This window comes from Streptomyces sp. NPDC096046, from assembly GCF_040303285.1.
Taxonomy (GTDB): Bacteria; Actinomycetota; Actinomycetes; order Streptomycetales; family Streptomycetaceae; genus Streptomyces.
The window spans coordinates 1-55,861 of record NZ_JBEOSZ010000050.1; the positions used below are offsets into that span (position 1 = coordinate 1).

At 70.2% G+C, this 55,861-nt stretch carries 48 protein-coding genes and 9 pseudogenes (1 of these 57 cut by a window edge); 26 read left to right on the forward strand and 31 right to left on the reverse strand.

Features of this window, described 5'->3' with window-relative positions; translation table 11 throughout:
• Positions 1–568, reverse strand: a pseudogene (locus tag ABTX62_RS31285) (tyrosine-type recombinase/integrase); the annotation flags it as partial.
• A 369-nt stretch (positions 569–937) separates the two neighbouring features.
• Positions 938–1,495, reverse strand: a pseudogene (locus ABTX62_RS31290) (AAA family ATPase); the annotation flags it as partial.
• A gap of 55 nt (positions 1,496–1,550) precedes the next feature.
• On the opposite strand from ABTX62_RS31290, the gene ABTX62_RS31295 reads away from it, so the two are divergent.
• The 4 genes and pseudogenes from ABTX62_RS31295 to ABTX62_RS31310 all read left to right on the forward strand — a co-directional run bounded on the left by ABTX62_RS31295 (position 1,551) and on the right by ABTX62_RS31310 (position 3,291).
• Positions 1,551–1,880 (forward strand): transposase, encoded by a 330-nt coding sequence (locus ABTX62_RS31295; RefSeq protein WP_352119325.1) that lies wholly within the window; start codon positions 1,551–1,553, stop codon positions 1,878–1,880.
• A gap of 29 nt (positions 1,881–1,909) precedes the next feature.
• Positions 1,910–2,314: an IS3 family transposase gene (locus ABTX62_RS31300; RefSeq protein ID WP_352119368.1), complete on the forward strand. Its 405-nt coding sequence runs from the start codon at positions 1,910–1,912 to the stop codon at positions 2,312–2,314.
• Positions 2,274–2,987, forward strand: a pseudogene (locus ABTX62_RS31305) (IS30 family transposase); the annotation flags it as partial. The gene ABTX62_RS31300 and the pseudogene ABTX62_RS31305, both read left to right, overlap by 41 nt.
• Positions 2,988–3,042: 55 nt before the next feature.
• The gene (locus tag ABTX62_RS31310) at positions 3,043–3,291 is read left to right on the forward strand and encodes an integrase core domain-containing protein (protein WP_352119326.1); all 249 of its coding nucleotides are present in this window, start codon (positions 3,043–3,045) and stop codon (positions 3,289–3,291) included.
• A 148-nt stretch (positions 3,292–3,439) separates the two neighbouring features.
• On the opposite strand, the gene ABTX62_RS31315 is transcribed toward ABTX62_RS31310, so the two are convergent.
• Positions 3,440–3,562 carry a hypothetical protein gene (locus ABTX62_RS31315; protein ID WP_352119327.1) on the reverse strand — a complete coding sequence of 41 codons (123 nt, stop codon included), beginning with the start codon at positions 3,560–3,562 and terminating at the stop codon, positions 3,440–3,442.
• A gap of 143 nt (positions 3,563–3,705) precedes the next feature.
• Between ABTX62_RS31315 and ABTX62_RS31320 the strand changes: the two genes are divergently transcribed.
• Both ABTX62_RS31320 and ABTX62_RS31325 read left to right on the forward strand, forming a co-directional pair.
• A complete protein-coding gene (locus ABTX62_RS31320; RefSeq protein WP_352119328.1) occupies positions 3,706–3,963 on the forward strand; it encodes a hypothetical protein in 258 nt (85 codons plus the stop codon).
• The gene (locus ABTX62_RS31325) at positions 3,960–4,340 is read left to right on the forward strand and encodes a PIN domain-containing protein (protein ID WP_352119329.1); all 381 of its coding nucleotides are present in this window, start codon (positions 3,960–3,962) and stop codon (positions 4,338–4,340) included. The genes ABTX62_RS31320 and ABTX62_RS31325 overlap by 4 nt, the downstream gene beginning before the upstream one ends.
• 961 nt (positions 4,341–5,301) lie before the next feature.
• On the opposite strand, the gene ABTX62_RS31330 is transcribed toward ABTX62_RS31325, so the two are convergent.
• Positions 5,302–5,928, reverse strand: coding sequence for a TetR/AcrR family transcriptional regulator (locus tag ABTX62_RS31330; protein ID WP_352119330.1), 627 nt, complete (start codon positions 5,926–5,928; stop codon positions 5,302–5,304).
• A 60-nt stretch (positions 5,929–5,988) separates the two neighbouring features.
• Between ABTX62_RS31330 and ABTX62_RS31335 the strand changes: the two genes are divergently transcribed.
• Positions 5,989–7,038 carry a saccharopine dehydrogenase NADP-binding domain-containing protein gene (locus ABTX62_RS31335; protein ID WP_352119331.1) on the forward strand — a complete coding sequence of 350 codons (1,050 nt, stop codon included), beginning with the start codon at positions 5,989–5,991 and terminating at the stop codon, positions 7,036–7,038.
• On the forward strand, positions 7,035–7,679 hold the full coding sequence (locus ABTX62_RS31340) for a class I SAM-dependent methyltransferase (RefSeq protein WP_352119332.1): 645 nt from the start codon (positions 7,035–7,037) through the stop codon (positions 7,677–7,679). Before ABTX62_RS31335 ends, ABTX62_RS31340 begins: the two co-directional genes overlap by 4 nt.
• Positions 7,680–7,731: 52 nt before the next feature.
• Here the strand turns inward: ABTX62_RS31340 and icmF are convergent, their stop codons facing one another.
• The 3 genes from icmF to ABTX62_RS38005 all read right to left on the reverse strand — a co-directional run bounded on the left by icmF (position 7,732) and on the right by ABTX62_RS38005 (position 11,689).
• A complete protein-coding gene (gene icmF / locus ABTX62_RS31345; protein WP_352119333.1) occupies positions 7,732–10,959 on the reverse strand; it encodes a fused isobutyryl-CoA mutase/GTPase IcmF in 3,228 nt (1,075 codons plus the stop codon).
• 46 nt (positions 10,960–11,005) lie between these two features.
• A complete protein-coding gene (locus ABTX62_RS38000) occupies positions 11,006–11,353 on the reverse strand; it encodes a 2Fe-2S iron-sulfur cluster-binding protein (RefSeq protein ID WP_502998043.1) in 348 nt (115 codons plus the stop codon).
• 195 nt (positions 11,354–11,548) lie between these two features.
• Complete coding sequence (locus ABTX62_RS38005; RefSeq protein WP_502998044.1) at positions 11,549–11,689, reverse strand: hypothetical protein; 141 nt, start codon at positions 11,687–11,689, stop codon at positions 11,549–11,551.
• A gap of 253 nt (positions 11,690–11,942) precedes the next feature.
• On the opposite strand from ABTX62_RS38005, the pseudogene ABTX62_RS31355 reads away from it, so the two are divergent.
• Positions 11,943–12,651, forward strand: a pseudogene (locus ABTX62_RS31355) (helix-turn-helix domain-containing protein); the annotation flags it as partial.
• Between the two features lie 410 nt (positions 12,652–13,061).
• Here ABTX62_RS31355 and ABTX62_RS31360 read toward each other — a convergent pair.
• Positions 13,062–13,667: a hypothetical protein gene (locus ABTX62_RS31360; RefSeq protein WP_352119334.1), complete on the reverse strand. Its 606-nt coding sequence runs from the start codon at positions 13,665–13,667 to the stop codon at positions 13,062–13,064.
• 232 nt (positions 13,668–13,899) lie between these two features.
• Positions 13,900–14,070 carry a hypothetical protein gene (locus tag ABTX62_RS31365; protein WP_352119335.1) on the reverse strand — a complete coding sequence of 57 codons (171 nt, stop codon included), beginning with the start codon at positions 14,068–14,070 and terminating at the stop codon, positions 13,900–13,902.
• Positions 14,071–14,393: 323 nt separating this feature from the next.
• On the opposite strand from ABTX62_RS31365, the gene ABTX62_RS31370 reads away from it, so the two are divergent.
• Positions 14,394–14,687 carry a PadR family transcriptional regulator gene (locus ABTX62_RS31370; protein ID WP_352119336.1) on the forward strand — a complete coding sequence of 98 codons (294 nt, stop codon included), beginning with the start codon at positions 14,394–14,396 and terminating at the stop codon, positions 14,685–14,687.
• 30 nt (positions 14,688–14,717) lie between these two features.
• Here the strand turns inward: ABTX62_RS31370 and ABTX62_RS31375 are convergent.
• The 5 genes and pseudogenes from ABTX62_RS31375 to ABTX62_RS31395 all read right to left on the reverse strand — a co-directional run bounded on the left by ABTX62_RS31375 (position 14,718) and on the right by ABTX62_RS31395 (position 18,477).
• Positions 14,718–15,381 (reverse strand): annotated as a pseudogene (locus ABTX62_RS31375) (response regulator).
• A pseudogene (locus ABTX62_RS31380) lies at positions 15,378–16,064 on the reverse strand (sensor histidine kinase); the annotation flags it as partial. The pseudogenes ABTX62_RS31375 and ABTX62_RS31380, both read right to left, overlap by 4 nt.
• Before the next feature lie 361 nt (positions 16,065–16,425).
• Entirely contained in the window at positions 16,426–17,175 is a 750-nt protein-coding gene (locus tag ABTX62_RS31385; protein ID WP_352119337.1) for a transposase family protein, read from the reverse strand.
• A gap of 283 nt (positions 17,176–17,458) precedes the next feature.
• Positions 17,459–17,836, reverse strand: coding sequence for a hypothetical protein (locus ABTX62_RS31390; RefSeq protein ID WP_352119338.1), 378 nt, complete (start codon positions 17,834–17,836; stop codon positions 17,459–17,461).
• Positions 17,833–18,477: a TetR/AcrR family transcriptional regulator gene (locus ABTX62_RS31395; RefSeq protein ID WP_502998045.1), complete on the reverse strand. Its 645-nt coding sequence runs from the start codon at positions 18,475–18,477 to the stop codon at positions 17,833–17,835. Before ABTX62_RS31395 ends, ABTX62_RS31390 begins: the two co-directional genes overlap by 4 nt.
• A gap of 432 nt (positions 18,478–18,909) precedes the next feature.
• Here ABTX62_RS31395 and ABTX62_RS31400 point away from each other — a divergent pair, with 432 nt between their 5' ends.
• A complete protein-coding gene (locus ABTX62_RS31400) occupies positions 18,910–19,308 on the forward strand; it encodes a hypothetical protein (RefSeq protein WP_352119339.1) in 399 nt (132 codons plus the stop codon).
• Between the two features lie 413 nt (positions 19,309–19,721).
• Here the strand turns inward: ABTX62_RS31400 and ABTX62_RS31405 are convergent, their stop codons facing one another.
• The 3 genes from ABTX62_RS31405 to ABTX62_RS31415 are packed head-to-tail and all read right to left on the reverse strand — an operon-like array spanning position 19,722 to position 22,133.
• Positions 19,722–20,513: an ABC transporter permease gene (locus tag ABTX62_RS31405; protein WP_352119340.1), complete on the reverse strand. Its 792-nt coding sequence runs from the start codon at positions 20,511–20,513 to the stop codon at positions 19,722–19,724.
• Positions 20,510–21,445: an ATP-binding cassette domain-containing protein gene (locus ABTX62_RS31410; protein ID WP_352119341.1), complete on the reverse strand. Its 936-nt coding sequence runs from the start codon at positions 21,443–21,445 to the stop codon at positions 20,510–20,512. The genes ABTX62_RS31405 and ABTX62_RS31410 overlap by 4 nt, the downstream gene beginning before the upstream one ends.
• Before the next feature lie 19 nt (positions 21,446–21,464).
• Positions 21,465–22,133 (reverse strand): DUF4097 family beta strand repeat-containing protein, encoded by a 669-nt coding sequence (locus tag ABTX62_RS31415; protein ID WP_352119370.1) that lies wholly within the window; start codon positions 22,131–22,133, stop codon positions 21,465–21,467.
• Positions 22,134–22,382: 249 nt separating this feature from the next.
• On the opposite strand from ABTX62_RS31415, the gene ABTX62_RS38010 reads away from it, so the two are divergent.
• Positions 22,383–23,129 (forward strand): helix-turn-helix domain-containing protein, encoded by a 747-nt coding sequence (locus ABTX62_RS38010; protein WP_502998046.1) that lies wholly within the window; start codon positions 22,383–22,385, stop codon positions 23,127–23,129.
• Positions 23,130–23,634: 505 nt separating this feature from the next.
• Here ABTX62_RS38010 and ABTX62_RS31430 read toward each other — a convergent pair.
• Positions 23,635–24,049 (reverse strand): annotated as a pseudogene (locus ABTX62_RS31430) (NAD-dependent epimerase/dehydratase family protein); the annotation flags it as partial.
• A gap of 136 nt (positions 24,050–24,185) precedes the next feature.
• On the opposite strand from ABTX62_RS31430, the pseudogene ABTX62_RS31435 reads away from it, so the two are divergent.
• Positions 24,186–24,452, forward strand: a pseudogene (locus ABTX62_RS31435) (helix-turn-helix domain-containing protein); the annotation flags it as partial.
• Between the two features lie 28 nt (positions 24,453–24,480).
• The gene (locus ABTX62_RS31440; protein ID WP_502998047.1) at positions 24,481–24,762 is read left to right on the forward strand and encodes a hypothetical protein; all 282 of its coding nucleotides are present in this window, start codon (positions 24,481–24,483) and stop codon (positions 24,760–24,762) included.
• Between the two features lie 40 nt (positions 24,763–24,802).
• On the opposite strand, the gene ABTX62_RS31445 is transcribed toward ABTX62_RS31440, so the two are convergent.
• From ABTX62_RS31445 to ABTX62_RS31475, 6 genes and pseudogenes are all read right to left on the reverse strand, one after another.
• Positions 24,803–27,295 carry a tetratricopeptide repeat protein gene (locus ABTX62_RS31445; protein WP_352119342.1) on the reverse strand — a complete coding sequence of 831 codons (2,493 nt, stop codon included), beginning with the start codon at positions 27,293–27,295 and terminating at the stop codon, positions 24,803–24,805.
• Positions 27,296–27,956: 661 nt separating this feature from the next.
• Positions 27,957–28,093: pseudogene (locus ABTX62_RS31450) on the reverse strand (mycothiol transferase); the annotation flags it as partial.
• 294 nt (positions 28,094–28,387) lie between these two features.
• Positions 28,388–29,575 (reverse strand): hypothetical protein, encoded by a 1,188-nt coding sequence (locus ABTX62_RS31460; protein WP_352119343.1) that lies wholly within the window; start codon positions 29,573–29,575, stop codon positions 28,388–28,390.
• 188 nt (positions 29,576–29,763) lie between these two features.
• Positions 29,764–30,637, reverse strand: a protein-coding gene (locus ABTX62_RS31465; RefSeq protein ID WP_502998048.1) for an IS5 family transposase whose coding sequence is annotated in 2 segments (ribosomal slippage) — positions 29,764–30,247 and positions 30,246–30,637 — 876 coding nt in all. Because the reading frame shifts where the segments join, the coding sequence is not laid out codon by codon here.
• Positions 30,638–30,680: 43 nt separating this feature from the next.
• Positions 30,681–31,298: a dihydrofolate reductase family protein gene (locus ABTX62_RS31470; protein WP_352119345.1), complete on the reverse strand. Its 618-nt coding sequence runs from the start codon at positions 31,296–31,298 to the stop codon at positions 30,681–30,683.
• Positions 31,295–32,098, reverse strand: coding sequence for an alpha/beta fold hydrolase (locus ABTX62_RS31475; RefSeq protein ID WP_352119346.1), 804 nt, complete (start codon positions 32,096–32,098; stop codon positions 31,295–31,297). Before ABTX62_RS31475 ends, ABTX62_RS31470 begins: the two co-directional genes overlap by 4 nt.
• 123 nt (positions 32,099–32,221) lie before the next feature.
• Here ABTX62_RS31475 and ABTX62_RS31480 point away from each other — a divergent pair, with 123 nt between their 5' ends.
• From ABTX62_RS31480 to ABTX62_RS31490, 3 genes are all read left to right on the forward strand, one after another.
• Entirely contained in the window at positions 32,222–32,848 is a 627-nt protein-coding gene (locus ABTX62_RS31480; protein WP_352119347.1) for a TetR/AcrR family transcriptional regulator, read from the forward strand.
• A gap of 285 nt (positions 32,849–33,133) precedes the next feature.
• Positions 33,134–33,349, forward strand: coding sequence for a YciI family protein (locus tag ABTX62_RS31485; protein ID WP_502998049.1), 216 nt, complete (start codon positions 33,134–33,136; stop codon positions 33,347–33,349).
• 15 nt (positions 33,350–33,364) lie between these two features.
• Positions 33,365–33,679, forward strand: coding sequence for an alpha/beta fold hydrolase (locus ABTX62_RS31490; RefSeq protein WP_352119349.1), 315 nt, complete (start codon positions 33,365–33,367; stop codon positions 33,677–33,679).
• Here the strand turns inward: ABTX62_RS31490 and ABTX62_RS31495 are convergent.
• Positions 33,676–34,592 (reverse strand): IS5 family transposase gene (locus ABTX62_RS31495; protein ID WP_502998050.1). Its coding sequence is split into 2 segments (ribosomal slippage): positions 33,676–34,188 and positions 34,191–34,592, totalling 915 coding nucleotides; the frame shifts between segments, so codons are not numbered across the junction. The two genes, ABTX62_RS31490 and ABTX62_RS31495, sit on opposite strands and share 4 nt — an antisense overlap.
• A 213-nt stretch (positions 34,593–34,805) precedes the next feature.
• Here ABTX62_RS31495 and ABTX62_RS31500 point away from each other — a divergent pair.
• The 3 genes from ABTX62_RS31500 to ABTX62_RS31510 all read left to right on the forward strand — a co-directional run bounded on the left by ABTX62_RS31500 (position 34,806) and on the right by ABTX62_RS31510 (position 37,752).
• Entirely contained in the window at positions 34,806–34,994 is a 189-nt protein-coding gene (locus ABTX62_RS31500; protein ID WP_352119350.1) for a hypothetical protein, read from the forward strand.
• A gap of 47 nt (positions 34,995–35,041) precedes the next feature.
• Positions 35,042–36,604 carry a tyrosine 2,3-aminomutase gene (gene cmdF, locus ABTX62_RS31505; protein ID WP_352119351.1) on the forward strand — a complete coding sequence of 521 codons (1,563 nt, stop codon included), beginning with the start codon at positions 35,042–35,044 and terminating at the stop codon, positions 36,602–36,604.
• A gap of 155 nt (positions 36,605–36,759) precedes the next feature.
• The gene (locus tag ABTX62_RS31510; RefSeq protein ID WP_352119352.1) at positions 36,760–37,752 is read left to right on the forward strand and encodes a hypothetical protein; all 993 of its coding nucleotides are present in this window, start codon (positions 36,760–36,762) and stop codon (positions 37,750–37,752) included.
• A gap of 29 nt (positions 37,753–37,781) precedes the next feature.
• On the opposite strand, the gene ABTX62_RS31515 is transcribed toward ABTX62_RS31510, so the two are convergent.
• A complete protein-coding gene (locus tag ABTX62_RS31515) occupies positions 37,782–38,726 on the reverse strand; it encodes an NAD-dependent epimerase/dehydratase family protein (protein WP_352119353.1) in 945 nt (314 codons plus the stop codon).
• Positions 38,727–38,981: 255 nt separating this feature from the next.
• Between ABTX62_RS31515 and ABTX62_RS31520 the strand changes: the two genes are divergently transcribed.
• From ABTX62_RS31520 to ABTX62_RS31535, 4 genes are all read left to right on the forward strand, one after another.
• Complete coding sequence (locus ABTX62_RS31520) at positions 38,982–39,425, forward strand: hypothetical protein (protein WP_352119354.1); 444 nt, start codon at positions 38,982–38,984, stop codon at positions 39,423–39,425.
• Positions 39,426–39,485: 60 nt separating this feature from the next.
• Positions 39,486–40,556 (forward strand): carboxymuconolactone decarboxylase family protein, encoded by a 1,071-nt coding sequence (locus ABTX62_RS31525; protein ID WP_352119355.1) that lies wholly within the window; start codon positions 39,486–39,488, stop codon positions 40,554–40,556.
• A gap of 136 nt (positions 40,557–40,692) precedes the next feature.
• Positions 40,693–41,682: a methyltransferase gene (locus ABTX62_RS31530; protein ID WP_352119356.1), complete on the forward strand. Its 990-nt coding sequence runs from the start codon at positions 40,693–40,695 to the stop codon at positions 41,680–41,682.
• A 129-nt stretch (positions 41,683–41,811) separates the two neighbouring features.
• Entirely contained in the window at positions 41,812–42,234 is a 423-nt protein-coding gene (locus tag ABTX62_RS31535; protein WP_352119357.1) for an SgcJ/EcaC family oxidoreductase, read from the forward strand.
• A 174-nt stretch (positions 42,235–42,408) separates the two neighbouring features.
• On the opposite strand, the gene ABTX62_RS31540 is transcribed toward ABTX62_RS31535, so the two are convergent.
• On the reverse strand, positions 42,409–48,090 hold the full coding sequence (locus ABTX62_RS31540) for a type I polyketide synthase (RefSeq protein WP_352119358.1): 5,682 nt from the start codon (positions 48,088–48,090) through the stop codon (positions 42,409–42,411).
• 73 nt (positions 48,091–48,163) lie between these two features.
• On the opposite strand from ABTX62_RS31540, the gene ABTX62_RS31545 reads away from it, so the two are divergent.
• Entirely contained in the window at positions 48,164–49,840 is a 1,677-nt protein-coding gene (locus ABTX62_RS31545) for a (2,3-dihydroxybenzoyl)adenylate synthase (protein ID WP_352119359.1), read from the forward strand.
• 72 nt (positions 49,841–49,912) lie between these two features.
• Here the strand turns inward: ABTX62_RS31545 and ABTX62_RS31550 are convergent, their stop codons facing one another.
• The 4 genes from ABTX62_RS31550 to ABTX62_RS31565 all read right to left on the reverse strand — a co-directional run bounded on the left by ABTX62_RS31550 (position 49,913) and on the right by ABTX62_RS31565 (position 54,738).
• Complete coding sequence (locus ABTX62_RS31550; RefSeq protein ID WP_352119360.1) at positions 49,913–52,114, reverse strand: ArnT family glycosyltransferase; 2,202 nt, start codon at positions 52,112–52,114, stop codon at positions 49,913–49,915.
• A 68-nt stretch (positions 52,115–52,182) separates the two neighbouring features.
• Positions 52,183–52,896 carry a nucleotidyltransferase family protein gene (locus tag ABTX62_RS31555; protein WP_352119361.1) on the reverse strand — a complete coding sequence of 238 codons (714 nt, stop codon included), beginning with the start codon at positions 52,894–52,896 and terminating at the stop codon, positions 52,183–52,185.
• A gap of 13 nt (positions 52,897–52,909) precedes the next feature.
• The gene (locus ABTX62_RS31560) at positions 52,910–53,905 is read right to left on the reverse strand and encodes a GDP-mannose 4,6-dehydratase (protein WP_352119362.1); all 996 of its coding nucleotides are present in this window, start codon (positions 53,903–53,905) and stop codon (positions 52,910–52,912) included.
• An 86-nt stretch (positions 53,906–53,991) separates the two neighbouring features.
• Positions 53,992–54,738 carry a methyltransferase domain-containing protein gene (locus ABTX62_RS31565; RefSeq protein WP_352119363.1) on the reverse strand — a complete coding sequence of 249 codons (747 nt, stop codon included), beginning with the start codon at positions 54,736–54,738 and terminating at the stop codon, positions 53,992–53,994.
• A 234-nt stretch (positions 54,739–54,972) separates the two neighbouring features.
• Here ABTX62_RS31565 and ABTX62_RS31570 point away from each other — a divergent pair, with 234 nt between their 5' ends.
• A protein-coding gene (locus tag ABTX62_RS31570) for a bifunctional glycosyltransferase family 2/GtrA family protein (protein WP_352119364.1) crosses the window boundary here: on the forward strand, positions 54,973–55,861 show its 5' portion. It continues 320 nt past the right edge of the window; 889 of the gene's 1,209 nt are visible here — the first part of the coding sequence; its start codon is at positions 54,973–54,975; the stop codon falls past the right edge of the window.

The following is a 55,861-nucleotide window of genomic DNA, read 5'->3' on the forward strand; positions in this document are numbered from 1 at the left end:
TCGACTGGTCCAGGGCGTGCGTGGACGGCTCCCACATCCGCGCGAAAAAGGGGGCGCCGACACCGGCCCGTCGCCGGTCGACCGCCGGAAGACGGTGGCAGACGTGCAGGTGCGGGGTGCGGCAATCGCCGCAGGCCGCGTTCTCGCGCAGGTGCAGGTCGACCAGGTGCAGGCCGCAGAGTTCGCCGATCCGAAGCCCGCCGTCCGCGAGCCACGTCACCACCAGCCGGTCACGAGCCGCGTTCACCGTGGCCAGCAGCTTCTCCCTCGCGCCGTCCGGGAGCATCTTCGGATGCCGACGGTGCGGCCCCGAGGGCGCGAGCGGATTGGCGGCCAGCGAGGACTTCACATGCCCGAGGAAGGAACGGCGCCGGTCCACCCGCGACGGAAGCCGGGTCGTGTCGAGTCTCTTGCCGAGCTCCCCGTTCACGCCGAGGGAGGACTGGTGCAGGTAGAAGCCCTTCAGACAGGCCGCCGCTGTCGAGAGCGCGGACCGTCCATACGGGCGCTTGCCGACCCGCCACGGTTCGCCGAGCGGCATGCGGACCTCAGCACCCACTATGCTCATGTACCGCTCAAGGTCCCGCAGTTGGACCGTACCGAAGGCCAGGCACTCCCGCTCCAGCCACCGCAGATGGTCCACCAGCAGATACGCGTACGTCCTCTGCGTTCCCGAATCATCATGGAGACGCAGGAACCGGTCCGCCTCCGTGTGGACCGTCCCCTCGGGCCACACGATCGTCCACGACCGCCGCCCGTCCTTCCGCTCGATCCGCTGGACCCTCAAGTCCCCGACCACCACGTGCCGTACCACTCGTCCTCCGTACCGACTCCAGAACATGACTGACGTCCCGGACACGGTCGGTAAACAAGCCCAGGACGTGCTGGTCACAGTCCCAGACGGACATCACGGGCAGGGCTACGGGCGGTCGGTAAAGTCGACCAGGACCAGGCCGGTGCGGGCCTTGGTGCAGACGCCGACGACCGAGTCGATGATGTCGGTGATGTTGAACCGGCGGGTCGTGGGCAGGCCCAGGAAGCGGGCGAACTCGGCCGCGATCATGCGAGGGGTCGCAGCCGGCGGGACGGTGATATAGACGACGGGGATGCGGTCGTCGACGTCCGGATGCCTTGCCCGGTCCTGGAGTTCGTGGGCGAGACCGAGCTGGGTGATCGCGATGGTTTTCCCGGTTCCGGCCGGGCCGGAGATGATCAGTCCGCGGCGGGCGCTGACCGCGTGCCGGTTCAGCAGGATCAGCCGGCGACCGCTGGTGACCGTGTGCCGCACCGTGGAGGTCGCCACCACCAGCAGACGGGCGTGATGGTCCAGCCGGTCTTCGTTGTAGCGGTCCAGCTCGGCGCCGGACAGGGCCCCGTATTCGTCCTCGCTCAGCAGCGCGGGCGTCGAGGGCCGCTGCGAGGCGGACGCGCGCCAGCCTTCCCTGGTGGTCAAATGCCGGGCGGCGTCCGTGTCCACGGTGTCCGGCATCGTCATGAATGCACCTCCCCTCCTACTGTGGAGACCGTGACCGGAGGGATAGTTGGGGGTCATGGCATCCAGGAAGCGCATCTACGACGCCGAGTTCCGTGAGGGGGCGGTGCGGATCGTGACGGAGACCGGGAAGCCGATTCCGGAGGTGGCCGAGGATCTGGGCATCCATCCCGGGACGCTGCACAGCTGGGTCTCACGGGCCCGGCGCAACGGGTCACCGTCGTCGGACCGGCCGGCTGCCGAGCCCTCTGGTGGCCGGATGCGGGAGAGTGAGCGGGCCGAGCTGGAGCGGCTGCGGGCCGAGGCCAGGGAGAAGGACAAGTGCATCCGCGAGCTGGAGATGGAGCGTGATGTGTGCAAGCGATTCGTGGCCTTGTGGGTGAAGTAGCTGAGGCGGACCCGGCCGTGGCGGTCGTGGTGATCAGCAGATGCAAGGCCGAGGAGGGCATACCGCACCGCGTCGCCTGCCGGGCTCTGGGGGTATCGGAGTCGTGGTACTACAAATGGCGCGACCGCCCGCCCACCGAGCGGGAGAAGCGCCGACAGCACCTGGCGGAGGACATCGAGGAGATCTTCCGCTGCTCCGGGGGCACTTACGGCTCGCCGAAGGTGTTCATCGAGCTGGTGCGCCGGGGCTGGCGGGTGTCGGTGAACACCGTCGTGAAGCTGATGGCCGAGCTCGGGCTGGCGGGCCGGAAGGTCAAGCGGCGCCGGTCGCTGACCAGGCCGGGCAGGCGGCCGGCCGCCCCGGACTTCGTCCGCCGGGACTTCACCGCCGGGGAAGTCGCTGTTCATCGAGGACTGTGGTGCGCTCAAGCGTGAGCTGGTCGCCTGCCTGCGCACCGGGCGGGCGCTTCGAGAGCCTCGGTCGAGGTCACGGAACAAACCGCAAGGGCATGTCACCGCGGATGTCGTCCTCAGTGAACGTCCTGCAGAGGCCGCAGACCGCGCGGTCCCGGGGCATTGGGAAGGCGATCTGATCATCGGGACGGGCCGGTCCGCGATCGGCACGCTCGTCGAGCGCAGCAGCCGATCCACCCTCCTGGTGCATCTGCCGAGGATGGAGGGCTGGGGCGAGGTGCCGCCCGTGAAGAACGGCCCGGCGTTGGGCGGTTACGGCGCCGTCGCGATGAACACTGCCCTGACGGTGTCGATGACGAAGCTACCCGAGCAGCTCCGCAAGACACTGACCTGGGACCGCGGGAAGGAACTCTCCGGGCATGCCCAGTTCACGCTCGAGACCGGGACGAAGGTGTTCTTCGCCGATCCGCACTCGCCCTGGCAGCGACCCACGAACGAGAACACGAACGGGCTGCTGCGTCAGTACTTCCCGAAGGGCACCGACCTGTCCCGGTGGTCCGCCGAGGACCTCGAAGCCGTCGCCCTGGCGATCAATAACCGACCCCGCAAGATCCCCGGCTGGAAGACCCCGGCCGAGGTCTTCGATGAGCAGCTACGCTCACTACAGCAGCCCGGTGTTGCAACGACCGGTTGAACTCGCCGAATACTGCTCCCGGAAGTTCAAGAGGGCCTGCCGCAGGCTGGGCGTGATGCAGTCCATGGGCAGAGTCGGATCTTGCTTCGACAACGCCGTGAGCGAGGCGTTCAACAGCGTGCTCAAGGTCGAGTACGTCCACCGGCACACCTTCCGCACCCGCACCGAGGCACGCATCAAGATCGCCACCTGGATCACCGACTTCTACAACACCAGGCGGCTACACAGCGTGTGCGGGTTCAAAAGCCCGATCGACTATGAACGCGAGTACCGGGCCACCCTCGCCGAGGGACTGGCCGCATAGATCGTGTCCACGCTGCGAGGGGATTGACAACGGCTCGTTCTCCGATGCTGAGGCCGCCAGGGAACGAGCCGTGCGGTCGGGTCCGCGCGTGAACGCGCACCACCCACGGGCCTTTCACCCAGCGCTTGCACGTGGCTTCGGCCGACGCTCACTCCAAGCTAGCGATGCCAGGGAAATAACGGAAATCATCAAAAAGCCGAAGGCTAGGTAGCGCGGCGAGCGCGGCGAGTTTGTCGGTGGTGAGCTTGGCGCGGCGGCCTTTCTGGTTCATGATCGGGCTCCACGGGGGTTGGAGGACCACCGCTGGCACAGCATGGCACTGGATTCGGCTACACAGCAGGGTCGTGGCTGAAAACAGTCACATGCGGGTACGGGTACGTACCCGTATCCTTTGGGGTGGGAAGGAGTACGACAATGTCCGATGCCAACGTCCGTATCCCCGAGGAAGCCAAGGAGCGGCTGGCCGCTATAGCTGCCGCTGAAGGGCTGTCGCTGCGCGCATATCTCGCCCGTCTCGCTGAGACGCTGCTGACTCCGGCCGAGCGTGCCGAGCGGGCGGAGAAGGCCCTGGCCGCGTTGAAGGAGTGGAACGGCTACGCGCCGACCGCTGCAGAGCAGCAGGACCTGGACAGTGAGCTGGACCGGCGCCTGGCCCAGGTGACCAGCCGGTGAGCGACGCTGTGCACATCGTCCTGGACGACACCGCGATGGCCGCGGCCGGCCAGGGCAACGTCCTCGCTTCCCGTCTGATCCACCGCGCCCACGCCGAATCGGGCTGGTTCCTATACGCCCCGGCCTGCGCGTTGGTGGAAGCCGATCGCGGCCGGCCCGGCACGGCCGAACACCTGGCTTCCCTGCCCGGCATCACCGTCCTCGATCTGGACTTGGCCGCCGCCCTGGCCGTCGCGCGGCAGAAGACCTGGGCCGCAGCGCACAGCCAGTACGCGGCGCAGCCCACCCCGGACCGTCCCGGCGGCGCGATCATCGCGACCACCGCCCCGCAGCGGTGGGCGGGCGAGCCGGTCCGTGTACTGGATCTCACCCCCTGATCACAGCAGCAGACGTCTGCGGGCCTCGCCGGATTCCGGCGGGGCCCGCAGTGCCTCATCGGTTGGCGCACAGGTGACCGCGCCGGACGGTGACCAGGCCCCGCCACCGCTGGCGCGCGGGCTGCTCTCCGACGTCAACCCGCTTCGCCTGACACGTCGAGAAGTCCATCGAGCACAACGGTCAGCTGATGCATCCCGGCTCAACCACGTGACGGCGTTTGTCCAGCGGGCAGCACTGCGCTGCGCTGGTCCGGGACGGCTGCCGTTTCCAGCAGGGCGGCGGATGGTCGCCGTCGGTGGCTTCGGGCCGGTCGTCGGGTGCGTCGGTGGCGAGGCGAGTGGCGTCGTCGCGTCGTCGGGGCCGGTGTGTGATCGGTCGTCCAGGGTGATGGTGACAGGGTCCCCGTCCGGAGCCAGGGCGGTCAGCTGGGTGATGGATGCGCTGGTAGAGGGTGGTGGACAGTTCCCAGTTGCCGTCGCCTTCGTCAGCGGTGTGCGTGACGTTGTACAGGCTGATCAGAACGGCGATCAGGGAACGGCCCGAGATGGTTGTGCTGACCCGTTCGCTGCCGTGGTCGGTGATGCGGGAAGCCCAGGCGCTCGGCGATCCGCGCCAGAGGCAAGTCGGTCGAGGTGAGGAGAGCGGCGACACGCGCCCATCCGTACGCGGACGATCTCGCTGTGAAGGGTGCGGCCGAGGACGGTGCTGAAGCGGTACTCGAGGGCACGGCGCGACAGGGGTGCGTGGTCGACGACCGATTGCACGGTCAGGACTTGATCGGCGTGGTCACGGATGCAGCGCAGCGCCTGGACGGTGCTCGGCGACCACACCCCGCTGGACGTGGTCGTACCGGTGCAAGCCGCCGCCGATCTGTACAGCGGACCCTGGCTGCCGGTCCGGGAGGGGGACGGGCCCCGGTTCGACGGGCTGAGGGTGTGGTGCGGCAGGGGGCGTCGACCCTCACGGGAGCAACTGGCGTACGAGCGCGTCCGTCGCCCACCGCTCCCAGCGCGCCGGGGACCAGCCCCGGCCGGTGACCAGCAGGCCGTACGTCTCAGGTCCGAGGACCGCCAGGGCGATGTCGGCGGCCGAGGAGGCGTCGTGGCCGTCGCGCAGCGCGCCGCCGGTCTTGGCCGTCAGCGCCTCGGCGAAGCGGAGCTGGACGGTATGGCGCTGCTCCTGGTTGGCCTGCCACAGCGCGGCGACCTCGGGGTCGGCGGCGGCCGCGCCGTGCACGACCTCCAGGACCGGGGCGGCGCGCTGGAGGATGCGGCGGGCACCTGCGGCCTGGAGAGCGAGTTGGGTGGCGGGGTCGGGCGCGTCGAGGACCTCGCGCGCCCAGGGGCGTTGGAGGGTCGCGACGGGGTCGAGGTCGCCGGCGATCGCGGTGTCGAGCAGTTCCTTGAGCAGGGCGCGCTTGTTCTTGAACGTGAAGTACACGGTCTGCACGCCGACTTCGGCGGAACGGGCGATGTCCTCCACGGTGGTACCGGCCCATCCGCGTTCGGTGAACAGCCCGGCGGCGGCGTCGAGCATCCGCTGTCGGGTGCGGCGGGCCTTCTCGGCGCGGGTCAGGGGCGCGGCCACGGTGCCTCCTCGGTCGGCGGGCTTTGACTGTAGTGAGACTACAGTGTTAGTGATTGGAGTATGACTACAGTGAAATCCGGTGGGGTCCCCGCCGGGCGGATCCTGGTCGTCGGCGGCTACGGAGCCGTCGGCGCGGTCGTGACCGCCACGCTCGCCGAGTGGTCCCCGGGCCTCGTCGTGCCCGGCGGGCGCGACGAGGTGAGGGCCCGCCGACTGGGCGGGGTGCGGGTCGACGTAGCCGATCCCGAGAGGTTCGCGCAGGCACTGGACGAGCTCGGCGACGTGGCCGTGGTGGTGCTGTGCGTCGAGCCTCCGGACGCCGGAATCGCGCGGATCTGCCTGGAACGCGGTATCCACCTGGTCGACGTCGGCGCCACGCCCCGGCTGCTGGATGCCGTGGCGGATCTGCACGAGGTGGCCGTGGCCGCCGGTGCCTCGGCTGTGCTCAGTGTCGGTGTCGCGCCCGGTCTGACGAACCTGCTCGCCCGCCGCGCCCACGAGGCGGTCGGCGCCGCCGAACGCCTGGACCTCACACTGCTACTGGGCTCCGGCGAGCGGCACGGCGGGGACGCGGTCCGCTGGACGGTGGAGGGACTGGCCGAGCCGGTCACCGCCCGCCCACGACGCACGGCACTTCCCGGGTACGGCACCCGGACGACCCACTCCTTCCCCTTCTCCGACCAGCACACCCTGCGGCGTACGCTCGGCGTCCCCAAGGTGACCACCCGGCTGTGCCTGGACTCCCGGCCGCTGACCGCCGCGCTCTTCGCCGCCCGCCGCACCGGGCTGCTGAGTGCCGCCCGCCGCCCGCGCGTCCGGGGGTTGCTGACCGGCGCCTTCCGGCGGGTTCACGTCGGTGACGACGGCTTCGCGATCCGCGCCGACGCCCGGCGCGGCGACCGCCACGCGGCCTGGGCTCTCACCGGACGAGGACAGAGCAGGATCACCGGTCTGGTCGCCGCGTACGTCACCCGTGAACTGCTCGTCGGGACTCGGCCGACCGGGGTGCACCACATCGAACAGTTGCCGGGCCTGTCCGGGTTGCCGGAGACGCTGGCCGCCGAGCACGGCGTGATACTGCACCCGCCCCACGGGGATCCCTACCGATGACCGGCGGCTGGAGCGGCGGCGACTACACCGCCGCCGGCGACGCCTGGGCCCACGCCGCGGACGACGTGACCGCCACAGCCCTCGCCGAACTCGGCCGTACCGCGACGGGACGCACATGCCGGGTGCTCGACGTGGCCACCGGCACCGGACCCGCGGCGCTCGCCGCCGCCCGCGCCGGGGCCGCGACCGTCGGTCTGGACCGTGAGCCCGGACTGCTGCGGACGGCCGGAGAACGCGCCCGGCGGGCGGGGCTCGCCACGACGGCCCGCTTCCTCGTCGGGGACGCGCTCCAACTGCCCTTCGCGGCCGGCACCTTCGACGCCGTGCTGTCCACCTTCGGCGTGATGTTCGTCCCCGACGCCCGCCGGGCCGCCGCCGAACTGGTCCGGGTCTGCCGCCCCGGAGGAATCGTGGCTGTCGCCTCCTGGACACCCGACGGGGTGATGGGCCGGATCGCCCCGACCGTCACCCGGCACCTGGACCGGCCGCAGACCACCCCGGCCCCGACCCGCTGGGGCGATCCCCGACACATCCGCGCCTGGTTCGCGCCGCTTTCCGTGACCGTACGAACCCGGGCGGCGCACGTCCGGGTCACCTACCCGTCCGTGACCACGCCGAGACGAGTGACGGGATCCACCTGAGGTCCTGTCTGGTGAGTCGCTGCGGGGTGGCTTCCGGGACGGTGGGACTGGGTCAGACGTTGCGGCGGTACTGGCCGCCCACCTCGAAGAAGGCCTCGGTGATCTGCTGGAGGGAGCAGACCCGGGTCGCGTCCATGAGGACGGCGAAAATGTTGTCGCCGTTCGTCGCCGCGTTCTTGAGAGCGGTCAGGGCGTCGTGGGCCCGGTCGCGGTGGCCGGTGTGGAAGTGGCGCACGCGCTCCAGCTGGGACTGCTTCTCCTCCTCCGTGGCCCGGGCGAGTTCCAGCTCCTGAGGCCGGCTGTCGCCCCCGGGGCGCAGGAAGGTGTTGACGCCGATGATGGGCAGGGAGCCGTCGTGCTTGCGCTGCTCGTACAGCATCGACTCGTCCTGGATGCGGCCCCGCTGGTAGCCGGTCTCCATCGCGCCCAGCACGCCACCGCGCTCGCTGATCCGTTCGAACTCCCGGAGCACGGCCTCCTCCACCAGGTCCGTGAGTTCGTCGATGATGAACGATCCCTGGAAGGGGTTCTCATTCATGGCCAGGCCCCACTCGCGGTTGATGACCAGCTGGATCGCCAGCGCCCGACGCACCGACTCCTCGGACGGGGTGGTGACGGCCTCGTCGTAGGCGTTGGTGTGCAGCGAGTTCGCGTTGTCGTAGATGGCCGTGAGGGCCTGGAGGGTGGTGCGGATGTCGTTGAAGTCCATCTCCTGGGCGTGCAGGGAGCGGCCGGAGGTCTGGACGTGGTACTTCAGCTTCTGACTGCGTTCGCTGGCTCCGTACTTCTCCCTCATCGCGACGGCCCAGACCCGGCGGGCGACCCGGCCGAGGACGGAGTACTCGGGGTCCATGCCGTTGGAGAAGAAGAACGACAGGTTCGGGGCGAAGTCATCGATGTGCATGCCGCGGGCGAGGTAGGCCTCGACGTAGGTGAAGCCGTTGGCGAGGGTGAAGGCGAGCTGGCTGATGGGGTTCGCGCCGGCTTCGGCGATGTGGTAGCCGGATATGGACACGGAGTAGAAGTTGCGGACCTTGTGGGCGATGAACCACTCCTGGATGTCCGCCATCATCCGCAGGGAGAACTCGGTGGAGAACAGACACGTGTTCTGTCCCTGGTCCTCCTTGAGGATGTCGGCCTGCACCGTGCCGCGCACGCTCGCGAGCGCGCGGGCCCGCAGCTCGGCCGCCTCCTCGGGCGACGGGTCACGCCCCTCGGCGGCTCGGAACTTCTCCGTCTGCTGGTCGATGGCGGTGTTGAGGAAGAACGCCAGGATCGTCGGGGCGGGTCCGTTGATGGTCATGGAGACGGAGGTCGTGGGTGAGGTCAGGTCGAAGCCGTCGTAGAGGGCCTTCATGTCCGCGAGCGTTGCCACCGACACCCCGGACGTGCCGACCTTGCCGTAGATGTCGGGGCGTTCGTCGGGGTCGCGGCCGTAGAGGGTGACCGAGTCGAAGGCGGTGGACAGGCGGGTGGCCGGCTGGTCTTCGGAGAGCAGCTTGAAGCGCCGGTTCGTGCGGAAGGGATCGCCCTCACCGGCGAACATGCGCGCCGGGTCCTCGCCGTCGCGCTTGAAGGGGAACACCCCCGCCGTGAAGGGGAAGTAGCCGGGCAGGTTCTCTCCGCGCCAGAACCGCACGAGCTCGCCGTGGTCGGTGAATCGGGGCAGGGCGACGCGCGGGACCTTGTGGCCGGACAGGGACTCGCGGGTCAGCCTGGTGCGGATCTCCCGGTCCCGGACCTTCACCACCTGTTCGTCTCCGGAGTAGGAGGCGATGACGGCGGGCCAGTTCCCGATCTGTTCCGCGATCCGGTGCGGGAGCTGCCCGCGGGCCTCGTCGAGGAGCGACTGCACGTTCGCCGCGTCGCAGCCGGCCCCGGCGAGTTCGTCCCTGACCGCCTCCAGTCGCTGCACGCGCCTGGCCGCCTCGGCCAGTCGCGCGGTCTCGGCGTGGTAGGCGCGGACCGTGTCGGTGATCTCGGCGAGGTAGCGCACCCGGCCCGCGGGGACCACCTGCCGGATACCGGAGGAGTGGCGTACCGCGACCGGTGCCAGCGCGCCCTCGGACAGCGGCAGGCCCTGCTCCGCCAGGCCCGTCTTCAGGTGCTGGTAGAGCGCGGTGACACCGTCGTCGTTGAACGTCGCCGCCGACGTGCCGTACACCGGCATGTCCTCGGGCCGCATGCCGAACGCCTCGCGGTTGCGGACCAGTTGACGCCCCACGTCGCGCAGCGCGTCCTGGGCGCCGCGCCGCTCGAACTTGTTGATCGCCACGACGTCGGCGAAGTCGAGCATGTCGATCTTCTCCAGCTGCGAGGCGGCACCGAACTCCGGTGTCATCACATACAGCGAGGTGTCGACGAACGGCACGATCGCCGCGTCGCCCTGACCGATGCCCGGCGTCTCCACGATCACCAGGTCGAACCCGGCGGCCTTGACCACGTCGATGACGTCGGTCAGGTGCTCGGGCAGCTCGCGACTGCCACGGGTGGCCAGGCTGCGGAAGAAGACCCGGCTGCCGTCCAGGGAGTTCATGCGGATCCGGTCACCGAGCAGTGCCCCGCCGCCGCGGCGGCGGGTCGGGTCGACCGCGATCACGGCGATCCGCAGCTTGTCCTGCTGGTCGAGGCGGAAGCGGCGCACCAGCTCGTCCGTCAGTGACGACTTGCCCGAGCCGCCCGTGCCGGTGATGCCGAGCACCGGCACGGCCCGTGCCGCGGCGGCGGCCCGCAGCCGCTCCAGGAGAGCCGGGGACAGCTTGCCCAGTTCCGCGCCGGTGATGGCGCGGGCGATCGCGAACCGGTCACCGGCGAGCACGGCGGACGCGTCGGCCGGCTTGCCGTCCCAGAGGTCGAAGTCGCAGTCCCGGACAACCGAGTTGACCATTCCGGCCAGGCCCATCCGCTGCCCGTCCTCGGGCGAGAAGATGGTCACCCCGCTGCCGCGCAGCCGGGCGATTTCCTCGGGCACGATGACGCCGCCTCCGCCGCCCACCACACGGATGTGGTCGGCTCCCCGCTCACGCAGCGAATCGACCAGGTACTCGAAGTACTCCACGTGCCCGCCCTGGTACGACGAGACGGCGACGCCGTGCGCGTCCTCCTCCAGAGCGGCGTCCACGACCTCCCGCACCGACCGGTTGTGTCCGAGGTGGATCACCTCCGCGCCCTGGGACTGGAAGATGCGCCGCATGATGTTGATCGACGCGTCGTGCCCGTCGAACAGAGCCGAAGCCGTGACCAGGCGGACGGGATGCACGGGCCGGTGCAGATCACTCATGGGGGCCTTCCCGGACGGGGCGGAGGTACCGCCGACAGAAGAGATACTAGGACGTCCTAGTAAATTGCCCGGAGTGATCACCGTCACAGATCCAGGACGAGGCGAGTCCCGCACGAGCGGGAGACGCAGATGAGCATGGTGTCGCCGCGGCCCGCTCGTCCTCGGTCAGCAGCGAGTCGCGGTGGTCGGGCTTGCCGTCGAGTACGTCGGTCTCGCAGGTGCCGCACGTGCCTTCCCGGCAGGAGAAGTCGACCGAGCCACCGGCCCGCTCCACGGTTTCGGGGATCGAGTGGTCCGCCGGCACGGTGAGGGTGAGTACGGCTCGGGCGAGCTCCACCTCGAAGGCCTCGGCCTGGCCGGTCGTGGCCGTCGGCACGGGGGCGAACCGTTCCACGCCCAGCGTCCGGGAGGCCAGGCCCCGCAGTGTTCCCGCACCTCCTGCACCGGCTCGGGACCGCAGGCGTGCACCAGCGTTCCCTCCTCGGGAACGCCGAGATGGGCCGCGAGGTCCAGCAGGCCGTACTCGTCCCGCGGACGGACGAGTACCCGGTCCCCGTGCGGGGCGAGGCGGTCCAGGAACACCATCGAGCTACGTGCCCCCGCCGTAGAGCAGGCGCCAGTCGGCCCCCGCGGCCTCGGCGGCCTCCACCATCGGGAGGATGGGAGTGATACCGACGCCACCGGCGTCGTCCAGGCCGAGGAAGACGCCCACTGCGTCAATGTCGATCACCGTGCCCCCACGTGTCTCGATGCGATGCCGGCCTCGGTGTCGGGGCCGTTCACGCGCGTCCACGTTATGCAGACCTGCCGCCGACGGACGGCTGGGCATGGCGCCCGGCCAGGCGGTGGTCGGGCCTCTGATCAGCGTCTCCGACGGCACCCCTCGGGCCCGGTGACACCCCCCCCAGGTCATTCGTTCGACAGGGGGACCCAGTCATGCCGGGCCCGGAGGCCAGCGGCCCTCTTGCAGGACCGCGAAGAAGATGACGGGAGGGGGAGGACAGAAGCTGCAGCAGGTCGTGCGCCGGGGCGGTACCGGCTCGGTGCGCTACCGACACGCGATGATGCTGCTGACCTCGGCCGGCGGGAACCGGGTCCCGGTAATCGCGCAGCCGGTCCAGGCCGACGAGGACACGGTGCGGGAGGTGATCCACCGGTTCAACGAGATCGGCCTGGCCTGCCTGGACCCTCAGTGGATGGGAGGCCGTCCCCGCCTGCTCAGCGATGACGACGAGGACTTCATCATCCACACGGCCACCACCCGCCCGGCCAAGCTCGGCCAGCCCTTCACCCGCTGGTCGATCCGCAAACTCGCCGCCTACCCGCGGAAAGTACACGGGCGGGTCATACAGATCGGCCGGGAAGCGTTACGGTGCCTGCTCCGGCGCCGCGGGATCACCTTCCAGCGCACGAAGACCTGGAAGGAGTCGCCCGATCCCGAACGCGACGCCAGCTCTACCGCATCGAGAACGTGCTGGAGCACTTCGCGGACCGGGTCTTCGCCTTCGACGAGTTCGGGCCCCTGGGCATCCGCCCCACTGCAGGTTCCTGGGCCAAGCAGGGCAAGCCCGACCGCCTTCCGGCGATCTACCGTCGCACCCACGGCGTCACCTACTTCCGCGGCTGCTACTCCGTCGGCGACGACCGCTGCGAGGCGTCAACCGCCGCCGCAAGGGCACCGCCAACACCCTGCTCCGCGCTTGGATCAGGCCCCTTCTGATGGATCTCCGCGGCGTCGCGACGCCCATGCACGCTCCCCCGCTCTCGGTTTCGCTCGAACGGGAGGGGCCCCACCGCCGCACCGCGCGAAAGCCCAGGTAGCTCCGCTACGAGGGCTTCCCCGCGGCACTCCCCCAAGCTCTTCGAGCAGGGGGGACCCCCAGAGCACGCACTGAACGCCGCTCCGTCTCCCACGGAGATTCATCAGAAGGGGCCTAAGTCGATCCGGGCCGCCCGGCCCGACGGCGCTCCGGTCTCATCATCCTGGACAACCGCTTCGCCCATACCGGTGCGGACATCAGCCGCTGGGCGAACCCCGACGCACCTCTGGTGCCCGGGTCTGTATCCGTCCGTCGGCCGTCCCCCGCCGTGGCAGGCGTGCGTCAGGGACGCAGGCCGGTGTGTGCGAGGGTGACCGCGCTGAGGGTGGCGATGACCTCCTGGTCACCCCGGCGCCAGGCGTCGGCGAATCCGCCGGGCGGGATGGGCAGCTCGACGAGGGCGGCCGGCGGGCCGGTGAGAGCGCGCAGGGCGAGCAGGTCGGCGCCGCCCGGCGCGTCGGCAAGGCGGCGGACGATCATGCTGCGGCGAATCCAGAGCAGGCGCGGGGGGAGCCACAGAACCAGGATGAGGAGCACGAGGACGACGATGATGGCTGCGGTCGTCACGTCGGCGACCTGGGTGACGGTCTGCTGGAACGATGCGCCGGCGTCGGCAAAGCCGGTACTGGCGTCGGCTGCGGACTGGAGCGGCCTCTTCAGGACGTCGCCGATGAACGGTACGTCCGACGCCGCTTCCCCGGCGTTGCCGAGATCCTCGGCGAGGTCGTCTCCGGAGCTTTCGACCTTCCGCCCCGGCTCAGCCAGCAGCATGATCATGTCGCGGACGAAGAATGCCGCCCACACCGTGAGGGCGATCAGGACCACGGCGATCAGGTCCACGAGCACCTGGCGGTTCCGGCGTGCGGGTGTCTGCGCGTAGAGGCGCAACGGCGGCCTCCCGTTCTGTTCAGGGCATCGAGGAAACCGGCCTTCCCGCCGGCGACTCGGCCGGCCGGTCGTCGGGGTCAACTCTTCCACCGCGATCCCCGGGCAAACATGCACAACGCGGACCATGGCCGGCCCGGCGCGGCGGTAGCCGCGACGCACAACGCCCCGGGGCCGGTGCCGGACTCGGGGCGGGACTTCCCGGTTCACTCGGAATGAGGGTCCTTCAGCGCCTCTAGTGTCCAGCGCCAGAGATCCGTCGGCCGAAGCGGGCGAGGGAGCCGAGGATCTCTTCAGCGGTCTTGGACCAGACGAACGGCTTGGGGTACTCGTTCCAGTTCTCGACCCAGCGGCGGATGTCGGCCTCAAAGATCTGGACGCTCTTGTGTGCGCCGCGGCGGATCATCTGATCGGCCAGGAAGCCGAACCACCGTCTCCGAGCTCTGCGCCGCTGTCCTCTGACATCGAAGTTGGCCTGTCTGTCATCGAAGCCGGGTCGGTGACAGCGGCCCTGCGGAGATCGTCGCGGGCGGCCGGCCACCGCTCCCAACGGGCGACCAGTTGCCGGTGTCGGCGGTGGGGAGCGGCTACAGCGTGCAGCGGGGCAGGAGCGGTTGGCGCAGCATGCCACGGCTCACGGCGGGCCCGGATCGTGTGCCTGGACAGCCAGGATCGGAAGCCGATATCGGTTCCATCGCTGTCGGCGGTGGCCAAGGTGCGGGAGTTTCAGTGCGGCGCGGTGCGGCCGCGCATCCTGCGTCACGCGGCCGAGAGGAGGGGATCCACGGCGCGCGGACGACCGAGGAGCAGACCTCCCACGGCTACCGGAGCAGCCCCGGCACCCTGCACCCGACGCTGCACCGACTGGAGGCGGACGGATGGCTGGTCTCCAAGCAGCGGGCGGCCGATGGCCGTACCCGCCGCGTCTACAAGGCGACCGAGGCCGGGAAGCAGGCTCTGGAGGAGGACCGACGGGCACTGAGGGAGCTGGTCCCTGAGGTTTTGGGCCACGAGGCGCCGTAGCGTACTGGCACGCTCCACGGTGTGCGGGGGTCAGGAGCGGCGCGGAGTCACCAGGCCGGATTCGTAGGCGATGACCACGAGCTGGGCGCGGTCGCGGGCGTGGAGCTTGGCCATGGCCCGGTTGATGTGGGTCTTGGCGGTCGCCGGGCTGATGACCAGGCGGTCGGCGATCTCGTCGTTGGACAGACCGTGTGCGGCCAAGGCGACCGCCTCGCGTTCGCGGCTGGTCAGTTTCTCCAGCCCGCCGCCGATGCGGGAGGGCGGCGGGCTGGGCGACGTACCGGTCGATGAGCTTGCGAGTGATGGCGGGTGCGAGCAGGGCGTCACCGCGGGCGGCGACGCGTACGGCGTGCAGGAAGTCCTCCGGCAGGATGTCCTTGACCAGGAAACCGGCGGCGCCGGCGCGCAGCGCGTCGAAGACGTACTCGTCCATGCCGTAGTTGGTCAGCATGACGACGTGTACGTCGGCCAGGGCCGGGTCCGCGGCGATGCGCCGGGTCGCCTCGATGCCGTCCATGACGGGCATCTGGATGTCGATGAGAGCGACGTCGGGCAGCCGCTCCTTGGCGAGCGCGAGGCCCTCTTGGCCGTCGGCGGCCTCGGCCACCACCTCGATGTCGTCCTCGAGGTCGAGCAGCGCGCGGAAGCCGCTGCGGATGAGCGGCTGGTCATCGACCAGCAGGACCCGGATCATGAGGCCCCGTTCGTGGGGAGTTCGGCCAGGACGGTGAAGCCGCCCGCGCTGCGCGGCTCGGTGCGCAGGCGGCCGCCCAGGGCCGTGACGCGTTCGCGCATGCCGAGCAGTCCGAGTCCGGGCGTTGGCGCCGGGTACCAGGTGTCCTTTCCGTTGTCGTCGACGCGGATGGCGAGGGCGTCCGGCCGGTAGTCGATGAGCACTGAGGCAGTGGTGGCGGCGGCGTGCCGGGTGACGTTGGTGAGCGACTCCTGAACGATCCGGTAAGCGGTACGGCTCACCGCGACCGGCACGGCGTGCGGATGTCCTTCGATCGTCAGCGTCGTCTCCAGGCCGGTCCCTTGGAACCGTTTCACCAGGTTGGGGATGTGGTCGAGTCCGTGTGGCGGGGTGGTGTCATCGTCGCGCAGCGCCTCGAGGGTCGCCCGCAGCTCCCGGCTTGCCTCCCGGCCGGCTTCCTGGATCGCGAGCAGGGTTTCTGGCACCTGCTCACCGCGGCGCCGGGCCACGTGGACGGCGACCTCGGACTGCACCTTGATGACCGAGATCTGGTGGGTGAGCGAGTCGTGCAGCTCCCGCGCGATGCGCAGCCGCTCCTCGTCTGCCCGGCGGCGCGCGGTCTCCTCGCGGGTGCGCTCGGCTTCGTCCGCCCGCCGTTCGGCTTGCCGTACCGCCTCCCCAGCCCGGCTCCAACCCTCCGGTCCTCCTGGCCCCGGTGCAGGCCCGTGCGTCTATCCCCGCGTCGGCTTCGGCCCGCCGCCCCGTCCCGCCGCCATGGGCGGAACGGATCGAGAAGGCCCTGCTCACCGAGGAGACCCGGCCGGTCACTGACACGACGACTGACGCCGCGTTCGACCAGTTCGTCGACGACTCCTTCACCACGTCGCTCCCGGGGCTCGACAGGTACGCGGTCCGGCGTGCGGAGGCACCAGCCGATCACCGCAGAAGCTGTTCACGGATGCGCAGGCGTTTTCATGAGGCGTGTTACAGGAACCCTCAGAAGCCGTCGACGATTGGGAACAAGAAGGCAGACAGTGAGCGTTTTCAGCGTTGCCTCTCCAGGGTGAGGACGGCTTTGGCGATGACGGTCATGCGGTTCGGGCTGATGCGGGATCTGCGGAAGATCTGCCAGGACTTCAGCCGTGCCATGCCGCGTTCGACCGGTGCCCGGGCTGCGGCCAGGGCCCGGTTGACGGTGCGCTGGGTGAGGGTGAGCTCGCCGCCCGGTGGCCGTTTGAGTCCGGTGGTGACCCGGGGGCCGGCGCCGGTGTAGGCGCGGTCGGCGTGGACAGGGACACCCTGGCGTTCGCCGATCCGGATGATGCGATGGGTGCGGGCTGCGGTCAGATCGTGGGTGCGACCCGGCAGGGCGGGCGAGATCCACAGCAGTTCGCCGGCCGGGTCGGTGAGGACCTGGACGTTCACGCCGTGCCGGCGGTGCTTGGCCGAGTCATCCGCCCGGCTGTCACCGACGCGGTCGCACTCGGCGAGAGTGCCGTCCAGGACAACGAAGTCCGGATCGTGCTCGCCCAGCGTCCTGAGCAGGCCAGGGGCTCGTTCGGCGAGCAGGCCGGTCGCGCTGGTGACGTACGCGTGGACGGTGCCGACGGATATGCCGAACCCGGCTGCGATCCGGGCGAGGGTGTCGTGGCGGCGCAGGTACACCAGAGCGACGAGCGCACGCTGGTGCGGCGGGAGTTCGCACCGTCGGTCACCCCCGCGGGTGACGATGAGCATGGTGACCCACTCGACCAGGGCGTGAGGGAGGTCGAGTGCGGCAGGACAGGGAACCAACAGGTCTCCTGTGCCGGTGGGTTGAGACGTCGAACACCTCCCTCAACGGCACGGGGGCTTTGTGCGTTGCGGCCCTCATCTCGACCTGACCGGCGTCACCGTCAGTGGCCACGCTGAAAACGCTCAGTGGAGACCTGCGGCGCCGCCCACCGCGAGTGCCTGCGCCCTCCAACACCGCTCAGCAAGGGCGGTGACTCGTGCGCAACGTGCGCGCTGGGTCCTCGTTGGCCTGCCGAGCTGTGCACCGATCGGCAATCTTATAGAGGCAGCAGGGGGGCGACGGTCACAGGGCTCCCACAGCGGTCAGTGCTCCTACGGGCAGGAGCAGCAACCACTGGGGCAACCTCAGCCACGGCTTGGACCAATCGGCTGCCAGCGATATGGCCAGGAAGACTGCCGTGTAGGCAACGAAGTGAGCGGCCAGCAACCAGGCCACCATGTTCCCGCCAGGATGACGGAACAGGGCAAGGCCGACCAAGGCGGCGGCCGCCAGGATCAAGTCAGCCGTGACCATGTGCCAGACGGCGTGCAGCACTCGGCGCGGTTCGTCCGGCAGATTACCGGCCAACAGCGGTCGTACGACGTCACGGCCTCCGGCACGGGCATGAATCGCAGCGACACCCGCACTGGTGAGGCCGGCGGCGAGGAACCAGCCGTTCATCGGGTCTCGATTCCACGCGCGAGCAGGGTGGCCAGTTGGGCAGCGAGGTCTTGGTTGGCTGGGGTGCCGATGAGGCCGACATGGAAGAAGACGGCCCCGGCCAGCGTGTCGAGTACGAGGTCGACCGGGACGGCGGTGTCTGCCTCTGCGCGCTGGGCGGCTCGCTCGAACACCTCCGTCAGGCGGGCCTTTGCGGGGGCCAGGAAGTGGCTGCGGATTCGGGTCTGCAGCTCGGGGCTGGCGGCGAAGTCAGCCAGCAGGCCGGGCAGGGCCGCGGTGGCGGCCGGGGTGGTGAACTCTTGCACCAGGTCCTCGGCCAGTGCGGTCAGGTCGCCGGTCAGGCTGCCGGTATCCGGGACGGGAGCCGACTCTGTCGTGGCGAAGACCGCCTCGTACACCAACTCGGCTTTGCCGGACCAGCGCCGGTAGATGGCGTCCTTGCCGGTGCCTGCCCGAGCGGCTACCGCCCCGATGGACATGGCGGCATATCCGGTTTCGGCCACGAGCGCGGCGGCGGCATTGAGTATCGCCGTATGGACACGCTCATCTCGTGGACGTCCGCGAGGAGAAGTCACAACTGTCATTATTCTTTTTACCATACGGAACGACCCGTATGCTAAACCCAGGTCAGGCGTGCTCATGCAGGTGGCCGCCGTGGTCGACTGCTTCGCGTAAACGGGGGTTTCTATGGGTAGGACGACGCACGAGATTGCTCAGTGGGGTCGGCATCTGTCAGCCGTATCTCTGTCGCCTGTACCCGAACGAGGAAGCACTGTTCGCGGCGGCGGTCGATCACGTGTCCGTCGTCAGGACCGAAACCCTGGTCGTGCACCCACCGGCATCGGGCGGGGCCGGGCTGACGCCGGAGGCGGCGTTGGGTGCCGCAGGCGGTGCCTACACCGCGTTCGTCGCGGACCGGAACATCCTGTGTTTCCTCATGCACGCGAACTGTGCCGTCGGCGAGCCGCTGGTAGGGCAGGCCGTGCGCCGGTGCTGCGCCAAGCACGTCGGTACCGTTCGGCATTCGGCATTCGGCATTCGGCATTCGGCAGTTGCTGGGCGACGATGGCGCCGTGCGGCGCTGGTTCGGCGCCGGAATGCTCGGCAACGTGGCCGCTGTGCTGGGTCTGGCCGGCATCGATGAGCCGTGGGCGCACGTCCTTGCCGCTCGATATCCCGGCATCGGCAGTTCGGCGACGACGGCCCTGAGCCTTCCTCGTAGGCGGGCTCGGCCGGCGGGGCTCGGGGCTTCTTCGCCCGGCCGTGGGCAGGCTTCCGCCGTGCCGGTCTCCTCCCGGGCGGGCGGGCGTGGGGGCGATGGCCGCGGTGGCCGTCGCCGCGGCCCGGTCCTGCTCGACCGGCCGGTTCCGGACCCGCTCGGCGATCACGAGCTCTTCCCGCTCGGCCTGAAGCTCCTGCAGTTGCTTGGCCAACTCCACAGCGAGCCTCTCCAGTTCGCTCGCGGCCGGTGACGGCTGCCCGGGCGCGGTGCTGCCGGCGCTGGTGCTGCTCGGCGTGGGAGTGGCGTTTCGGGTGCTGCCGCCGACTGTCCTGGCTGTATCGGGGCTGCGCGGCGAGGGGGCGGGTGCGGTCCCCGGTGTCTTTGACCCCCTTCGGAGCGTGGGCGGCTGGATCGGCCTGGCCACGCCCGTCCGTGGTCTTCCGCGTACACGGGTGGGATGACGGGCGGCTTCGCCATCCGGGGAAGGGCTTCGGGGGGCTGTGTGCTGCTGCTGCGGCGTTGGTGGGAGTGGCTGTCGGGCCCTCGGCCTGGGCATGCCGGAAAGGCCCGTCACCGCCATCGCGGTGATGGCGGTGACGGGCCTCTCGGGGGGTGGGGCGGGGTTGCTTCGAAGGGTGGTGTTGGCCGGCGCTGTCATGCCGCCTAGGCGGGGTCGCGGTCGTAGAGGGAGGTGGACCAGAGGTAGCCGAGGACGGTCAGGGCCAGGCACCAGGCGAGGGTGAGCCATCCGTTGTGGCCGATCTCGGTGCCGAGGAGGAGGCCGCGCAGGGTTTCGATGGTGGGGGTGAACGGCTGGTACTCGGCGATCGGCCGGAACCAGCCGGGCATCGCGTCGACCGGGACGAAGGTGCTGGAGATGAGCGGGAGGAAGATCAGTGGCATGGCGTTGTTGCTGGCTGCCTCGGCGGTGGGGCTGGACAGGCCCATGCCGACCGCGATCCAGGTGAGAGCCAGGGAGAACAGCGTGAGCAGCCCGAGTGCCGCGATCCATTCCAGGGTGGTGGCGCCGGTGGAGCGGAACCCGATGGCGAGGCCGACGGCCGCGACGAGGAGCACACTCATCACGCACTTCAGCACGCTGCCGACGACATGCCCGACGAGTACGGACCCGCGGTGGATGGCCATGGTGCGGAAGCGGGCGATGATGCCCTCGGTCATGTCCGTGGTGACGGACACGGCCGTGCCGATGGTGGTCGAGCCGATGGTCATCAGCAGGATGCCGGGGATGAGGTAGGCGAGGTAGTCGGAGCGGTCCGCGCCGCCGCCCCCGATGCCGGCGCTCATGGTGTCGCCGAAGATGTAGACGAACAGCAGGAGCAGCATGACCGGTGTGAGCAGCAGGTTCAGCGTGAGGGAGGGGTAGCGCCGGGCGTGCAGGAGGTTGCGGCGCAGCATGGTGGTGCAGTCGCGCAGGGCGAGGGTCGGGCTGCTCATCGCAGGGCCTCCTGGGGCTGGGTCAGGGCGAAGAAGACGTCGTCGAGGTCGGGGGTGTGCACGGTGAGTTCGTCGGCCTCGATGCCGGCGGTGTCGAGCCGGTCGAGCACGGAGCGCAGGTCGCGCTGGCTGCCGTGGCTGGGCAGGTGCAGGGCGAGGGCCTCGTCGTCGTGGGTGGCTTCGGGCAGGGCGGTGGCGGCGGCGCGGTAGGCGGCGGGGTCGGTGAAGCGCAGCCGGATGTGTCCGCCGGGGACGATCCGCTTCAGCTCGCCGGCGGTGCCCTCGGCGGCGATGCGGCCGTCGTGCAGGACGGCGATGCGGTCGGCGAGTTCGTCGGCCTCCTCCAGGTACTGGGTGGTGAGGAAAACGGTCACCCCGTCGGCGACCAGGTCCCGGATGATCTGCCACATGTTGTGGCGGGAGCGGGGGTCCAGGCCGGTGGTGGGCTCGTCGAGGAAGATGATCCGCGGGTCGCCGACCAGGGTCATGGCGATGTCCAGGCGGCGCTTCATGCCGCCGGAGTAGGTGGAGGCGGGCTTCTTCGCCGCCTCGGCCAGGTCGAACCGCTCCAGCAGCTCGGCGGTGACCCGGCGTCCCTCACCACGGGGGAGGTGGTGCAGGTCTGCCATCAGCAGCATGTTCTCCTCGCCGGTGATCAGAGCGTCGACGGCGGAGAACTGGCCGGTGACCCCGATGGCGGCGCGTACGGCCTGGGGGTGGGTGGCCGGGTTGTGGCCGCCGACGCGGATCTCACCGGCGTCGGCGCGGATGAGGGTGGAGAGGATCTTCACGGCGGTGGTCTTGCCGGCGCCGTTCGGGCCGAGCAGGGAGAAGATCGTTCCTTCGGGGACGGTCAGGTCGATGCCGTCGAGGACGGTTTTGTCGCCGTAGGACTTGCGCAGTGCGTGCGCCGCGATGGCCGGGTTCGTCATGGAAGTGAGGGCTCCTTCGTCACAGGCTGCGGGCGGTGATGTCGCCGTAGGAGGTGGTGGCGTGGATGGTCAGGCCGGCCGCGGGGCCGTCGGTGTGGGTGAGGGAGTTGCGGATCCGGCCGTAGCTGGTGCCGGCGTCGAGGGTGGCGCAGGTCCCGCGGGCGGCGCCGATGGTGATGTCGCCGTGCTCGGCGCGCAGTACGAGGGTGCCGTGGACGGCCTCGGCGACGTTCAGGTCGCCCTTTTGGGTGCTGATCTCGGCGGAGCCGTTCAGGCGGCCGACGGTGATGTCACCGGCCTGGAGGGTCAGGCGGGCGTTCGCGCCCTCGTCGAGCTTGACCGTGCCCTGGGCGCCCTCGAAGGTCACGTCGCCGAGCCGCCCGACGCCGCGCAGTCCGGCGCCGGCGGCCTTGGCCTTGACGCGGGAGCCGGCGGGGAGCTGGACGGTGACCTCGACGGCGCCGCAGGGGCCGAGGTACTGGTTGTTCACCGGGGTCTCGATCCGCAGGACACCGTCGCGATAGTCGACCGTGGTCTGCTCGGCCGTCTTCATGTCCCGGCTCCTGGCGGAGTCGGCGGGCAGCACCTCGACGGTGGTGTCGGCCCGGTCGGCGGCGATGAACCGGATGTGTCCCGCCGGGACGTTCACGAGGGCTGTGATGGGGGCGTGGGCATCGAACGTGCGCATCGTGCTCCGGGTCTTGTGCATCGTGGGCTCCTCGGTACGGCTTGTTGTTTCCGACGACAGAAACGCTACGGTGCATTCACGGATCTAGCAACGACATCGTTGCGATATGTAGCTATAACCCCAGGTCAATGCCGAGAAATCGTTGCACTGGGTTCAAAATTAACGCAACATCCCGCGCCAAGGCTCGTTGCAATGGGATGGTGGTGAACGCTATACTGGCCCTCACCACGGACCCCGAAGGAGGCCGCGATGCCGGGAGGCAGGCTCACCCAGCAGGAACGTCAGCAGATCGCGCTGGGGCTGGCCGACGGCCTCCCCTACGCGGAGATCGCCAGGCGCCTGGAGCGCCCGACCTCCACCATCACCCGCGAGGTGATGCGCAACGGCGGCCCCACCGCCTACCGCGCCGACCTGGCGCACCGTGCCACCGAACGCCGTGCCCACCGCCGCCGGCAGGCCATCCCCCGAAACGGACAGCACCCGCCCGAGCAGCCCCACGGACGTGACCCCGAGGCCGTGCGCGAGTACGAGGAGACCCTGACCACCGTCTTCATGGCCTCGGGCATGCCCAAGATGATGTCCAGGGTGCTGGTCGGCCTCTACACCACCGACGAGGGCAGCCTCACCGCCGCGGAACTCGTCCGCCGCCTCATGGTCAGCCCGGCGTCCGTCTCCAAGGCCATCACGTACCTGGAGAGCCAGGGCATGGTCCGCCGCGAGCAGGGCGAACGCCGCCGCGAGCGCTACGTCGTCGGCGACGACGTCTGGTACCAGGCGTTGATCGCCAGTGCCCGGTCCCTCACCCAGGTCGTCGAGGTCTCACGGCAGGGCGTCGGCGTCCTGGGCCCCGGCACCCCGGCCGCCACCCGGCTGGAGAACGCCGCCCGCTTTCTCGACTTCGTCCAGGAGAGCACCATTCACGCCGCGGAACAGGCCCGCGCGGTCCTGCACACCAAACCCGAAACGGCCCCGGACGGCACCGCCGCACAGCCCTGACCGCCACCGCGCCCGGCCCCGGCGGCCACCCCCGCAACCCCGTCCCACCCGGCCGTTGCTGCAGCCCCCTGAGCCAGGCTCTGCGGCACAGCCTCCTCCCAACGGACGCGGAACGCGCATGAAGCACTCCCATGCGAACAGCAGGTGCGGCGGCGGCCACGCCGGCCGCCGGCCTCGCCCTCGGCGATGCCTCCAGCCGCCGCCGGCCCGCAGGAAACGGCACAGCGCATCACGCCGGAACAGGAACCGACGCGCAGCGTCCTCGCCGCCGTCGCCCTGGAACGCCAGGGCGGCACCGAGCCCCTCGCCTCCCACCTCCGTCGGCCCGATGGCCGCCTTCCCGCGCTGAAGAGGTGCCGCCTGCCGCGAACTCACCGTACCCGCCGGGCATGCGCGCTCTTACGCGGCGCCCGCGGGGCCGCCGTAGCGGCGGCTTGCCGTCCACATGCTCACCCACCTGCGGCATCGGCGGTGAAGCCTTACGGTGCCTGCTCGCCCGCCGCGCAATCGGGCCGCCCGGCCGGCTGTCGTCCTCCTCGGTCAGCGGACGGCCCCGTCCCGCGCCGTACACATTGCCCGTGCTGACCTGCACGAACCGCTCCACGCCGGAGGCCTGCGCGACGCGGCCCAAGGCCACCGCGGCGTCCCGGTTGACGGCCCACGCCTCCTCGTCCGGCACCCCGCGGAAGGAAGCGGCGATGTTCACGACGGCGTCCACGCCGGCGAGTGCCCTGCCGAGTGTCTCCTCCTCAGCACATGTCTCCCGCGGCGACCTGGGCGCCCAGCTCCGCCAAGCGCTCGCCGCGGGCCGCGTCACGTACCAGCACCCGCACCTGCTCGCCCGGCTGCCGCTGCGCCAGCAGCCTCGGCACGAAGCGGCGTCCGACCTGTCCCGTCGTACCGGTCACCAAAGTCAGCATGATGTGCTCCTCACGCACTGTGTCGCCTGTCGCTGACGACCAGCCTCAACGGATGCGGCAGCGACCGGGAGAGACCTCTTCATCAGGGGATCGGCAGTCCCTGGATAAGCCGGCCGGCCTCCCGCACCCTGGAGAGGTGAACCGAGGCCAACTCGCCGACTTCCTGCGCCGCACCCGCGCCCGCCTGAACCCCTCCGACGTGGGCCTCACGGCCGGAGCCCGCCGCCGTACACCGGGACTGCGCCGCGAGGAAGTGGCCCAGCTGGCCGGCATGTCCGTCGACTACTACGCGCGACTGGAACAGTCCCGGGGCCCGCGCCCGTCCCGCCAGATGCTCACCGCGCTGGCCCGCCCCCTGCGCCTGACGGAGGACCAAGCCGACCACCTCTTCCACCTCACCGGGAACAACAAGATTACCGACGCGACGAACCTTGAGGCGATCCGTTGACGTCTACGCCCGCATGGTGCGCCAGGCCGGCCGCAGCCCCCTGCACCGCTACTACCGCATCGAGGGCGGCACCCACACCGACGGCCTGGTCGACCTGTTCCCGGACCGACTGCGTCCACTCACGACGTGCCACCGTACGGCCTTCACGGCCCGGGAGAGCTGGCTCGGATCAGGACACCGGCCACCCGCCTCCCAGACCATCGCCCTGCCCGCCGGCCGTAACCACGCGGCCCTCGCGCACACCTGCTCGCTCAGCTTTCGGTAGCGCCTCGCTCCTCGGAGACGAGGGAGTCCGCGGCAGTCGGTCAGCGTCGACGTGACCGGTGTTCCCGTTGCCACTGCCTCAGCGTGGCAGCCATCTTCACGGTCTCGGGATGTGAAGTGGGAAACAGCCGCCGGCGATCGGCAACGACCGTCTCCAGCAGGGCGATCCCTTCCGCACGACGGCCGGCCTTCCAGTACGCGTTGGCGAGATGAGCCCGGCCGGAGACGGTGCTGGGGTGCTGGGGCCCTTGGAGGCGCGTCCAGTCGGCCACGGTGGGCTCCAGCAGAGCGATGGCCTCCCGGCTGCGTTCGTCCTCCAGGTAGCAGGCGGCAAGGCTGCCCCGTGCGGCGAGGGTCTCCGGGTGGTCGGGCCCCAGTTGGCGCTCGCGGTCGGCGATGACCCGCTCCATCAGGCGGATCGCCTCGTGGGTGCGCCTGGCGAGATGGTAGGACTGGGCGAGGACGTACCGAACGGTGAGCGTGTTGGGGTCGTCGGCGCGACCGCGGCCCCTGTTGATGCGCTCCAGCATCTTGATCGCCTCGTCGGTGCGGCCCACATGCCAATAGCAAGGAGCGAGATTCACCAGGGAGTTCTCGAAGTCAGGATGGCCGGTGCCGAGATGCCGCTCGCGGTCCGCGGCGACCTGTTCCAGCACGGCGAGGGCCTCGCTGATGCGACCGGCCTGCTGGTAGGAGACGCCCAGGTTGGCTCGGGCGATGAGAGTGGCCCGGTGCCGGCTGCCGAGCTCCTGCTCGCAGTCGGCGAGGCCGCGTTCCTGAAGGGCGATGGCCTCCTTGACACGGCCTGCCGCCCCATAGGCGGAGGCTAGGTTGTTGCGGGCCAGCAGGGTGTGACGGTCCCCCTGCCCCAGACGCCGTCCGGCCTGTTCGGTCAGATCCTCCCAGTAGACGAACGCCGTGGTGAAGGCGCCCGCGTCCAGCAGGCTCTTGCCGGTACGCCACAGCAGCAGGCGCGCATCCTCGTCGGCCCACAAGGTGTCCTCGGCGCATGCCGCCAAGGCACTGGTGTTGGAGCGCAGCACGGCAGCGAGGTCCGGATCGGTCTGGTCCAGCTCCGGCCACAACTCCTCCAGCCCTTCCGCGGTCGCCCGCATGGTCGCGGACAGGTCTCGGCCGGGCACCGTCTCGCGCGCGGCCCGGGCGGTCAGCGCGTGCAGCCGCACCGCGCGCGGGCCATGCGCCGAGTCGTCGGTGATCAGCCCGTAACGGTGCAGCAGACGCAGCACGGCGCGTGCCTGTTCCGGCCCGGTCGTGGGTCGTCGCCACAGCAGGCGCCGGCGCGGTTCACGATGGGCGCGCAGATAACGCAGCATTGCTCCGCAGCGCCACAACTCGCGAGGGTGGCCTGCGGGGTCGAGGTGAGCGATCAGGCGTAGCGCGGGCACCGCGAGCCCGACTGGATCAGCTGCCTGAGCGGCGTCCAGGGACAGCAGCAGCGCCGCGGCGACCTGCCGCCCGTGCCCGTCCCTGCCCGCGCGGGCGGGCAGCACTTCGTCGAGCAGCCGATGACGATCCTGGAACAGCCGCAGGTACTGCCCGCACCCCACATCCTCATTGATCATGTAGGCGGCGGCGTGCGACAGCGCCAAGGGCAGCAACCCCAACGCGGCCGCGAGTTCGGCCTGTGTACCGTCCCGCAAGTGGTCGGCTCCCGCCTCTGTCAGCCGGCCCTCCAGATAGGCGACGGCCTCTGCCGAGGTGTAGCCCTCGACTTCCACCTTCGCGCGGCCGTCGAACAGCTCGGCGTCCCTGCGGCGGGTGGTGGCCAGCACACGGCCACGGCCCTGCAAGGACGCCGGCGGCCACCAGCCCGCGAGCACCTCGGGGTCGCCCACGTCGTCGAGTACCACCAGCCACCGGCGCTGGGTACCGGCCAGCCAGTTCAGAAACGCCCGAGCGTCGGCCTCGGCGTCCTGCCCGTCCGCACCACGTGCCTCCACCCGGCGGGCGGCAGCGGCGTATTCGGCGATCACCTGGCCTGGGTAGGTCGCGTTCACCCACACCACCAGGTCGGTACCACCGTCGAGCGCCTCCCAAGCCAGCTTGGCGGCAAGCTGGGACTTGCCTACTCCGCCACCACCGCGCAGCACCTGGGTGAGAACCACCGTGGCGTGCCGGTTTCGCTCCCTCTCGATGCGTTCCCGAACTTCGGCACGTTCCTGGAAGGGCGATGCCGTCGTCGGCGGACTCCCCACCACCTGCGGCCATTGCAGCGGCTCGGAGGGGGCCTGGACCACAGTGACGGCGCCCGAGACGGCCCAAGCGTTGGGGCCCTTGGCGCTGGCATTCCCGGTACGACGGACCGAGGTTCCCCGGCCTGGCCCGGGGCCCCGCAGACCGGTCACCGCGGTGGCGCCGTCCGTCGCCAGGGCATCTCCCGTCTGCTCCGCCGCAGCGGACGGCTCGCCGGATCGCGCGTCGGGCGGGACGACGGGCTGCTCGCGCCGCGGTCGCCCCTTGCCCACCGCCTTGCTGCCCCGCTTGCGTTTACGGCCGCCAGTACCACGCCCCATGTCTCTCCCCCCCCTCGCGCCCGTCCTTCGCCCGGCCTACTCTCCGAAGTCGACCCCGGTGCTGGCACGGCTGCCCTCACCCCGTGCCACGGCGTCGCCGGTCCGCTCGGCTCGCGCCGATCCACCCGGTGCACCGGCCGGTCGACGCACACCAGTGGAGGCGATACCACCGTCCTCGACCTCTGCCCGCCCCGTCGCCACCGCGACGCTCCGGTCCCGGGAGCGCCGCGCGGATCCGGAACCGTCCGTCGCCCGTTGGAACAGAGCCCACACCAACGCCGCCACGCCAGTGGCCGCCTGCACGGACGCACCGGTCAACCGCCCCGCATCCGGGCTGCCCAGCAGCCACACCATCGGCGTTGAGACGATGACGAGCACGGCAACGGTCAGCACCGCTGTTGTCCAGCTCCTCGACATGACATCCCCCCTCGTACGGCGACCCGTCGGCCGCCATGTGCGGCCCAGAACTACCAGAACCGCCGATCCGGCCGCGCCACTTTCCCAAAAACCACTTCCCCGACAGGCGGCACCATTTACGGCACCACGCATCACACCAGCTGATGCGCCACAACCGGCGGGAGCTGACGCCGACGATGCGGGCCCACATCTGTGGCCGAAGATCACGCGATGGGTCCGGGAGCGTTGAGGCCCCCGGCAGGGATCAGCGGCCGGTCGAGCCGTCGATGAGTTCCCGGAGGACGTCCGCGTGCCCCGCGTGACGGCCGGTCTCCTCAATCATGTGGGCGAGTGAGGCCCGCCGGGTGAGGCCGGCCGCGCAGGACGTAGGAGAGGTAGCGGCGGGCTTCGGCGAGCAGGTGGTGGCGCTTGAACGCTCCGCGCATCACGTACACCACGGCGACGACGTCGACGGCCGCCAGTACTATGTCAACCACCGGCCGCACCCGCGCCCACACCGCCGCGGCCGCCGCCCGCGCCCGCTGAAGCGGCTCGCGGCCGTCACGGCGTACGACGGTGCCGGTATGCCGCTTCGCCTTCTTCGTCTGGGTGCCGCCGTTCCTCTTCGCCGCCTCACGGGCCGCGACCAGGGCCTGGCGAGCGAGGTCGAGCCCGCTCGGCTCGGTGCTCACGCGATCACCGCCCCGGCCGTACCGCCGTCCAGCGGGCGCGCGGCGAGCTCCGGCAGCCTGTCCGTCCACGGCGCGGCCACGGCCGGCTCGGTGCAGGCGGCGGTGACTCGCGCAGCTGCTCCAGCCGCGTCGCCAGCAGATACCCGGCCACGCGCTCCCGGGCCGCGTCGGCGGCCTTCGTCGCGGCGGCGACGGCGCCCGCGCCATTCGGGTTGTGCTGGAACCAAGGGCGGCCCTGCTCGGCCTTGTACGCCCGCCGGGCCTCGGCTTCGGCCTCCTCGGTCCGGCCCAGCATCACCAGGGCGTTGTCCTGGTACTCCTGGACGGCCTGCTGTGCGGTCTGGAACGCGGCGCATGCGTACGCGTCCTCAGCTGCCTCCGGATTGGCCTCCAGGGCGGCCACGTCGGTGATCTGCAGGAACTCCTGCCATGCGGTGGCGATGCTGTCGCCGATGGACGTCCGGGCCCCGGCAGTGACGGCCGCGACATTGCCCGGGTCGGTCAGGTCGGCGGACCCGGCCGCTGCGATGAGACCGGCCTCACCGATCAGAGTCTCGGTCTGACGGCGGTGGTCGCACGCCTCGCACAGCCCGGCCGCCCGGTCCTGCCCGCAGTCCTCGCACGGCAGGGCCTGCCGCACCGCGTCGGCGGCGGCCGCGGCCTCATGTTCGCGCTCCGCCCGCTTCCGGGCAGCCGCACGGGCCGCATCGCGGCGGGCCTGCTCCGCGCGGGCCTGCTCCCGACGCCACACGAAGTCCTCCGCCTCAAGGGCCGCCTGCTCCCGCAGCCGCTCCTCGAAGACCCGGCGGCGCTCAGCCTCGGTCAGGCCGGGCAGCTGCCGGTCGACCTCTGCCGCGATCTTCGCCCGCCGGATGTGCACCACGTTGCCGCAGTTCTCGCACTCAGCCCCCGTGTCCAGCCGGATCCCGTCATCGCACCGGCGGTCCGAGCACGCCTGACGCTGCACCAGGCCACGCCGCATCAGCCACGGGAACGGGCGGTCGACCAGGGCCTCGCCGCCGGTCTCCTCCAGCCGGTCGGTAAACCGGTCGGCCAGCAGCCGCTGCGCCATCTCTGGCCGCTCCAGCATGCCCGCCAGCCGGGTCAGCTCCGCCTGCGCCATCGCCTCCACCTGGCCCTGCTGCCAGCCCGACAGCCGCTCCCACAGCCCCGCGACCGGCCCCAGAGCCACCCGCAGACCAAGATCAGCCGGAAGGCCCACCCTCCGCTGCTGCTGCGCCTTTTCCCACCCCACGGCCTTCGGCCGGCCACCGGCCACCGCCTCGGCAGCACGCTGCCCATCCTACTCATCGACCGGGGGCTTCTTCGGTTTTTCCCCGTGCAGCGGGCCGCCCTTAGGGTGCGTTTCGAAAGTGCTGGTCACAGCCACTCGTTGATGGCTGCGACCAGCACAGTCGCCTCGTAGCGGACGGCGAGCTTGTCGTATCTCGTGGCGACCGCACGGTGGCGCTTGAGGCGATTGATTCCGCACTCCACCGCGTGGCGCTGCTTGTAGTCGTCCTTGTCGAACTTCGGCGGCCGGCCGCCGTGGGAGCCGCGTTTCTTGCGGTTGGCGATCTGATCGCGCTTCTCCGGGATCGTGCAGCGAATACCGCGCTTGCTCAGGTAGGCGCGGTTCGCGCGGGAGCTGTACGCTTCGTCGGCACGAACCCTGTCCGGCCGGGTGCGCGGGCGGCCGGACCCGATCCTGGGTACCCGGATACGGCCCAGGACCACCTGGAACTGCGGGGAGTCACCACGCTGTCCGGCCGTGACGACCAGCGACATCGGCTTCTGGGCCTGCTCGACCGCCAGGTGGAGCTTGGTGGTCAGCCCGCCCCGGGAACGTCCGAGCCCGTGGTCTTCGGGCTCGGTGAACACACCGCCTGGCGGCTCGATCTGCAGACCCCCTTTTGCGGGCACCCGCCGCATGCTGGTGGGCACGGGCGACAGTCGAGTCCACCGAGACGTCCCAAGTGATCAGCCCCTCGGCGTCGGCCCGGACCTGCAACTGCTCGAAGATGCGGTGCCAGGTGCCGTCCCGCTGCCAACGCCGGAACAGGCCGTACACCGTCTCCCACGGGCCGTACCGCTCGGGCACGTCCCGCCACGGAGCACCGGCGCGGGTACGCCAGCGTATGCCGTCTATCAACTGCCGCTTGGTGTGCACCGGTGGCCGTCCAGCCTTCTTGCCGACCGGGAGCAACGGCTCCAGCTTCGCCCACTGCGCATTCGTCAGATCATGCCGCCCCACGAAGTGGATCTTGACACATCAAGATCCACTTCTGAAACGCACCCTAGGACGATGGGATCCGATAGGTGAGGTGAGTGACCTGGGGGGAGTCGACCACCCGTGTGGGTTCGAGGCCGAGACCATGTGAGACACCGTCGAAGAGCCGGACGCCCGAGCCGAGTATGAGGGGGGCGAGGTGGATCTGGAGTTCGTCCAGCAGTCCGGCGTCGATGAACTGTCGTACGGTGTCTGCACCGCCGGAGATCTGGACGTCTTTGTCCCCTGCGGCCTGGCGAGCCTGGGCCAGTGTGCCGCCAACCCCTTCGGTCACAAAGGTGAAGGTAGTGCCACCCTGCCGTACCCATGGTTCCCGCGGGGTGTGGGTGAGGACGAAGACGGGGGCGCGGAAGGGCGGCGGGTCGGGCCAGCCGACCTCTCCTTCGGCAAACATCTGCCGCCCCATGATGTAGGCGCCGGCGCGGGAGAAGTTCTCCTGGACGATGTCATCGTCCTGATTGGTCTGCCCGCCGCCGATGCTCTGGCGCTCCCGCCAGCTTTCGACACCGAAGACCCATTCATGGATGCGCATTCCGCCGTCACCGAGCGGGTTGTCGGGACGGGAATTGGGGCCGGCGATGAAGCCGTCCAGGGACATGCCCAGACTGGCGAAGACCTTGCTCATGCGTGCTCCCCGGTGGTGAAGAAGCCGGTCAGGACGGGGGCGAGTTGCTCTGGGCCGATGCTGTGCTCCTGGCCGGGGAAGATGTGCAGGGTGAAGTTGTCCGCCAGTGCGGCGAGTTCTCGCGCGCCGGTGAGCACGTGCGGGGCGCCCGCGTCCCCGCTGCCGACGAGTACGGGCACGGTCACAGACCGCCAGCGGTCGGCGGGCAGCGGCCGACCGGACATGGTGTCACCCATGACCTGGCCGTCATAAGGCAGGGTGCGGGCGGTGGCTTCCATACCTGCCCAGAAGGGGGCTTGGCGCATCCCGGCGACGGCCTCGGCGGGCATGCTCACGGCTGCGGTCATGAAGTAGGCCACGGCGTCGCCGTACGCCCCCTGCGTCACGAGGTCCGTCAGGTGGGCGACGTAGTCGGCGGGCAACGGTGGGCGGCTGGAGTCGGTAATGAAGGGCGGCTCGTACATGGCCAGCCTGGAGACGGCGCTGCCCCGGGCGACGGCCTCCAGCGCCAGTACGGCGCCGGAGGACATGCCGAAGACCATCGCCTCGCCGCCCGCGCGCTCGATCAGGGCGTCCAGGTCCTCGACCTCGCGCTGTACGTCGTACTCCGGGCTGTCCCCGCTGTCGCCGCGGCCCCGGCGGTCGTACGTGATGACGGTGCAGTGCTTGGCCAGCAGGCCAGCGAGTGCGGCGGAATCGCCGCGCGTCATGAAAGCGCCGCCGACGAGCACCACCGCGGGGCCTGAGCCCTGCCGCTCGTAGGCGATGGCCGTGCCGTCGGCAGAGAACACCTTGTCCATAAGGAACCACTCCATTATCTGCGGGGGCGCAGGGCCGGAAGCCCCACACCCTTCGGAACTGGACGGTACAGTACCCACATGGGTACTGGTCAGTCCAGTACTCTGTGTAGGAGGGGCAGACGTATGGAGAAGGAGCCGATGATGGACAGCCGTTCAGCGCGCAAGCACGAGGCGATCCTGGAGGCCGCGACCAGCGTTTTCCTGGACAAGGGATACGCGGGAACGAGCATGGACGACATCGCGAAGCTGGCCACGGTGTCCAAACAGACCGTCTACAAGCACTTCTCCGACAAGGAAAAGCTCTTCGCCGACATCGTCCTGGCCACCACCGACCGGCTCGACACCACGATCGACCTGCTGGCCGACCTCCCCACCGACGCCGCCAACCTGGAAGAGAACCTGACCCGGCTCGCCCGTCAGTTCCTGACCGCCCTCACCGACCCCCGAGTGATCCAGCTACGGCGCCTGATCATCGCCAACGCCGACGTCTTCCCCGACCTGGGAACCGAGTGGTACGAGCGAGGCTTCCAACGAGGGCTCACCACACTGGCGGCAACCTTCCAGCGCCTGGCCGACCAGGGGCTCCTCCGCATCGACGACACACTCCTGGCCGCGAACCACTTCTCCGGCCTGCTGCTGTGGATCCCGGTGAACAAGGCCATGTTCACCGGCACCGTCCAGCACACCGAGGCCGACCTCGACCGCTACGCCGCCGCCGGCGCTCGCGTCTTCCTCGCCGCCTACCGCTGACCACCGCCCTCGGCCTCGCCGACTCACGCACATCTGCCGGGTGTAACGCCCGACACGCAGCCCGGGCTGCCGTGGCACGTCCCCACCCTGTCGGCAAACGATCGTTTGCCGACACTCTGGCTCCGCCGAGGAGGTCCACGCGGCGGAGCATCGGGGATCAGTGCGACCGCGGTGACGGCGATGGTCGGGAGTTCGTCTGCCCCGGGACACTCCTCGGCCCACCGGCTCGGTCCCGCGGCGCCCCGGGCGGGGAGGGCAACGGCCCCCGCCCGGGGCGCCCTACAGTTGGGCCGCACTTCTATCAGGTCCGCCCTCCAGGACGGGGCCCCGGCCGTCACCGACGGGCCGTACCTGGAGACGAAGGAGTACATCGCCAGCTTCTACCTGCTGGACTGCGAGAGCCTGGAGCGGGCGCAGCAGGTCGCCGCCGACATGCCGTTCGCCGATGTCGAGCCGGTGGAGCTGTGGCCGGTGCTGCACGAGTCCGCGGCGGACATGTGAGCACCACGCACCGCAGTGCCGGCCGGACTGGAGGAGCGCGACGGCGGCTGGTGGCCGCGCTTCGACCGTGACGTGATGGTCGCCGCGCTGGCCGAGAACGTCCGGCGCTCCTTCTGGGACGAGTGGAGGAGCATCACCTGCCCGACGCTGGTCGTCCTGGGCCGATCCGGCATCATCCCCGCGCACGAGGCGGAGGCCATGCTCCGGCAGCGACCCGGGACGGTGGCACTGAGCGTCCCCGAGGCGGGGCACGACGTGCACCTGGAACACCCCGAGGTCCTGCAGCGGGTGTTCCAAAAGTTCCTGCGTGGAAGTGGTGGTGAGGGCTAGGTCGTTTCTGATGGCTCTTGGACGGTGTCGCGGAGCCAGATGACGATCGCGGTGACGGTCAGGGTGCCGTTGAAGATGTAGTCGCGCTTGTCATACCGGGTGGCCACCGCGCGGAACTGCTTCCACTTGTTGATGCACCGCTCGACCGCGTTGCGACGGTGGTACTGGGCCTTGTCGAAGGCCGGGGGCCGGCCACCGGCCTGTCCCCGGCGCTTGCGGTGGGCCCGCTGGTCATCGGGCTGCGCGATGGTGGCCTTGATCCCGCGTCGCCGCAGGTAGGCGCGGTTGTCCCGGCTGGAGTAAGCCTTGTCGCCGCGCACCCGGTCCGGCCTGATGCGTGGGCGGCCCGTGCCGCGGCGCCGGATGCGTAAGCCGTCCAGCACCGGGGCGAACATCGGGCTGTCACCCCGCTGACCGGGCGAGGTCAGCCAGTGCAGCGGGCGGGCCCGGTCGTCGGAGAGCAGATGGACCTTGCTGATCAGCCCACCCCGTGAGCGCCCCAACGCCTCGCGCCCATCTGCCTCCTCACGCGCCCCGCCCCCTTTTGCGGGTGGTCGGCCGGAGGCTTGCGGGGCGCCCCGGCCGCGTGCTGATGCGCACGGCAGGACGTGGAGTCGATGTTCACCGCCCACTCCCCGTCCGGGTCGCCGGCATCCGCCTCGATCTGTAACTCCTGGAGGATGGCCATCCAGGTGCCGTCGGCTGACCAGCGGCGATGCCGCTCGTAGACGGTCTGCCAGGGACCGTACCGTTCCGGCAGGTCAGGCCAGGGCACCCCCGTCCGGGCCCGGAACAGCACGCCGTTGATCACCCTGCGGTGATCTGCCCACTGTCCACCCGGCTTGCCGTTGCCGGGCAAAAGGGGTTCGATCTTCCGCCACTGCGCGTCCGTGAGTTCGTGTCGCCGCACCATACGGGCGTCCTGCCCGGCCAACTACGAGATCCACCCCGCCTACCAAGAGCCATCAGAAACGGCCTAGCCGGTCCCCGGCGGCCGCGTTCCCAGGCGGACTTGGCGAAGTCCGTGCGGACTGTGGTCCTCGTGGCAGCTTGCGCAACTCGGCGTGGACAGCGTCCGGCGGGGCCAACATCCTGCGGGTGGCGTCCCCTCCAGGAAGGCAGAGCCATGGAACGCTGTGGCCCGGTCCGTATCCGGCGTTCGACCGTCGCCCTGAACGACGTCGGCGTACCGGATCTGCTCTGCCCCGCGCACGAGGCGGTCGCTCATGGCCACGGCGCTCCGGCGTTCGAAGGTGCTCTCGCCCAGTGGAGCCCGGGTGCCGCAGGCACCACCGCCCTCGGCTGGAGGCCGTGAGCGGGCCGGCAGACTTCCCAGCGCAACCCTGCACCCATGGAGTGACTTTGAGGACAGCGGACCCGGACACCCATGCGGTTCTCATCGACGGCGAAAGCCTGACCATCGACGCCATGCGGCGTGTCGCAGAACTGGCCGCTCCGGTTGATATCTGCGAAAGCGCCGTGGCCAGGGTGGCCAGAAGCCGCGCGCTTCTCGAGATCCTGGTGGAGCGGAACATCCCCGTACCGGGCGTGACCACCGGCTTGGGTGCGACGGCCTCCCTGCGGGTCGACCCGTCGAAGGAGGTCGAACTGCAGACGAACCTGGTCCGCAGCCACAGCGCCGGAGTGGGCCCGATGTTCGCCGAGGACGAGGCTCGGGCCGTCGTGGCCGCGCGCCTGAACACCCTCGCCAAGGGCCACTCCGCGGTGCGACCGGAGATCCTCGACCGCCTGGCGCTGTATCTGAACGAGGGTGTCACGCCGGCGATACCGGAGATCGGTTCGCTGGGGGCCGGGGGCGACCTGACTCCGCTCGCGCACGTCGCGAGCACGCTGATCAGCGAAGGCCATGTGCTGTGCGACGGCAGGCGGCAGGAGACGGGAAGGGTGCTCAGAGAGCTGGGGGTGCCACCGCTGCGGTTGCGCTTCAAGGAAGGCCTCGCGCTGATCACCGGCACGTCCGCGATGGCGGGGCTGGGCTCCCTGGTGGTCGGGAGGGCCTTCACCCAGGTCCGCCAGGCGGAGATCGTCTCGGCCCTCCTCAACGACGTGCTGTGCGGCTCCACGAGCCCGTTCCTGGCCGAGGGCCACGACGTGGCACAGCCCCACCGGGGACAGGTCGAATCAGCGGCCAATATGCGGCTGCTGCTCGAAGGTGGCGGCCTGCCCCCGGAGCACACGGCTCGGCGCCGTGAACCGCGCAGGGAGTACACGCTGCGCGCGGTGCCGCAGATCCTGGGCGCCGTCCGCGACACGCTGCGGCACGCGAAGGAGAAACTGGAGATCGAGCTGAACTCCGCGAACGACGACCCGCTCTTCTTCGAGAGCGGGGAGATCTTCCACGGGGCCAACTTCCACGGTCAGTCGATCGCGTTCGCCATGGACTTCGTCACCATTGCTCTCACCCAACTGGGTGTGCTGGCCGAGCGGCAGGTCAACCGGGTGCTCGACCGGCACCTCAGCCACGGCTTGCCGGAGGGTCTCGTCGCCGCCGAACCCGGTGTGCATCGCGGGTTCGCCGGCGCCGGCTGTCCGGCGACCGCGCTGGTGGCGGAGAACCGGACCATCGGACCCGCCAGCGTCCAGAGCGTGCCCTCGGGCGGTGACCACCAGGACGTCGTCAGCGTGGGCCTGATCGCGGCCCGCAACGCCCGGCGGGTGCTGCAGAACAACGATCGTGTTCTCGCCGTCACCTTCCTCGCCACCGCGCAGGCGGTGGACGTCTCACGGCGGTACGAGAGTCTGAGCCCGGCGAGCAGGACCACGTACGACGCGGTGCGGTCCCTGGTGCCGGCCCTGGGTGTGGACCGATCCATGGCCGGCGACATCGAGTTGGTGGCCGCAGCGCTGTCGCGGGGGGAGTTCCTCGGCTCCGTCGCCCGCGAGGAAGGGATCGCGCTGCGCTGAACCAGCGCGGAGGAGAGGCGGTCCCGTCGCCATGGGTGTGGAGGCCACGTGGCCGTCCCGTTTCTTCCGCATTGCCATATGTGGGGAAGAAGAGGGTCATTCATGGTGTGCCGGTTCTAACGTGGCGGGCGTCGCCCTCCACGAAAGGCATGCTCATGACACAGACGGTGCACCGTGTCACCCGGAAGAGCCGGCAGGCCTCATCGGATGTTCCCGGCCCCCGCCCGCCCTCGTTCTTCTTCAACGGCCACGCACCGCGACGCCGGGTCCTGGTCGCGGTGGTCAGCGCCCTGTTCGGGTTCGCTCTGACGGTGGTGTGGTCAGCGGAATTCGTCGACCGGACCATCGGCGACAACGTCGCCGACACGCTGCTCGGTCACCACGCCAAGGACACACCCATCGCCGGTGTCCTGGCCGGCCTGGCGTTCGCCCTGGCCACCGGCGTCGCCGGCACGTTCACCGCCTGCAACGTCGCCGTGTTCAGCGCACTCGCCCCGCTGACGGGCCAGTCCTCCTCGCGGCGACAGATGGCCGCGGCGCTGCGCCCGCTGAGCATGCTGGCCCTGGGCGCGCTCGCTGTGTCCGCGCTGTACGGCGTCGTCGCCGCACTGGCCGGTACCGGCATGCCTCAGTTCGACCTGAACCAGTCGCCCGCCTCGGGTCTGTCGGCGCGCCTAGTGCAGGCGATGGTGGTCTACGGACTCATCGGCCTGGCCATGCTCCTGCTCGGGCTGGCCTCGCTCGGAGTGGTGCGCGATCCGCTGGCACGGGTGTCCCGGCGCTTCCCGGGGGCTCCGATGCTTTTCATGGGGGCCTTGATCGGCGCGTTCCTCGTCGGGCGGCCGTTCCCGCTGTTCCGGCAGTTGTTCCATGACACCGCCGAGAGCCAGAACGTGTTGTACGGGGCGGCGGCCTTCAGCCTGCAGACGCTGGGCAACATCGCCGTCATGTCGGTGCTGTTCCTCCTCGTCACCGGTGTCTTCGGTGGCCGGCTGCACCGCTGGCTGACGGCGAAGCCCAGCCGGGCGTCGGCGCTGATGGCGGGGGCCTTCATCGCCGCCGGAGTCTTCATGGTCCTCTACTGGGACCTGCGGATCCTCGCCCGCCGCGATCTGATCTGGTACCCCATGGCTCCTTGGGCCATGTGACGGCCTCCGTGGAATGCGGGCGGCCCCCCTCACGACGTGCGCCTCGCCGCTGCCCCGTGCCGAGCGTGACCAGCCTCATCGGCCGGACCGGTGGCCGCCCACAGCGCGGCCAGTGACTCGTCGAGGGTGTGGGACGGGCGCCAGCCGAGGGTGTCGACGGCGGCGGCTATGGAGGAGCACTGCCACGACACCTGCGACGAACGGGCCGAGCCTTCCCCGTCCTCCTCGATCAGTCCCGGGAAGCCGGCTTCGAGGGCGAGTTTCCGCACCAGTTCGCGCACGGGTCGGGCCTCGCCGCCGCTGATGTTGAGGACCGACGGCAGGGGCCGGTTCGCCATCACCGCGAGCAGGGCCGCTCGGGCGACATCCCGCACATCGACGAAGTCGCGAAACGCCGACAGGTCGCCGAGCCACAGGACTGCCCTCCGGTCCGGGCCGGTCTCGCGCAGCATCGCGGCGACGCGGCCGGGCAAGCTGGTCAGCGGTGCCCCGGGCCCCACCGGGTTGCCCACCCTCAGGACCACCGCGTCCAGCCCGGACGTGGTCACCGCTGCGGTGCCTGCGAGCTTGGTCGCCCCGTACGGGCCCGCCGGGCATGTGGCCGCCGACTCCGTCATCCGGGTTCCGGGGACGCCGGGGCCGTACTCGGCGGCCGAGCCGAGGTGGACCAGGCGTGCCAGCGGTGCCGCCTGCCGCAGCGCGGCGCACAGGGCGGCAGGGCCACGAGCGTTGACCTCGGCCTGGGCCATGGCGTCACCGCCGGTCAGACCCGCGCAGTTGACCACCGCGTCGGGCGCCGCCGACGCCAGGGCTTCGGCGAGCCGGCCCGGGTGATCGGAGGCGAGGTCGACGCGGACGTCGGCGGTGGGCGAGCGGCCGGCGGTGAGCAGGGAGGTGTTCGGCAGGGCCGCCCGCAGGTGCTCGGTGATGTGGCGGCCCAGGTAGCCGTTGAAGCCCAGGACGAGGATGCGCATACGCGGCTCAGGCTCCCTCGGGTAGCGGCGGCTTGTGGCGGTTCGGCCGGCGTCGGCACGGACGAAGTCGTGGGAAGCCGGTCGAGCAGGCCTGCTCCTTCGTGGTCGCCGTGGCGCCGGCCCGAAGCTCCTGACGACCCGTTACTGGTACCACACGGAGAGGCTGCGCACGTGAGAAGAGGCGGCAGGCCGTGCAAGCGGCTGAGAATGATCCCCTGCAGCCGGCTCTGGCCGACATGGCAAGGGAGGCAGAGCATGAGCGAGATGCCCCTGACGGTTCCGGAGGCAAGGGGCGGTCCGGTCACCGGCCACCGCCACCAGTCTCCCGCCGTACTCACACATGACCAGTCCACGCGTGCCCCGGCGGCGGGCGCTTCCGAGTACACCTCGGCTTCCGCCAAGAACGCCGCCGCGGCGCTGATGCGCCTGCTCCATGACGCGGGGGTCTTCGGCTTCGGCATCGCCGAACCTGAATTTCCCGGGGGCGGGACGACGGCCGGGGCCGGGGAACCGGTCACACCGCCCGGTCCTGGCGCGACCGGCGTTCCCACGGCGGTCGATGCCGGGGGGACGTGTCCGCCTCCGCCCATGGACGAGGCGGCCGTCGAGGCGGGCCACCTCACCGCCACCAGAGGGGAGAGCCTGCCCTTCCGGCCGCGACGCCGTCGGCGCCAGTGTGTCTGGCCGACGGGGAGATGACCGGTGCCGTCAGCGGACGGGCGATGGCGCGGCAAAGGTTCGTGAGACCGAAGAGGAGCCATGAAAAGGGCTGTACGCACGGTGCTGCGAAAATCGTTGCGGCAGATAAGGCACGTCCGGGCTGTCGACCCGCCGGCCGCCGAAGGCCTGGTCGCCGCGGTCTACACGCGGGCCGAGCAGGATTTCGGGGTGGTGGCGCCGCCGTTGGCGTTGCACTCCCCCGCCCCCGTACCGCTGGCGGCGACTTGGCTGCTGCTGCGGGAAACGCTGCTCGCCGATCAGCTCGTGGACCGTTCGGTGAAGGAGGCCGTAGCCACAGCCGTCTCCCGGGCCAATGCGTGCCCCTACTGCGTCGAGGTGCACGAGGCCAAGCTGGACACCTTGCCGCCCGTGGTGAACGGCGTGCCGGCCGCGGTCGCCGAGTGGGCGCAGGGCACCGTGCGGCCCCGAGGCCCGAAGACCCCGCTCCCCGTCTCGTTCTCCCCCGCCGAGGCCGCCGAGGTGTACGGCGTCGCGTTCACGTTCCACTATCTCAACCGCATGGTCAGTGTCTTCCTGGACGAGTCCCCCGTCCCGGAGCGCACTCCCCGCCTCCTGCGGGGCACGATCATGCGCGCCGTCGCCCGGGTCATGGCTCCGGACTCCCCCGGCCCGCTGGAGCCCGGAGCCTCCCTCGGGCTGCTGCCCGCGGCGGAGCCGCCGGACGGACTGGAGTGGGCCGAGCCCAGTCCGGTCGTGGCGGGGGCAGTCTCCCGGGCCATCGCCGCCGTGGCCGACGAGGCTCACTGGGTTCCGGCGGGAGTGCGGCAACGGCTGGAGGCGTGTCTGGAGACAAGGGACAGGCAGCCTGTCGGGCCGGGCCGTACTTGGCTCGAAGAGGCGGTGGGGAAGCTTCCCGCCGCGGAGCTGCCGGCCGCCCGGCTGGCCCTGCTGACCGCGTTCGCTCCGTACCAGGTCCTTGCTGAGGATGTCAGCTCGTTCCGGCGGTACCACTCCTCCGACAAGGAGCTGATCGCGCTCACGTCCTGGGCCGCGTTGACCACCGCCGTCCACATCCTGACCGGGTCGGGGCCGGCTGCGCCACCGCGGGCCGCCGACGTGGGTCCCGGTGAGATGTCCGGGGGGCGGTGACGGGACGTCGGCGGCGGATCGGCCGCGCCGCGCCGAGCGTGTTCTGGTCGCCGTTCTCAGCAATCGCCAACAAACCCCGGAGCTTTCTCGTGCCTATGCTCGCCATGTCAGAGAGGCAGCGAACGGGGGGATCGGGATGGGCCGCATCGGACTGAGGGCATTGGCCGATCTCGCAACCCCGATGGCGGTGCGTGTGGCGGCCACCCTGAGGGTCGCCGATCACATCGTGGCCGGGAGGCGCACGGCCGGCGACATCGCCGATGCGGCCGGGATCCACGCGGATTCGCTGGACCGTTTGCTGCGTCACCTGGTCACCGTGGGTCTGTTCACCCGGGATGACAAGGGCGGCTATGCCCTCACGGAATTCGGGGAACAACTCAGAACCGATCACCCGGCAGGAAAGCGGCTGTGGCTGGACATCACCAGCGCCGTCGGCAGGGGTGACCTGTGCTTCGTCGAGTTGGAACACAGCATTCGGACCGGTGAGCCAAGCTATCCCCTGCGCTACGGCACTTCCTTCTGGGAGGATCTGGCCGCCGATCCGGCTCTCTCGGCTTCCTTCGACGCGCTGATGACTCATCACCTGGAACTCGACTACGCCGGCATCGTCGCCGCGTATGACTGGGCCGCTCTGGGACACGTCGTCGATGTGGGCGGAGGCAGTGGCGGCCTGCTCACCGCTCTGCTGACGGCACACGAGGACTTGTCGGGAACCGTCGTCGACCTGCAGGGTCCAGTGTCGGCCGCGCGCCGCACGTTCCTGGACAAGGGGGTGTCCGATCGCGCCGCGGCCGTCGTGGGCAGTTTCTTCGACCCGCTGCCGGCGGGGGCCGGCGGCTACGTGCTGTCCGCCGTCCTGCACGACTGGGACGACGAATCGGCTGCCGCGATCCTGAAGCGATGCGCGGAGGCGGCCGGCGACAAGGGCGTCGTGCTTGTCGTCGAGGCCGCCGGCGCCGAGGACGAGCGGGCGAGCACCGCGATGGATCTGCGCATGCTCACCTACTACGGCGGCAGGGAGCGGAGCCTGGCCGAGCTGGGTGAGCTCGCCGCACGGGCCGGACTCGCCGTGCGAGGAGCCCATCCGGTCGGTTACGTCTCCATCGTGGAACTGGCCGCTGTGTGAACTCCGGTCGAAAAGACCAACACACCTCGCGGTCCGTCAGAACCGCAAGCCGGGATATTCCCGCATCCGGTTTCCCGCGACACGATTCGGTGAGAAGCCTCGCAGTATTTCCCTGAAACAGGAGCAGGAATGAACACTGGTGTCTCGGCAATGACGACCGATCAGGACATCGCGGCCGTGGCCGATGTTCCGAAGCGCATGATGGCGGCGTGGGCGTCCAACGACGCTTCCGCCTTCGCGCGGCTCTTCTCCGAGGACGCGACCATGATTCTGCCCGGTGACATCTTCAAGAAGGGTGTCGACGCGATCCGGGAGTTCATGGCGGCATGCTACGCGGGGCCCTTCAGGGGAACTTCGGTGTTCGGCGTGCCCATCGACGTCAGGTTTCTCGGCGCCGGGACGGCGATAGTCATCACCCAGGGGGGGATCATTGCCCCCGGCGAGGATTCGGTCGCGCCCGAGAAGGAGATCCGGGCCACGTGGGTCCTCGGCAAGCGGGAGAGCGAGTGGCTCATCGACGCCTATCACAACAGCCCCGTCATGCTTCCCTGACAGCGTTCCGCCTGCCCTGACCCCTGGGCATGCGTCCGAAGCCTCCTGGGACCGGCCCCCGGTCCGGCCCAGGAGGCTTCGTGCTGTCCGGGTCCGCACGCCTCGCACCCGCGAGGCCGCGTCACGGCCACTGCCCCCTGCCGCGGCCGCGGCAGGGGGCAGTGGCCGTGGGGCCTACCCCACCATGGTCAGTGCCTCCAGCTCGTCGTTCAGCGCATCGTCCTGCGGACGCAGGCTGTCGTAGACGTGCTCGGAGAGGGCCGCCACGGTCGGCTTGGCCCACAGGATGGTGGGCGGGAGTTCCAGTCCGTACCTGCGCTGCAGGCGGACGCGAAGGGCGACGGTCATCACGGAGTCGACGCCGAGTTCAACCAGCGGGCGCTTGGCGTCCACGTCCGTGGGCTCGAAGTTGAGGACCGCGGCCACCTGCTCGCGCATGTCGGCGGTGAGCCTTGAGCGGGCCTCCTCCTCGGGCACGCCGTCGAGGGCGTCCGTGAAGAGCTGGCCGCCGGCGCGGTCCGGCTCGTCCATCACGGCCAGGTCCCGGAACATCGGCAGGCGTGGTGTGTGCGGCGGTGTCGGCACCGCGCGGAGTACGGCCTGGTAGTGGGACCGGAACCGGTCGCCGAACGACCAGGCACGGAGCGCCTCCGAGGCCGACACCGCCTCCAGACCACGCGAGTTGGCCTCGAACATCGTGGTCGCGATGTCCGCGGACATCCCCAGTCCGCGCCACGCCGTCCAGCCCAGGCTGATCGTCTCGGTGTGCTCCCCCCGGTTGCGGTGCGCGGCGAGCGCGTCCAGGAAGGAGTTGGCTGCCGCGTAACTGGCCTGACCGGAGAGACGAGCGAACTGGCCGCACGAGGAGAACATGACGAAGAAGTCGAGTTCACCGGGCGGGAAGAGACGGTGCAGCACCATCGCGCCGCGGACCTTGGGATCCAGGACCTCGCGCAGACCGTCCCGGTCGACCTTGTCGACGAGAGCGTTGTTGACCACGCCGGCGGCGTGGACGACGCCCCGCACCGGCGGCAGACCCAGCGCACCGGGCGCCAGTGCCGCGGCCACCTGATCCGCGTCGGTGATGTCGAGCGCGAGCACACGCACCGTCACACCCAGCGTTTCCAGGGAAAGCACTCCGTCGATCTGGCGCCGGGTCTCGTCATCGGTGACGCCGGGCCACTCAGTGCGGTCGGGCAGGCCGCGGCGGCTGGTGAGCAGCAGCCGCCGCGCACCACGGTCCACGAGCCACCTCGCTACCTCGAGGCCCAGCGCTCCCAGACCGCCGGTGATCAGGACGGTACCCGAGGGTGAACATTGCAGAGGGTTGCCGTCCGCGCTGCGTTCGATACGGGCCAGCCGGGCAGCCTCCGTCGCGTCCGGTGTCAGGGAGATGACGTCCTCGGAACCGGCGGCGGTGCGCAGCAGGCCGGCGAGCCGCGCGCCGATGCCCTCGTCCAGTGCCCGCACGTCGACAGCGCCGCCCCACAGTTCGGGGTGGTCCCCCGCGATGATGCGAGCCAGGCCCCACAGCGGGCCGTGGGCGACTGACCGCTCGTCACCGGCCTCGCGCGCACCACTGGTCAGGCACCACACCCGTTGCGGAGCAACCTGCCCGATGTGGTCGGCCTGGATCTCGGCGACACGCTGCACCGTACGTATGAGCAGCCAGGACACCCGCTCGGTCTCGTCCTCGACGGACGCTCCCTCAGCGCAGAGAGCGGGCGCGACGACGACCGCTCCCGGCCGGGTGAACAGTTCGGGCTGCAGAGCCGCGTCCGGGACGGCACCCGCCTGCACACAGCTCACCCCGGCTGCTTCGAGCTGTCGGGCCAGGGGGACGGTGCTCTCCGCGTCTCCGACCAGAACCACTTGCTCCACCGCGGTCTGCTGGGCCCCGTCCTGCTGCTCGCCGAGGCTCAAGGGACGCCACACCACCTCGTGGACCAGCTCACTGGGCAGCGCCGCGGCACCGAGGTGCTCCACGGCTGCGAACCGCAGTCCCATGACCTCGCAGACGATCCTTCCCTCGTCGTCGGCGACCCGTACGTCGACGGTGTCGTGGGGTGACCGGAGCGAGCGGGTGCTGTGCACGGTGAGCCTGGCGGGCGGCTCGCCGGACCACGTCACGTGATCGATCGAGCGAGACATCCAGAGCACGGTCGCGTCTCCTGGGGAGACGACCATGGCGCTGATGGTCAGGGCGCCGTCGATGACGTGCGCCCAGCTGCTCGCCCGCCGCGCCGGCGGAGGCACGATCTGCAGGACGGCGAGCTGCTCGTGCTCGTCGTAGCGCAGTTCCTCCAGATCCCAGGGGAAGGCGTAGCCTTCGACGCCCATCCGCTCGAACATCTCGTCAGCCCTGGTGAGCGATCCCTCCGGCAGCCGGGAGCGGATCGCCCCCGCGTCCATACGGCCGGAGAGCGGCCCGGTCCCCGGCGAGACGGTCGCTGTGGTGTGGGTGATCCACTCGTCACCGGCGCTCTCGGCGCCGTCGCCGGCGATGCGGGTGGCGAGCGACAGGGATCTGCCCTCGCGCACGACCTGGACCACGCGGGGCGGTTCGACGGCGAGTGGCGTGCGCAGGACGATGTCCGTGAGCGCCGACGGACCGTCCTCCTCGGCCGCCGCCGCGAAGGTGTTGATGATGGACGCGGCCGGGGTGACCTCCACGCCGACCAGCCCGTGGCTCTGCGGGTAGGGGCGGCTGTCCATGTCCAGACGTGTCTGCCACACCTGCCGGGTCGGCGAGCCGCTGACGGTCATCCGGCCGCCGAGCAAGCTGTGGCTCTCGGGATCGTGGCCACGCCCGAGGCCCGCGTCCGAGGTGCCCGCCGGGAAGATCCAGTAGGGGCGGTGCTGCCACACCGCCGCGGGCAGTGCGAGGAGTTCGCCGTCGACGTGGTCCCGTGTCCAGTCGACGTTCACGCCGTGGCAGTGCAGTTCGGCGAGGTTCTGGAGCAGCGTTTCCACCTCATCGGTGTTGCGCCGGAGAGTTCCGGTCACCACGGCTTCCTCCATGCCGAGGTGCACGAGCGTCTCGGTGACCGAGTGAGCCACCACGGGGTGGGTGGACACCTCGAGGAACAGCCGGTGGCCATCCTCCGCCGCTGCCCGGACGGCCTCGGTGAAGCGGACCGGCCGACGCAGGTTCGCCGCCCAGTAGTGGCTGTCGCGGCGCGCCTGCGACCGAGGGTCGGCCATGGCGGTGCTGTAGAGGCGAACCACCGGCGGACGCGGCGTGAGCCGGCGTGCGGCCGACTCCACCTCGCCGACCACCTCGTCGACGTGAACGCTGTGGAAGGCGATGTCGGAGTCGACGGTCCGGGTCCAGACACCGGCCGCCTGCCACTGCTCGGCGACTCGCAGGACCGCTGACCGGTCGCCGGACAGGACCGTGGACTGGGGTCCTGAGGAAATGGCGGCCTCCACGCCGGGATGGTTCGCCAGCCGGAGGGCGGCCTCCTCGAACGGCAAGCCGGCCATGACCATGGCGCCCCGTCCGTCGAGCTGCTGCAGCGCCGCCGCGCGGCGGCACGCGAAGCGGGCGGCGTCCTCACGGTCGAGGGCCCCGGCGACCACGGCCGCCGCTATCTCGCCGACGGAATGGCCGATGACCGCGCCCGGCCGCAGGCCCCGGCTCTGCCACACGTCGGACAGGCCCAGCTGGACGGCGAAGGTCAGCGCCTGGACGTGGGCGGCCGTCCACGGCCCCCCGCTGGTGATCGCCTCGCGGGGCGTCCAGCCGAGCTCCTCGCGGAACACGGGCGCCAACGCGTCGATCGCCGCGGCGAACACCGGCTCCCGCTCCAGCAGTTGCCTGCCCATACCCGGCCACTGGGCGCCGTGCCCGGAGAACACCCATACGGCGTCGTCGCCGTGGCCGGCACCCACTCGCGCCGATGCGATGCCCGGGCCGCTGCGGCCGTCGGCGAGGTCGCGCAGCCGCTCCACGAGCTGCTCCGGGGAGCCCGCGACGATCGCGGCGCGCTGGGCGAGGTGTGAGCGACGCAGCGCCAGGGTGTGGCCCACCGACGACAGCGCGGTGTCCGGGTTGCCGGTCAGCCAGTCGGCGACCGCGCCCGCCAGCGCACGCAGCCCTGCCTCGGAGGCGGCCGAGACCGGGAAGAGCCTGGGCTCCCGTGGGGTGGTGGCGGTGCCGTCGGCTGAGGTGGCCGTGCCCGTGCCGACCGTGCTCTCCTCCAGGATGACGTGGGAGATCGTCCCTCCGACTCCGTAACTGGAGACCCCGGCACGCCTGGGCCGGTCCGTCCTGGGCCAGTTCCTCAGCTGCCCGACCAGGCGGAGTCCCCAAGCGTCCCAGTCGATGTCGGAGCGAGGCTTGTCGTGCAGGCTGGGCGGGATCTGCTCATGCCTCAGCGCGAGGACGGTCTTGATGACGCCGCTGATGCCCGACCCGCCCTCGACGTGGCCCACGTTGGGCTTCACCGATCCGATCAGGCAGGGGTTCCCGGGCGTCCGGCCCGGTCCGAAGACCTCGGCCAGAGCGGTGATCTCCTCGCGGTCGCCGGTTGGGGTTCCCGTGCCGTGCGCCTCGACGTAGTCCACGGTCGCCGGGTCCACACCCGCTCGGCGGTAGGCCTGGCGCAGCATGTGCTTCTGCGCGTCTCCGTCCGGCGCCATCATGCCGTCGGAGCGTCCGTCCTGGAAGACGCCACTGCCCCGGATGACCGCCAGGACGGGGTCGTTGTCGCGGCGGGCGTCGGACAGGCGCTTGAGGACCAGGACTCCCGCTCCCTCACCGCGGCCGTAGCCGTCGGCGTTGTCGTCGAAGGCCTTGCTGCGGCCGTCGGGTGACATGGCGCCGGCCTCGTCGAGGGCGACATTGAGTGAAGGGCTCGACATGATGTTGAGGCCGCCGACGATCGCAAGGGGTGTCTCGCCGGTCAGCAGACTCTGGCGGGCCAGGTGAAGAGCGGTCAGCGAACCGGCGCAGGCCGTGTCGACCGCCATGCTCGGCCCGTGGAGGTCCAGGAAGTAGGAAACGCGGTTGGCGATACCGTAAAAGGTCGTGCCGTTCACGGCATAGGCGCCCGTGCGGGGGAGGTCCTCCAGGAGCCGCCTGCCGTAGTCGTTCGAATTCACGGCGGCGTACACGCCGGTGTCGGTGCCTCGCAGTGACAGGGGGGGAATGCCCGCGTCGGCCAGTGCCTCCCAGGTGAGCTCGAGCATGAACCGCTGCTGAGGATCGAGGAAGTCGGCTTCCCGTGGCGAGATACCGAAGAATTCCGCGTCGAAGCCCTCGATGTCGTCAAGAAAGGCACCGCGACGAATGGTGTCGCGCATGGCGGCGGTCGCCTGCGGGCTGCTCGACGCGTAGGACTTCCACCTCTTCTCCGGCATGTCACCGACCGTGCTCATGCCCTTGGCCAGAAACTCCCAGAACTTCTCGGGCGAGTCGAGGTCGGGGGCGTACCTGCAACTCATGCCAATAATGGCAATTGCTTCGTCGGGTGCTGCATTCTCTGTCAAGTCCTCGCTCCTGTTCAGTCCACCGAACGGACACGACACGAATCGGGGAAGAAGGTCGCCTGGTCCGGGCAGCTGTGTCTGCGGCGGCGTCTTTTCCCCTGCCATTGCTCGGGAAGAACCCACGCGAGGGTGAGCCGCCCCAACAAGCGACAGGTTCAGCCCGCCGATATCAGCTGGACAACTCCTGACGTGCGGCGTGTGGCCGCGAGCCGGGCATGCGGCACATGCAGCAATCGATGAGACGACGGTGGAGCGGAGTGTCTCTAAGCTCCCTGGACAGGAGCCCTGTGATCTCTCGGCTGGGTCCCGCACAGTGGCGTCCGGGACGGAGGGGGCTCCCATGCTGTGATCCGCGCCGCGCATCCCCGCCGGCACGGCCGGGGCAGGTCATCGTCAGCCGTACCCGGACGCCCCGGGTCAAGCTTACGGAGCAGTCATGCACAAGACAGTAGTCAGGCCGTCCCGCGCGGGAACCGTGCCCTGGCCGGAGGATGTCGCTTCCCACTATGTGGCCAGCGGCTACTGGGAAGGACGGTCCCTGGGAACGCACCTCGCGCAGGCCGCGCGCCATGCCCCTGAAGCCGTCTGTCTCGTCGACGGTCCGATGCGCATGACCTACCGCGAGTTGATGGCCCGTGCGGACGGGGCCGCTGCCCGCATGAAGGCGCTGGGTCTTCGTGCCGACGACCGTGTCGTGGTGCAGTTGCCGAACTGCTGGGAGCACGTCGTCGTGACGGTGGCGTGTCTGCGGCTCGGGGCCCTGCCCGTGTGGGCCCTGCCGCAGTACCGCCACCACGAACTGCTGGGAGTTGTCACGCACGCCCAGGCCAGGGCGGTCGTCGTGCCGGACAGGCACAAGGGGTTCGATCACCAGGCAATGGCTCATGACATCGCCGAAGCCGCTCCGGATGTCGATCACATCCTCGTGGCAGGTTCCGACGTCCGGCCGGACAGCGTCGATCTGCGCGCGCTGTGTGAACCTGTCGGCGCGGCGGAGGCAGCACGGGTCTCCGCCGAACTGGACGTGTCGGCGCCGGGCGGCGACGACGTGGCGATGCTCTTGCTCTCCGGCGGGACGACCGGGCTGCCCAAGCTCGTGGCGCGCACCCACAACGACCTCACCTACATGATCAAGCGTGCTGCCGAACTGTGCGGATTCGGGCCGGACACGGTCTATCTGGCCGTGCTGCCCCTCGGTCACGGCTTCCCCAACACCGGTCCCGGAGTGCTCGGCACGCTGCTGAGCGGGGGCCGGGTGGTTGTCTCGGCTTCGCCGGCGTCCGAAGTGGCGTTCGCCGCGATCGAGCGGGAACGGGTCACCGCCACATCCGTCGTCCCGGCTGTCGCCATGCGCTGGCTCCAGGACCGCGAGGAGAACCCGGCCGCCGATGTGAGCTCGCTGAGGCTGCTCCAGGTCGGTGCCTCGCGGCTGTCGCCGGAGGCGGCGCGACAGGTCGGCCCGACACTGGGCTGCACGTTGCAGCAGGTGTTCGGTATGGGAGAGGGGCTGCTGTGCCTCACCCGCCTGGACGACCCCACCGACGTGGTCCTCCACACCCAGGGGCGGCCGATCTGCGCGGACGACGAGATCCGGGTGGTGGACGCGGAGAACAGGGACGTAGGGGTGGGCGAGCCGGGTGTGTTGCTCACCCGCGGTCCGTACACACCGCGCGGCTACTACGACGCGCCCGCCACCAACGCGCGATCGTTCACCGCTGACGGCTGGTACCGCACCGGCGACATGGTGCGCCGCACACCGGACGGCAACCTGGTCGTGGTCGGCAGGGAGAAGGACCTCATCAACAGGGGCGGCGAGAAGATAAACGCCGAGGAGGTCGAGAGCTTCGCTCTGCAGGTCGACGGCGTCCTCCAGGCCGCCGCGGTCGGGGTGCCGGATGCCGAACTCGGTGAACGTGTGGGCCTGTTCGTGGTCCTGGCCGAAGACAGGCGGGTGGACCTGGCGGACATCCGGGCGGTGATGGCGCAAGCCGAGACCGCGTCGTTCAAACTCCCCGAGCGGCTCTTCCCCGTTCCCTCCCTTCCGGCCACTCCGCTCGGCAAGATCGACAAGAAGGCCTTGCGAGCCACTGCCGTCCACGCACCCGGCGCCTGACGAGTCGCACCGTGCACGTTGCGGGCCCCGGACGGCGTACACCGTCCGGGGCCCGCAACAGTGTGACCGCTGTCAGCAGCGGTACAGCGTCGCGTCGCTGAATCCCGGCAACGGCAGCTGTGCCTGGTCCTCGTCGAAGGGCCTGCCGCCGTAGGCGGAGGGCTCGACGACTTCGCAGTTCTGCTGCACCCAGTCCACCCTCTTGCGCTGCACGGTGCCGCCCATCCCGGCCATGCCGCCCAGTCGCGCCTCGCCCGGATGCGCGGTGAGGAAGAACCGCACCTCGCCCTCGGCCACCCATCGGCCGAGCTGGTCGACGCTCGGCGCGTCGTCGGCGCCCAGGAACCCGCCCATGCCGACCACCGTCGCACCGGTGCCGATGATGAACGAGGACGAGGCGAGCCCACCTCCCTCGACGGCGAGCGTGATCGCCGCTCCGTCCGAGTTCTGCTGGGCGTACCGCAGAATTCTCCGGTTCTCCGCGGAGAGCTCGGCCCCGCCGAAGCCGTTTCCGCTCCGGGCACCCGGCCGGGCGCCCTCCTTGCCGGGCGTCTGCGACCCGCCGGATGCCAGGGAACCGGCGGACATGGGCATGCCGTCAGGGAGTTTCATGCCCTCGGGCGGTTCCATGCCGGGAAGTTCCATGCCGTCGGGCATCTGGCCGCTACCCGGCATGGCCATGCCGCCGGGCATCATCATGTCGTCGGGGAGCTCGCCCCTGAGCAGCGCGCTGAAGGCGTTGTTGGGCGGACCCGCTGACGGGAAGCCGCCGTTGTCGCTGGCCGTGGCCGCTGTGCCCACCGACCACACCGCCGGGGCCAGCAACATGGACGCCACCCCGGCGACGAGCACCGGGCGGCCCCATGCCCGTCGTCGTGCGGAGAGCCTCCCCGCTATCAGGCCGGCCAGCGCGACGCCGCCCACACCGGCGGTGGCCCACCTGGTCCAGCCGTGCCACGACGTGTCCCTGGACACCAGGACGAACGCCCAGAGCGCGGTGAGCGCGACCGTCGCGGGGAGCAGAAGCCACTCGTGGCCGACGGGATCGCGGTACTTCCGCCAGAGCATCGCGATACCGGCCGCCGAGACCGCGCCGATCGCCGGAGCCAGCATCGTGGTGTAGTACGTGTTGAAGATGCCCTGGGTGAAGCTGAGAACGCCGCCGGCCAGCACCAGCCATCCGCCCCACAGAACCCAGCCGGCCCGCTGCCGCGGGTCACCCGGTATCTCGAACCACAGCCGCCGGTACCCCGCCGCCCCGGCGACGAAGAGTACGAGCCCGCTCAAGGGGAGCAACCATGAGATCTGGTCGCCCACCTCGGCGGAGAACATGCGGGTGACCCCAGGACTGCCACCGGACAGCCCGACCATCGCCAGGGGAACGTTGATACCCGACCCGCCGGGCTGCTGACCGGTGCCGAGGAGCGCGCCGAATCCGTTGTAGCCGAAGACCAGTTCGAGCGCGCTCCCGTCCGTGCTGCCGCCCATGTAGGGCTTGTCGCCCGGCCACAGATCGTGCAGCACGGGCCACCAGAACGAAGAGACGATCAGGACGGCACCCGCGGCCAGTACGTCGTTGATCCGGCGCTTCAGCGGGCTGGTGCTGCTGACCAGGAACGCGAGTGCCAGTACGGGAACGATGATCCACGCTTGCAGCATCTTGGCGGTGAAGCCGCAGCCGACGAGGAAGGCACACGCGAGCAGCCACTTCGTCCGGCTCCGACCCTCCTCGGCGCGGATCGAACGCATGAACGCGTACGCCGACGCGACGAGCAGCAGCGTCAGGAGGGAGTCGGTGTTGTTGTCACGGTTGATGGCGACCGTGACGGGGGTCAGCGCCAGAATCAGTGACGCGAGCAGCGCGACCGCTTCCCCGGCCCACAGGCGCACCGTACGGTGCAGCAGGAACACCGCGGCCACCCCTTCGAGAACCTGGGGAAGCAGTAGCGACCAGCTGGAGTAGCCGAACATCGCCACCGACGCGACCTGCGGCCACAGCGCCAGGGGCGGCTTGTCGACCGAGACCGCGCCGTAGGGATCGGCGGCTCCGAAGAGGAAGTTGGCCGGGCTCTCGGTCATCGACCGGACCGCAGCCGAGTAGTAGGCGTTGCCATAGTTGCTGGAGCCGATGAGCCACACGTACAGCAGACCCGCCAGTACGCAGATACCAGCGAGTGCCCACCCTCGTAAACGGCTCCCGTCACCGGTGGGCGAAGACGTCGGGGGCTCGGTCCGCGCGGTCACCGGCGGGGGGCCGTGCGTAACGGAAGACATGCGGGGTTCTCCATTCCTTCTTGTTGTGCACCGCGTGCCACACGCTGGTACCGGCAGGCCAGGGAGCGTCAGACCCCCTTCAGCAGCGTCCCCTTGATCGAGTCGAACTCGGCGTTGGCGCGGTCGTAGTCGTCGGGCCGCCCGATGTCCAGCCAGTACCCGTCGAAGGCGTAGTCGGCGGGCTGGATGTCGCGCGCCAGCAAGTCCAGTACGAGATCGTCGAAGCCGAACGGGATGCCGGCCGGGTAGCTGTCGAGTGTGGAGCGACTCAGTCCGTAGACGCCCATGCTGACCCGGTAATCGACCGTCGGCTTCTCCACGAAGTGGACCACCCGATCGTCGGTGGTCGTCAGCACACCGAAGTCGATGCGCACCTCGCGCCTGCAGGTAGCCACCGTCAACGGTGCGCCGCTGACGCTGTGGCGGTGCAGCACGTCCGCGTAGTCCAAGTCCGTGAGGATGTCGCCGTTCATGACGAGGAAGTGCTCGGGGAGCTGGTCGCGAATCTGCAGCACCGGGCCTATCGTGCCCCGCGGGACGTCCTCGGCAGCGTAGGTGATGTCCATGCTCCAGCGGCTGCCGTCGCCCACGAATGCCCGGATGAGGTGGCCGAGGTGCCCGATGGCCAGCGTCACCCGGTCGAATCCCTGCTGCGACAGCTGGCTCAGCACGATCTCCAGGATGGAGAACTCGTCACCGATGGGTACCAGGGGCTTCGGCAGTCGGCTGGTGTAAGGCCGCAGTCTCGTTCCCTTGCCGCCCGCCAGGATCACTGCGTGCATGCGTTCCTCCCCGTCACCGGTTGTAGTGACCTGGCCTGTAGCCCGCCAGGTTCACGGGGTCCCGGAACCACTCGATGGTCCGCCGCAGTCCGTCCTCGCGGTCGACCGAAGGGCGCCAGCCCGTGCGTTCGCGCAGTCTTGTGGCGTCGCAGACCAGGCGGGCGACTTCGGAGTCCTTGGGGCGGACCCGACGGGGGTCCTCGCTGAGGGTCGCGTCGGCGCCCATCAGCCGGATGATGTCGGCGGCGAGCCGGCCGATCGAGACCTCGGTCCCCGTACCGGCGTTGAAGACCTCTCCGACCACCGCTGACGCCGGTGCGGTGCCGACGGACACGAAGGCGTCCACGGTGTCGGTGACATAGGTGAAGTCGCGGGTCGGATCGAGTGCGCCGAGGCTGATCTCCCGGGATCCGGCGGCGAGCTGACTGATGATCGTGGGGATGACCGCGCGCGCTGACTGACGTGGGCCGAACGTGTTGAACGGCCGCAGAGTCACCGCGGGTGTCCCGTAGCTGAGGCAGTAGGACTCGACGAGCTTGTCGGCGGCCAGCTTCGTCGCCGCATAGGGCGACTGGGTCTGCAGAGGATGGTCCTCACCGATCGGCACTGTCCTCGCCGACCCGTAGGTCTCGCTGGTCGAGGTGTGGACCAGTCTCGGCGTCCCGCAGGTGCGCACCGCGTCCAGCACGTTCAGGGTGCCCATGATGTTGGTGTCCGCATAGGAGCGTGGCGCCTGGTAGGAGTACGGGATCGCGATCAGCGCCGCCAGGTGGTACACCACGGCGGCCTGCTCGACCAGCGCCAGCGTCGATGCCGGGTCACGGACGTCGCCCGGATACACCTCGACCTCGCTGAGCACGTCGGCGTCGAGCCGGTCCAGCCATCCCCACGAGGCGAACGAGTTGTACATCACCATGGCTCGCACGTGGTGTCCGCGCCGTACCAGCGCCTCGACCAAGTGCGATCCGATGAACCCTTCGGCCCCGGTGACCGCTACCGGTTCGGTCATGGATCCTCCTGGTCCGCGCGCCGAGAACCTGCCGGCCCGGCGGGGCCGGTCGGCGATGTCCTCCCTACTCGGAGGCCTTCCTACGGTCACACAGGACGATCCGCTTCTGCTTCTCCCAACGTGCGGGACCTGTGCGGGGGGCTCGCCGTGGATGCGACGAACGTCCAACGGGCCTGGTTGTTCCCGACGTTGGACCGCATCCGCCGGCCCGAGAGCCCGGCCTGCCGTGCTCGGACCGTCATCTGCTGCTCGTCCAGCCGGGTGAGGCCGTGCCGTCGCCGCCGGCGCGCGTAGGGGGAGACCGCAAGCCGCAGCAGGGCGGGTACCGCGTCCGTGAGGAAGCCCTCGCGGATCGCGAAGCGCAGAAGTTCGACGGTGTCCGACACCAGCCCCACTCCCGGAGGCACGATGTCACCGACGACCAGCAGGCCGTCGGGGCCCAGGAGCCGGTGTGACTCCCGCAGGAGCGCGTCGATCTCGTCGGAGTCGAGGTACTGCACAACCGAGTGCACGACCATGACGTCGACCGACCCTGCCGCGAGCCCGGTGAGTCCGTCCGGCCCGATGACCGAAACACCCCGGTGGTCGGTGAACCGAGCCGTGAGACGAGCCCGGATGCTGTCCGCCGCTTCACAGAGGATCACCTCGCCGCACGCCGCCGCGATGCGGTCGGCGAACAGGGCGTCTCCCGGTCCGTAGTCGAGGACCCGGATGTCGCCGGGGGGAAGCAGCCGGATGATGTCCCGCGTCACCGCGCGGAAGTGCCGGTCCCGGTGCCGGTCGCTGATGTAGACGTCCTGCCCGCGGTTCCACTCGTCCAGCCAGGCCGACACAGTGACTCCTTTCCAGCCCGCTGTGCCCCTCCCGAAGGGACCGCTCGGACGGCGGGGACGGGCGCCGGCCCTCAGTTTCGCCGACCGCGGGCCGGGAGCCGTCTTCGTGGTTGCGGTGGAGCGGCACTAGCGCAAGGGGGAGGATGCCGCCCTCCGTCCGCTCGGCCGACGCTTGGTCCTCCACGTCAATGACCCTGCGCGCGCTCGTCGCGCGGCCATCGAGAGGCAGCGTCCATGACCGCGACCGCCGAAGAGTCCGTTGAGCTGACACGGGTGTCCCTGACCGAGATCGTAATTCCGGTGCGCAACGAGGAGAAGACCCTCGCCAGGAGCGTGCACCGGCTGCGCGATTACCTTGTCCGGAACTTCCCGTACCCGTTTGTGATCACCATCGCGGAGAGCGGCAGCGTCGATGGAACCTGCGCGATCGGGACGGCGCTGGCCCGTGACATCCCCGAGGTGCGGTTCGTGCACCTCGACGCGCGGGGGCGTGGCCTGGCTCTGCGGCACGTCTGGGCATCGAGCCGGGCCGACGTGGTCAGCTACATGGACGCGGATCTGTCGATCGACCTCGACGGGTTCCTCCCCCTCATCGCGCCCCTCGCGTCGGGCCACAGCGACCTGGCGATCGGAACGCGGCACGCACGAGGGTCGAGCGTGCAGCGATCCCTGCTGCGCGCTGTGCTGTCCCGCACATACAACCTGATCCTGCGTGTCGTCCTCGGAGTGAGCTTCTCCGACGCCCAGTGCGGTTTCAAGGCCGGGCGGCGGGAGGTCGTGCAGGCGATCATGCCGGCCGTCCACGACGACCAGTGGTTCTTCGACACCGAGTTGCTGTGCGTGGCGCAGCGCCAGGGGTTGCGCATCCACGAGGTTCCGGTCGACTGCCTCGACGATCCCGACAGCTCGGTCGACATCGGCCGTACGGTCCTGGACATGCTCCGGGGCGTTGTCCGCGTGGCCGGCCGCAGGGTGACAAGGGCCTTCGGGGCGCCGCTGCCGCCGCACTTGCACCGTTCCAGACTGCCCGTCGGTCCGGCGCGCAGGTTCCTGCGCTTTGCCGCGGTCGGAGCGGTGACTGGCCTCCTGCACATCCTGTTCTACGTCATGTTCACCACCGTGA

Coding starts and splice junctions, on each gene's coding strand:
- ABTX62_RS31295 (WP_352119325.1), top strand. CDS start 1,551: ATGGCATCCAGGAAGCGCATCTACGACGCCGAGTTCCGTGAGGGGGCG.
- ABTX62_RS31310 (WP_352119326.1), top strand. CDS start 3,043: ATGCAGTCCATGGGCAGAGTCGGATCTTGCTTCGACAACGCCGTGAGC.
- ABTX62_RS31315 (WP_352119327.1), bottom strand. CDS start 3,562: ATGAACCAGAAAGGCCGCCGCGCCAAGCTCACCACCGACAAACTCGCC.
- ABTX62_RS31320 (WP_352119328.1), top strand. CDS start 3,706: ATGTCCGATGCCAACGTCCGTATCCCCGAGGAAGCCAAGGAGCGGCTG.
- ABTX62_RS31335 (WP_352119331.1), top strand. CDS start 5,989: ATGACTACAGTGAAATCCGGTGGGGTCCCCGCCGGGCGGATCCTGGTC.
- ABTX62_RS31340 (WP_352119332.1), top strand. CDS start 7,035: ATGACCGGCGGCTGGAGCGGCGGCGACTACACCGCCGCCGGCGACGCC.
- icmF (WP_352119333.1), bottom strand. CDS start 10,959: ATGAGTGATCTGCACCGGCCCGTGCATCCCGTCCGCCTGGTCACGGCT.
- ABTX62_RS31365 (WP_352119335.1), bottom strand. CDS start 14,070: ATGATCCGCCGCGGCGCACACAAGAGCGTCCAGATCTTTGAGGCCGAC.
- ABTX62_RS31390 (WP_352119338.1), bottom strand. CDS start 17,836: ATGAACGGCTGGTTCCTCGCCGCCGGCCTCACCAGTGCGGGTGTCGCT.
- ABTX62_RS31395 (WP_502998045.1), bottom strand. CDS start 18,477: ATGAGCACGCCTGACCTGGGTTTAGCATACGGGTCGTTCCGTATGGTA.
- ABTX62_RS31405 (WP_352119340.1), bottom strand. CDS start 20,513: ATGAGCAGCCCGACCCTCGCCCTGCGCGACTGCACCACCATGCTGCGC.
- ABTX62_RS31410 (WP_352119341.1), bottom strand. CDS start 21,445: ATGACGAACCCGGCCATCGCGGCGCACGCACTGCGCAAGTCCTACGGC.
- ABTX62_RS31415 (WP_352119370.1), bottom strand. CDS start 22,133: ATGCGCACGTTCGATGCCCACGCCCCCATCACAGCCCTCGTGAACGTC.
- ABTX62_RS38010 (WP_502998046.1), top strand. CDS start 22,383: ATGCCGGGAGGCAGGCTCACCCAGCAGGAACGTCAGCAGATCGCGCTG.
- ABTX62_RS31445 (WP_352119342.1), bottom strand. CDS start 27,295: ATGGGGCGTGGTACTGGCGGCCGTAAACGCAAGCGGGGCAGCAAGGCG.
- ABTX62_RS31470 (WP_352119345.1), bottom strand. CDS start 31,298: ATGAGCAAGGTCTTCGCCAGTCTGGGCATGTCCCTGGACGGCTTCATC.
- ABTX62_RS31475 (WP_352119346.1), bottom strand. CDS start 32,098: ATGGACAAGGTGTTCTCTGCCGACGGCACGGCCATCGCCTACGAGCGG.
- ABTX62_RS31480 (WP_352119347.1), top strand. CDS start 32,222: ATGGAGAAGGAGCCGATGATGGACAGCCGTTCAGCGCGCAAGCACGAG.
- ABTX62_RS31500 (WP_352119350.1), top strand. CDS start 34,806: ATGGAACGCTGTGGCCCGGTCCGTATCCGGCGTTCGACCGTCGCCCTG.
- ABTX62_RS31510 (WP_352119352.1), top strand. CDS start 36,760: ATGACACAGACGGTGCACCGTGTCACCCGGAAGAGCCGGCAGGCCTCA.
- ABTX62_RS31515 (WP_352119353.1), bottom strand. CDS start 38,726: ATGCGCATCCTCGTCCTGGGCTTCAACGGCTACCTGGGCCGCCACATC.
- ABTX62_RS31520 (WP_352119354.1), top strand. CDS start 38,982: ATGAGCGAGATGCCCCTGACGGTTCCGGAGGCAAGGGGCGGTCCGGTC.
- ABTX62_RS31525 (WP_352119355.1), top strand. CDS start 39,486: ATGAAAAGGGCTGTACGCACGGTGCTGCGAAAATCGTTGCGGCAGATA.
- ABTX62_RS31530 (WP_352119356.1), top strand. CDS start 40,693: ATGGGCCGCATCGGACTGAGGGCATTGGCCGATCTCGCAACCCCGATG.
- ABTX62_RS31535 (WP_352119357.1), top strand. CDS start 41,812: ATGAACACTGGTGTCTCGGCAATGACGACCGATCAGGACATCGCGGCC.
- ABTX62_RS31540 (WP_352119358.1), bottom strand. CDS start 48,090: ATGCGCGGCGCGGATCACAGCATGGGAGCCCCCTCCGTCCCGGACGCC.
- ABTX62_RS31545 (WP_352119359.1), top strand. CDS start 48,164: ATGCACAAGACAGTAGTCAGGCCGTCCCGCGCGGGAACCGTGCCCTGG.
- ABTX62_RS31550 (WP_352119360.1), bottom strand. CDS start 52,114: ATGTCTTCCGTTACGCACGGCCCCCCGCCGGTGACCGCGCGGACCGAG.
- ABTX62_RS31555 (WP_352119361.1), bottom strand. CDS start 52,896: ATGCACGCAGTGATCCTGGCGGGCGGCAAGGGAACGAGACTGCGGCCT.
- ABTX62_RS31560 (WP_352119362.1), bottom strand. CDS start 53,905: ATGACCGAACCGGTAGCGGTCACCGGGGCCGAAGGGTTCATCGGATCG.